The organism is Enterobacter cloacae complex sp. I1M, from assembly GCF_014982425.1.
Lineage (GTDB): Bacteria > Pseudomonadota > Gammaproteobacteria > Enterobacterales > Enterobacteriaceae > Enterobacter > Enterobacter intestinihominis.
Genome location: NZ_JADCLG010000041.1, coordinates 57,672 through 115,342, shown reverse-complemented (window position 1 = coordinate 115,342; position 57,671 = coordinate 57,672). Strand labels below are relative to the sequence as shown.

Here is a 57,671-nt window from a genome sequence, read left to right as displayed (position 1 = left end):
CGAAAAGGCCGCGCCTGGGTGCTGGTACTGGAGAGCCGCGAGCAGGTGGAAGCCATTAATCCGGATTTCTCCGCCATGACGCCGGGGGAGCATAAAGTGGCCGTCACCGCCCGGGACGAGGGGGAATACGACTTTGTCAGTCGTTTCTTCTCGCCGGGCGTGGCCGTGCCGGAAGATCCTGTCACCGGCTCCGCGCACACCATGCTGATCCCTTACTGGAGTGAACAGCTTGGCAAAACACAGATGTTTGCCCGTCAGGTTTCTGCCCGTGGTGGCGACGTACGCTGCGAACTGAAAGGCGACCGCGTGCGGATGGGCGGGCAGGCGGCGCTGTATCTGAAGGGCACAGTATTTCTGCGCTGAATAAATTTAAGAGGAACCAACGATGCAGGAAATTGATTTTTATCTGGTGGATGCCTTCAGCGACAGGGCGTTCGGCGGCAATGCGGCGGCGGTGTGTCCGCTGGAAGCGTGGCTGCCGGATGAGACGTTGCTGAAGATGGCGAAGCAGCATAATCAGTCAGAGACGGCGTTCTTTGTCCGAACGGATAACGGGTTTGAACTGCGCTGGTTTACCACGCAGGATGAAATTAACCTCTGCGGCCACGCAACCCTCGCGGCTTCTCACGTTATTTTCGAATACCTGGATTATCCGCACACGGAAATCACCTTCACCACGCGCTTTGTCGGCGAACTGACGGTACAACGCAGCGGCGACTGGCTGACGCTTAATTTCCCGGCGTGGTCAACCGAGGTTGTCGATATTCCACCCGCAGTGCTATTCAGCGCGCTGGGCATTAACGCGGCAAAAGAGGTGCGTGCAGGGCGCGATTACATGGTGGTGCTCGACAGCCAGCGGCAGGTAGAGGCGCTGACGCCTAATATCACAGCCATGCTCCCGCTGGGGAAAATGGTCTGCGTTACGGCGCCGGGGGATGAGTATGATTTCGTCAGCCGCTTCTTCTGCCCGGGGGAAGGGGTACCGGAGGATCCGGTGACGGGATCAGCGCACAGCATGCTGATCCCGTACTGGAGCGAAAAGCTTGGAAAAACGCAGATGTCGGCCCGCCAGGTCTCCTTGCGCGGCGGGGATCTGCGCTGCGAGCTGAAAGGCGACCGCGTGCTGATTGGCGGGCAGGCCACGCTGTATATGAAGGGGAAAATTTTCCTTCGTCTCCAGGATTACGGTCATCATTAAAAACTATGACGCCGGTATACAGGGCGGGCGGTATGTTGAACGAAAACGACAAGGAGCCTGCCATGTATTCTATTACCGCTGAATCCGCCCATCATCCAGATATTCTCGCCCTGATTACGGCGCTGGACCGTTATCAAAGCGTTCTCTATCCCGCGGAAAGTAATCATCTGCTGGATTTAACCGAACTGCCGGACGACTCGCTGATCCTGATGATTATTCGTGACACTCAGCTTAACGCCGTCGGGTGTGGCGCTGTTGTTTTGAACGGGGACGGGACCGGGGAAATGAAACGGGTCTATATTGATCCAACCCATCGCGGGCAACGGCTGGGTGATAAATTACTGGCGGCGCTGGAAGATGAAGCCCTCAGCCGCTGCTGCCACACCGTCCGGCTGGAGACGGGGTTCAAACAACACGCCGCTATTCGTCTGTATCAACAGTGTGGATACGAACGGCGCCCCGCGTTTGCCCCCTACAACGAGGATCCGCTGAGCCTGTTTATGGAGAAGACACTGGTGGCTGACGTTCGTTTAGCAGCCCTATAAACGCCTCAAGCTGGCGGGTCATCGCCCCGCGTCGCCACACCAGCCAGGTGGTGAGCCAGCGCCAGTTTTCCGCCAGCGGCCACGCCGCCACCTGATGATGCCCCGGCATACTCTCCAGCATGGAGCGGGGCATCAGCGCAATGCCTGCCCCGGCAATCACGCAGGCGAGCATCCCGTGGTAGGACTCCATCTCGTGGATCCTTCCCGGCGTTACGCGGTCAGCATGAAACCAGCTCTCCAGATGACGCCGGTAGGAACAGTTGGCGCGAAAGGCATACACGTCGCTACCGCTCACCTGCGTGGCTTTTGACACTTCCGCATGGCCCGCAGGGGTGACCAGCATCATCTCTTCCCGGTAAACCGGCATTCCTTCCAGTTCGGGGTGTGAGAGCGGCCCGTCGACAAAGGCGGCGCTGAGCGTCCCCTCAAGCACACCGTCAATCATCGTACCGGAAGGCCCGGTGGACAACGCAAACTGAATGCGCGGATAGCGCTGATTAAACCGCGCCAGACTTTCCGGAATGCGTACGGCGGCGGTACTTTCCAGCGCGCCGAGCGAGAATAATCCCTGCGGTTCATCCCCGGCGACGACCATTCGCGCTTCGTCGACCAGCGCCAGGATCTGTTTGCTGTAGCGCAAAAAATTGTGCCCGGCGGGGGAAAGCCGCAGGCGCTGATTCTCGCGAATAAACAGCTCCACGCCGAGATCCGCTTCAAGCTGTCGGATGCGGGTGGTGAGGTTTGACGGCACCCGGTGTACCTTCTGCGCCGCCTGGGTAATGCTGCCGGTCAGTGCGACGGCGTTAAACATCTCAAGCTGTGTTAAGTCCATACCATTCTCGATTCGTGAACAAGGTGGTGAGTATTATTCATTTTTAAGAAATAGCAGAGTGGGCCACAATCAATCAACTGTTATTACATGGAGAACTTCATGACGTATTCATCTGCTACCCATGCCTACTCTGTCAACCCGGCTACCGGCGAAACGCTGGCTGCTTACCCGTGGGCAACGTCCGGTGACGTTGAGCGTGCCATTGCGCAGGCGGATACCGGTTTTCGTCAGTGGCGACGCGAAAGCGTGGCGCACCGGGCGCAAAAACTTCGCGATCTGGGTGCGGCGCTGCGTAGCCGTGCGGAAGAGATGGCGCAGACTATCTCCCGGGAGATGGGCAAGCCCATTGTGCAGGCGCGTGCGGAGGTGGCTAAGTCCGCCAGCCTTTGCGACTGGTACGCTGAATACGGCCCGGCAATGCTGCGCCCGGAATCTACCCAGGTCGACAATGCGGTGATTGAGTACCGTCCGCTGGGGCCTATTCTGGCGGTGATGCCGTGGAACTTCCCGCTCTGGCAGGTGCTGCGCGGTGCGGTGCCGATCCTGCTGGCAGGGAACAGCTATCTGCTTAAACATGCGCCAAATGTGCTCGGCTCGGCGGAGCTGATCGGGAAGGTGTTCGCGGATGCCGGTTTCCCGGAGGGGATCTTTGGCTGGGTGAACGCGACAAATGACGGCGTCAGCCAGGCGATTAACGATCGGCGTATCGCGGCGGTGACCGTAACCGGCAGCGTTAGGGCTGGTGCGGCAATTGGCGCGCAGGCGGGCGCGGCGCTGAAGAAATGCGTGCTGGAGCTGGGCGGCTCCGATCCGTTTATCGTTCTGAATGATGCCGATCTGGATCTGGCTGTCAACGCGGCCGTGGCCGGACGTTATCAGAATACCGGACAAGTTTGCGCGGCGGCGAAACGCTTTATTGTGGAAGCTGGCGTGGCAGACACCTTTACCCAACGCTTTGTTGACGCGGTCAAGGCGCTGAAAATGGGCGCACCGGATGAGGAAGATAACTATATTGGCCCGATGGCGCGATTTGATCTTCGCGATGAACTGCAACAGCAGGTACAGGCTACGCTGGCGGAAGGGGCGACCCTGCTGCTCGGCGGCGAGAAGCTTGCCGGGACCGGTAACTTTTATGCGCCAACCGTACTCGGCGACGTCACCCCACAGATGACGGCCTTCCGTCAGGAGCTGTTTGGCCCGGTGGCTGCGATTACCGTCGCCAATGATGCGTCGCACGCGTTGCAGCTGGCTAACGACAGCGACTTTGGCTTATCAGCGACGGTCTTTACCGCGAACGATGCGCTGGCTGAAACCTTCTCTCGCGAGCTGGAGTGCGGCGGAGTCTTTATCAATGGCTACAGCGCAAGCGATGCGCGCGTTGCGTTTGGCGGAGTGAAGAAGAGCGGCTTCGGGCGAGAGCTTTCACATTTCGGTCTGCATGAGTTCTGTAACGTTCAGACGGTCTGGAAGGATCGCGTGTAATGTTGATGCCGGGTAGGGCAAGGCCGCTACCCGGCAATTCACGTTTCCTGTCATTATTTTGCAATGGTTCTGTCATTTTCGTTTCGTAGACTCGCTCGCGTCTAACGTATTGTTACAGAAGAAAATTATGAACCTAACGCAAATTTTTCGTCGTCTTGCGCAGCGCTTTTTTCCTCGTCAGTTTGGCCTGCTGACCGGCATCTTTTGTATTATCGGCCTTTTCTCCGCCCTGCAACTTTCATCCTCCTTCCTGCTTACCGCTTCCCTGAATCAAGCCCAGCGTAACGAACAGCGCAATCAGCTGGCCTGGCAGCAACAGAGCAGACTGGATCAGGCGCGTATTTCGCTGCTTGCGGCGAGCGATCTGCTCAACCGCTCCGGGGTGTACTTTATGCAGGATAAAGAGACCGGTTCGGAAGGGAGCTGGCATAGCCTGATGGACGAGGCGCAAAAATCCCTGGCGGCGTCTCAGCAGGCATGGCAAGCCTGGCTCGCGCTTAATCCTCCGCAGGACGAGGGGCTTGTTAATAGCTATCAGCTGTTCTTCGGTGCCATTAGCGAGCAGGCGGAAGGGCTGGTGAAAACCAACAGCATCGACCTCTTTTTCGCCGTACCCGCCCAGGCGTTTCAGACCGATTTTAATGACAACTTTGCACGTTATCAGCAACGGAGTGAGAAGCAGGCGATACAGGGGCGTCAGTCGCTCATGGAACAACTCTCAGGCCTGCAACGGCTGTTCCTGTTTGCGCCGCTGGTGCTGCTGGCTATTGCCATTGCCGTCTGGTTTGCAATGGCGAAATGGGTGATATCCCCGCTACGCCGTCTGATTGTCCATATTAACCAGCTTGCGGCAGGGGATTTGTCGGGAATACCCCCTGACGTTGTGCGTTTTAACAGTGAAATCAGCCAGCTCAGCGGCAGTATTACCGCCATGCAGCGCGGGCTCCAGCAACTGGTGACTCAGGTCAGCGAGGCCACTACCTCTATGGTCGAAAATATCGGGTCACTTGCGCAGGGGAACCAGAAGCTTTATCAGCAGTCCACGCGACAGGCCAAAGAGCTGGAGGAGGTGACCGCGCATATCGCCGATCTCGAAAACCACGTTGAGGGGAACACGGGTTATGCAAAACTCGCCCGCTCGCGCGCGGATGAAGCCCGACAGGCTGCCGTCGGCGGGGAGCAAATGATGACAGCGGTGAATGGCTCAATGCAGACGATCGTCGATCGATCCTCAGAGATGCGTGGGATCGTCGCCATGATCGACAGCGTGGCGTTTCAGACCAATATTCTGGCCCTCAACGCTGCCATTGAAGCCGCCCATGCGGGAGAACAGGGGCGCGGGTTCGCGGTGGTCGCCCGTGAAGTGGGGCTGCTGGCCAGAAAAAGCAGTCACTCTACGCAAACCATCCAGTCGCTAATTAACCACTCGCTACAGGGCATTGAAGAAGGTTCTCAGGTGGTAAACCGTCTGGAAGAAAATCTCCAGCAGGTCACCGGGTTGGTGGCCAATCTGAGTAGCCTGCTGAATGATATTTCGCTGGCCACTCTAAATCAGGGGGAAAGCATTCATCAGATGACGCGCCAACTTCAGGCGCTGAATCAGGTATCGCGTCAGACAGATGTGCTGGTTAGCGAAGCGTCGAATGCCTCTGAGCGCCTGCATCGGGAGTCAGATCTTTTGTTGCAGGCCGTCTCGCGTTTTCGTCTCCCTGCCTGACGTGACGTATAAGCCTCTGTTATACTCGCAGCCCGTTTTAGCCTGAGGGCAAGGAGCAAAGTGTGGCTGCGGTCATCCATAATGAGATGCTGGACGAGATTCTGGCGCAGGTTCGTCCGTTACTGGGGCAGGGTAAGGTTGCCGATTACATTCCCGCGCTGGCCTCGATCAGCGGTTATAAGCTCGGCATCGCCATTTGTACTGTCGACGGGCAGCGTTTTCAGGCGGGAGATGCACTGGAGCGCTTTTCAATTCAGTCGATCTCAAAAGTGCTTAGCCTCGTTGCCGCCATGCGCCAGTATGACGAGCAGGAGATCTGGCAGCGGGTGGGCAAAGATCCCTCCGGTCAGCCCTTCAACTCCCTTCTCCAGCTTGAAATCGAACAGGGTAAGCCGCGCAACCCGTTTATCAACGCCGGGGCGCTGGTGGTGTGCGATATGCTGCAAAGCCGTCTGAGCGCGCCGCGCCAGCGTATGCTCCAGATTGTGCGGCAGCTTTCCGGCGTGCAGGACATCGCCTACGATCCGGTGGTAGCGCGCTCTGAGTTTGAACACTCTGCACGTAACGCCGCCATCGCCTGGCTGATGAAGTCCTTCGGCAACTTTCATAATGATGTCGCCACGGTTCTGCAAAACTATTTTCATTACTGCGCCCTGAAGATGAACTGCGTTGAACTGGCGCAGACTTTTCTGTTTCTGGCGCATCAGGGCCATGCCCCGCATCTGGGCGAGGACGTTGTCTCCCCGATGCAGGCCCGGCAGATCAACGCCTTAATGGCAACCAGCGGAATGTATCAGAACGCCGGGGAGTTTGCCTGGCGCGTGGGGCTGCCGGCTAAATCCGGCGTTGGCGGCGGCGTTGTGGCCATTGTTCCGCACGAGATGGCGATTGCCGTCTGGAGCCCGGAACTGGACGAGACCGGCAACTCACTGGCGGGCGTCGCGGCGCTGGAACAGCTGACCAAACGCCTTGGACGGTCCGTATACTGATGTCCACGTTAGATCCTCTGTTCACGCGCCTGGCTCGCTCCACGTTTCGTTCACGATTTCATTTAGGGATGAAAGAGCGGCAATACTGCTGGGATAAGGGCGCGGACACTATCGATAAGCATGCCGCTGATTTTGTCGCCGCGCGGCTGGCGCCTGCACACCCGGTGAATGACGGTAAGCAGACGCCGATGCGCGGCCATCCGGTTTTTATCGCCCAGCATGCCACGGCAACCTGCTGCCGGGGCTGTCTGGCTAAGTGGCATGCTATCCCGCAGGGCGTGCCGCTGAGTGCGCAGCAGCAACAGTATATCGTCAACGTGATCCATCATTGGCTGGTCATTGAGGTAAATCGTGCCTCCTGAACTGACAATGTCTCTGTTTAAGCTACGCTTTTACTAATGCTCAGCGTCAGGAGACGTCATGAAAGCACCTCTAATTCCCGTGAATGAAACGGAGCGCATGAATGCGCTGCGCGAGTCCGGTCTGCTTGATATCGACAATTATCCCGCGTTTGATCGTCTCACGCGGCTGGCAACACGCTTTTTCAGGGTGCCGCTGGCGATGATTACGCTGGTGGATGACCACGCTGCGATCGTGAAATCTGCCGACGGGCGGGCACTCGCCAGCCAGCCTCGCGATCTCTCGTTTTGTGGTCATACGATCCTGGGTGACGCGCCGCTGGTGGTGGCTGACACGCTGCTGGACGAACGCTTTGCGGATAATCCGCAGGTGGCGGGAGATCCGGGCGTGCGCTTTTATGCCGGTTTCCCGCTGCGTTTACGTGACGGGGCGTGCGTAGGATCGTTGTGTCTCATTGATTACGCACCGCGTGAGTTTACCGCTGCGGATTCCGCCGTACTGGCCGATCTCAGCGCGCTGGCAGAAGATGAATTTGCAGCCGTTAGCGCCGCCACGACCGATGAACTCACGGGCCTGTTTAACCGACGCGGGTTTAACCAGTTTGCGCAGTTTGCACTGTCGGTTTCGCAGCGTAGGGCAGAACCTTTAACGCTTGGCTGGCTGGATCTGGACCATTTCAAAACCATTAACGATCGCTTCGGGCATCAGGAGGGCGACAAGGCCCTGAAAGCGATGGCCGCCCTGATGCGCTCCTCATTCCGCGAGGCCGATATGCTGGTGCGTTTCGGGGGAGATGAGTTCGCGGTGCTGTTTGCGGATACCGATGAGCCTGGCGCCTGGATCGCCATGCAGTATCTCGTCGAACAAACGGAGAAGTATAACGCGCGTCAGCTGCATCCCTGGTCGTTACAGTTCTCCTGGGGGCTGAGCGAGTTCGATCATCACCGCAACGATATGCAGGCATGGTTAAAACACGCGGATGCGCAAATGTACGCCATGAAGCGGCAACATCACGGCGAAAAATGACATAACGAAATCCTATGTCATCGCTTATTGCGTAACAAAAATGTTAATAGCAAAGTGGAGAGATTCAACCTAAGGACGCGCAATGAACTCTCCCATGCTGATTAAACCTCTCTCCCGACAGGACATCCTCAGCCACATTGATGCCCTGAGCGATATCCTCGTCAACTGTGTCAACGGCGGCGCCTCCGTCAGCTTTATGCTGCCTTTTTCTCCCGAGAAAGCCCAAACCTTCTGGCTCGGCGTCGCAGACAGCGTCGGGCGCGACGAGCGTACCGTCCTGGGCTGTTTTGACGCGGAGCAGGGGCTGGTTGGCACGGTCCAGCTGATCACCGACCAGCCGGAAAACCAGCCGCACCGCGCAGATGTCGCGAAACTTCTGGTACATGAGAAGGCGCGCCGTAAAGGTGCGGCAATGGCGCTGATGGAAGCCCTGGAGGCGGTTGCGCGTGAAAAAGCGCTTACGGTGCTGGTGCTTGATACCTCGACCGGCAGCGGCGCGGAGACGTTTTATCAGAGAGCGGGCTGGCAAAAGGCGGGGGAGATCCCACGCTACGCCCTGATGCCGAACGGGGACATGACGGCGACTTCGGTGTTCTATAAATTTCTTTGATATTTTTCACCATCGCGTCCTGAGTTGATCCAGACAGGGGTTCTGGTCCTGAAGTTTTGATAAGTTATCACACCAATCTTATCAGGCTGTATGACTAATCATAAAGGACCTCCATTGTGAACACACTCAACCGTCGTGATTTCCCCGGTGCGCGCTACCCTGAACGTATCATCCAGTTTGGCGAAGGTAACTTCCTCCGCGCGTTCGTTGACTGGCAAATCGACCTCTTAAACGAGCATACCGATCTCAATGGAGGTGTGGTGATTGTACGGCCGATCCAGAGTGATTTTCCGCCGTCGCTGAGCACCCAGGATGGTCTGTATACCACGATTATTCGTGGTCTGAATGAGGAGGGGGAAGCGGTAAGCGATGCGCGTCTTATTCGTTCCGTGAATCGTGAAATCAGCGTCTATAGCCAGTACGATGAATTCCTGAAACTCGCCCATAACCCGGAGATGCGGTTTGTCTTCTCCAATACCACGGAGGCGGGGATCGGCTATCACGCGGGCGATAAGTTTGACGATGCGCCAGCTGTCAGCTATCCGGCCAAACTGACGCGTCTGCTGTTCGAACGCTTTACCCACTTTAACGGGGCTGCGGATAAAGGCTGGATCATCATTCCTTGTGAGCTTATCGACTATAACGGCGATGCCCTGCGTGAACTGGTGCTGCGCTATGCACAGGAGTGGGCGCTGCCAGCGGCATTCATTGCGTGGCTGAATAACGCTAACACCTTCTGCTCGACGCTGGTTGACCGCATTGTTACCGGCTATCCGCGTGATGAGGTGGCAGAGCTGGAAGCCGGGCTGGGCTATCACGACAGCTTCCTCGACACGGCAGAACATTTCTACCTGTTTGTTATTCAGGGGCCAAAATCACTTTCAGCTGAATTGCGCCTGGATAAATACCCGCTCAACGTCCTGATTGTTGACGATATCAAGCCTTATAAAGAGCGTAAGGTGGCGATCCTCAACGGCGCACACACGGCGCTGGTTCCGGTCGCTTTTCAGGCCGGGCTGGATACGGTAGGGGAAGCCATGAACGACGGGGAGATTTGCGCGTTCGTAGAGAAGGCTATTTATGAAGAGATTATTCCGGTCCTGGATCTGCCGCGCGATGAGCTGCACTCCTTCGCCAGTGCCGTAACGGGGCGTTTCCGTAATCCGTATATTAAGCATCAGCTGCTGTCGATTGCACTGAACGGGATGACCAAGTACCGCACCCGCATTCTGCCGCAACTGCTGGCAGGGCAGAAGGCGACCGGTGAACTGCCAGCACGTCTGACCTTTGCCCTGGCGGCGCTGATTGCATTTTACCGTGCCGAGCGCAACGGTGAGCGCTATCCGGTGCAGGACGATGCGCACTGGCTTGAACGTTACCAGCAGCTGTGGACGCAACATCACGACAAACAAGTCACTACCCGTGAACTGGTATCGTCGGTGTTAAGCGTGAGCGAGCACTGGGAACAGGATCTCACTCTGGTGAACGGACTGGTAGACCAGGTTGCGCAGGATCTGGAAGCAATTTTAAGCAAAGGCATGCGCGAGGCGGTGAAACCGCTCTGCTAATCATAATGCCCGGCGTTTGCCGGGTTTTTAACAGACCATTATTAGTTACAACATACTATACGTCCTTTTTTTAAAAAAGCACAGGCAGCACCGTGCGGTCAGGGCTTAACAGGTCAGAAAATGCAATGAACTATTAACATGCTTGCAACCGTGATGAGGATCACGTTTAATAGCCGCGCTCTTTACTTTTCTGAAGCTGATTATGATTGTTCGTCCTCAACAGCACTGGCTGCAACTGATTTTTGTCTGGCATGGTTCGGTACTTCCCAAAATTTATACCCGACTGCTGCTTAACTTCCTGCTTTCCATCGCCGTGATTGTCATGCTGCCGTGGTACACCTCGCTGGGTATCCGCTTTACCGTCGCGCCGTTCAGCATTCTGGGCGTGGCTATCGCCATCTTCCTGGGATTTCGCAATAACGCCTGTTATTCGCGCTACGTTGAGGCGCGTCTGCTTTGGGGGCAGTTGATGATAGCGGCGCGCTCGCTGTTTCGCGAGGTAAAAAACACCTTGCCGGATGATAAACATCTTGGAGAGTTTGTACGCCTGCAAATCGCCTTTGCTAACTGTCTACGTATGACCCTGCGCCGAGAAACCAATGCCGATCAGCTGTCCCGCTATCTGGCTCCAGACGATTTACGCAAAGTGATGGATGCCAACTCGCCGGCGAACCGTATCCTGCTGATCATGGGGGAGTGGCTGGCCGTGCGGCGGCGCAGCGGGCACCTTTCAGACATCCTGTTTCACAGCCTCAACAACCGCCTGAACGATATGTCCATCGTGCTGGCAGGCTGTGAGCGTATCGCCAATACGCCAGTCCCGTTTGCCTATACGCTGATCCTGCACCGGACGGTGTATTTGTTCTGCATCATGCTGCCGTTTGCGCTGGTTGTTGATCTGCATTACATGACGCCCTTTGTCTCTGCGCTGATTTCCTACACTTTTATCTCGCTTGATACGCTGGCGGAAGAGCTGGAAGATCCGTTTGGGACGGAAGATAACGATCTGCCGCTGGACGCCATCTGCAACATGATGGAGCGCGATCTGTTGCAGATGAACGATGAAGAGAACATCCCTGAAAGGCTAATGCCGGATAAGCATTATCAGCTGACCTGACGGGCATTCCACTCGTCGCGGGTGATTTCCCACAGCTCCGAATCCAGCAGGCCGCTGACATAGGCTTTCTTCTCTGTCCTGATGAGTCGCATGCCGCTGCTGTCTGAAATACGTCGGGAGCGGCTGTTGGCCGCCGCTTTCGGCGCGCGTAACACCGCTTTGTTAAGCGTATTGAACCAGTAATCCGTTGCCGCGATACTCGCCTCACGCATATATCCCTGGCCCTGAAATTCCGGCGCGAGCCAGAACCCCCTGTTGTTGTCCTCCACGTCATACAGGCAAATCAACCCCATCAGTTCGTCAGGCGCTTCGCGACGGCGAATCGTCCAGAACCACGCAATCCCTTTGGCCATGTCGGGCAGTGCAACGTTGTTAACATAATTTTCTGCACCGTTTTCCGGGTAGGGCCAGGGGACTGAAGCCACCATATAGCGGACAATTTCCCAGCGCGGATAGCGTTGCTGGATCTGGACGGCATCGGCGGCAACAAGGGGTTTAAGTAATAAGCGTTCTGTCGTAAGCGTGGGTATCGTCATCCGGTGATCTCCATATTTGAGCGTTATCATTTGTTTGGGTTCTGATATTTCATCAATATCACATTCCAGTTGGTCGTGCTTTTGTTATTCAGATTTATCCATAAAGGAGTATGTAATGCCAAGAAAAGCCAGGCCCGAAGAAGCCGAAACACTCTGGCACGTCCGTAACGAAGCGATGCGCCATGGCTGTAAAATCTGTTACGACGCAGAAGTGATTGCGCGCTGGACGTCAGAAAAGATGCCTGAACATTACCGTACCTCCAGGTCGATTTCGTGTTATAGGCCTGCCCATGCAGGAGCTGAACTGCTCCCAAATGGAGCTACGGTTTACGAAGTTCAATAGCTTATTTACATTTGCTTACATAAATACACTTTCTTTACATTAAGTAATGTAAGATATTTTTTTAGCACAAAATGCAAAACTAAATTAAATGGAGATGATTTATGTCGAATATAAGAGCATTAAGCCTTAATGAGATAGCATTAGTAAGTGGCGGCAATGGAAGCGGTAATTATGAAGGTGCCGGTAGTCGTAACACCAGCTCTAAATCTGGTAATTCAAAAGGAAACAATGGCTCTATTTACAAGGGCGTTGACTCATGCGGCGCAGGAATCATCGGTGGTCTAATCGCCTGCTCTCCTGGGGGGCCAGTGGGTATGACCGCTGGGGTAATTGGTGGAGCTATAGCTGGCCAGTGCACAAAAGATAGTTTTTCAGATCGTGGTAGTAAAGATAAAAGTAATAATTACAACGGCCCCGGACAATGCCGTTGGTAAGTAATTTGAGTTGTGTGTGATAATAATTTAAAAGCTCATTATAACTGAATGTTATTCTAGGTGTTTCGATATTTAATGATTATTCGAAGTAGTCATGATGAACTATTATTTTTGATAAAGTTAATGTAATCACAAGTATCGGGTTAAGCATGAAACAATTTTTAAATTTCCTAATTTACTTATTTTTTTTTCATTATCGCATTTACCCTTTTGAAATACGCTGAAGTTCTTGAGTTTGACGAAGTATCACGGCCAGGGATTATATCAAGGTTTCTTATTGCGTTGATTGTATTAATAGCAGTAACTCGATGGGGCGTTAACTTGATGAATAGGTTTAAAAGTAAATAAAGTACACTCCGATAAAAATTGTTGTGTTGCAGAATGGAATCATTACAAATGTTCACTGAAGTTAAAGTGCATGATATCAAAAAATGATTACGATATCATAACCATATTTGTTGATTCTTATATAAAATATGAATTAATAATAGGTTGAACATGATAATCTTTAGGCATGTCTATCCATTCATTTATAGTAAGAAAAACGTAATTGTTCTTTTTATTGCGTCTGTTATCTCAATAATAATTACGTTATCGCCATCCATAACCCTCCGCTATCTTACTCTCGATGTGTCATTTTTCTTATTGTTTATTGCGGAATTTTCAATTGCATTTTTCTTGTATATTTTTTACTTAAGGAAGTTGGATGGTTTTAAATTACGCCCAAGTAGAGATTTAACTTCAATAAAATTTTCTATTGTTGTGTTGTTTGTCATTTTGCTGGTTCAGTATAATGTTTATCTTTACAGGGATAATTTATATCATTATGGACCTTCCCATATTAGTTTTATAGCATTTATAATAGCCACCTTCGTAGTCCCATATTATGAGGAGATTATATACAGGGGCTGTATCTTCGGTGTTTTCCACTCAATTTTTAATAAAAAGTATATTATCCCATGCATATTGACTTCATTGTCTTTTTGTCTGATGCATGGACAATATTATAACATTTTAGATCAATCCATTCTTTTTTTGGTGTCAATATTGCTATTAATAGTTAGAATAAGAAGCAGAGGGTTTTTTTATCCTATTATAATTCATTCGTGCATGAATGCTTTTGTTTTGTCGCTAAATTTTTGAAGGGTATTTGGGATATGAATATCTTCAGGGAAGAGGCTTTAAATCATCAAACAGATTCTGATTATGGTGAGATTGTCTTACCTGCGTCATTCGGTTTATCAGTAAGCGCACTCACAACGTTATTCATATTTCTGTGCCTGATACTCTTTATTCTTTATGGTAGCTATACACGTAAGGCTCACCTTTCCGGAATCGTTATGCCCTCATCCGGGCTGGTAAAAATCACTCCTCAATATGCTGGCTACGTAACCAAATTGACCGCCTCAGAAGGTCAACACATTATTGCCGGTGAGACTCTTTATCATATCAGCGGTGAACATTTCAACGAACAGGGGGCAGGTACACTCGCTGCTATAAGACTTTCCCTACAAACTCAGTTTACAATGCTGACTTCTCAACAGACCCTGGAATTGCGTGACAACAGTCAGCAGCAGCATGCCATACAACAGCGAATAGTTTCCCTGAAACCTCAGGTTAAAAGTGCAGAAAAGCGTCTGTCACTTGCCGTGCATCAGGCTGCGCTGGCCGTGTCTGTTATGGAGCGCTATAAGAAACTTGCTGATACGCATTACGTATCAGATATCGAATACCAGCAGAAGCAGATTGACGTTTCAACGTCACAGCAAAACGTTGAGGATCAGCGTCAGGGGCTTCTGCAACTGCACACCGCGATGGAGGCTGCTAAAGACGACCTTGACCATCTCATCGTTCAGGGTGAAAGCCGGAAGGCTGAAATGGACAGGCAGTTGCAGGTGATCAGGCAACAGCAGGACGAACTGGCAGGTAAGGAAAATTTCACGCTGACTTCACCGGTATCCGGAACCGTTGCTGCCGTGCTGGTCAGACAGGGACAGTCTGTCAGGGCATCTGAACCTGTCATGACCCTCATTCCCGACAATGCCCGTTTGCAGATAGAACTCTATGCTACCAGTCAGAATGCTGGCTTTATTCAGGCGGGGCAGCGTGTTGCCCTGCGGTTCTCTGCCTTCCCCTATCAGAAGTTTGGTGTGCAGTACGGGACTATCCGTGAAATAAGCCATACAACGCTGACATCTTCTGATTTACTCTCCGTATCTCCTGTGACCTGGAAGGAGAATGAAGGTCATTACCGCGTCATCGTTGAACCTGAAAATACTTTTATTCTGGCTTATGGGAAACAGGAAGCCCTGCGCCCCGGCATGGTTCTTGAGGGGGATGTCAGCCTGGATACCCGCAATTTGTGGGAGTGGCTGACTGAGCCGCTCTGGAGCCTGAAAGGAAAGCTGTGATGGATACACTCAAATGGACCGGGAGAAAACAGCTTCCTCTCACCCGACAGACAGAGTCAGCGGAATGTGGTCTGGCATGCCTGGTCATGATGGCCTGCTGGCATGGTCTGCAAACAGACTTACCCACACTGCGCGAACGTTTCAGTATCAGCTCACAAGGGATGACCCTGCAGAGACTGACTGAATGTGCGGCCGGTATCGGATTATCCAGCCGGGCAGTTCGGCTGGAGCTTGAGGACCTAAGATCCCTTTCTCTCCCGTGTATTCTCCACTGGAACATGAATCATTTTGTTGTGCTACATAAAGTTCGCGGAAGCAGGCTGGTTATTCATGATCCGGAAAAGGGAAAAGTAACGCTCTCCCTACAGGATGCTGGAAAACATTTCACCGGCGTCGCGCTGGAGCTGATGCCAGCCAGTGATTTTACCGCTCGGGATGAAAGGAAAAAAATCCATCTGCGCCAACTGACAGGTAAAACACCGGGTCTGTTGTCGGCAATGTCGCGAATTATCGTTTTTGCCGTGGCACTCGAAATCCTGACACTGGGAAGCCCGCTTCTCAACCAGCTGGTGATTGATGAAGTCCTGGTGGCTGCCGACCAGAGTTTGTTGACCGTCATTATTATTGCGCTTCTGCTGATGTCACTGACCCAGATGCTGCTGTCACTGGCCCGCCAGTGGGCGAGTATTACACTGTCCGTCAATTTTAACATGCAGTGGACAGCACGGGTTTTCCATCATCTGGTCCATCTTCCTCTGGCCTGGTTTGATGCACGCAGTAAGGGGAGTATTAATGCTCGTTTTGAGGCGGTAGATACCATCCAGCAGGCGCTGACTACGCAAGTGCTGGAAGGTATTCTGGATGTGTTGCTCGTGGTGACTGCGCTTTGCATGATGCTGCTGTACAGTCCTGAAATGACATTGATCGCCGTACTTGCAGCCATTTTCTATGGTGTGTTGAGGGCACTGTGGTATCCGTCCCTTCGACAGTCGGCAGAAGATGCCTGGGATGCAGGTGCCAAGGAGTCCGGGCATTTTCTTGAAACACTCAACGGGATCCTCAGCCTGAGAATTAACGGTGTGACGGCACATCGTGAGGCCGCCTGGCTGAATCTCAACGTTGCCCGCAGAAATACGCAGTTGCGTCAGAGCCGTCTGCTGATGTGCTATGACATTGCTCACACTCTTACCGGCAGCGTGGTATCAGCAATCATTTTGTGGAAAGGCGCCGGGGAGGTATTGAATGGTACCTTCACCGTCGGCATGCTGGTTGCTTATTTATCCTATCAGACGCGTTTTTCTTCCAGTATCAGTAGCCTGACTGATAAGTTTTTTTCCTGGCGTATGCTCGATGTTTACAACGAACGACTGGCTGATATTGTACTGACCCCGACAGAAGGCCTTCAGCAACAGCCTTTTCGTGAGCATAACAACGCTTCGCACATTCCTTCTGTATCCCGCAGGGAGATGGATGAATATGCTCATGCTCCTCTAGTACTTGAGCACATCATCTTCAGCCACAAGGGAGGGGAAAATCCGATAATCGGCGGGGTGTCGCTGACACTCAATCCCGGAGAAGTCGTTGCCATTACAGGTAAATCCGGATGCGGGAAAACGACACTGGTGAAGCTTATCCTTGGGATCCACATCCCTGATGAGGGCAGGATCAGGGCATTTGGCATATTGCATACGCATCCGGATTATTTTCAGGTTCGTCAGCGTATCGGTACCGTACTGCAGGATGACCATCTTTTCAAAGGTTCTGTAGCAGATAACATTATTTTTTTTAGTGATGACCGAAATTATGAACGAATGATCCAGTGCGCAAGACTGGCACTTATCGACAGCGATGTTATGGCAATGCCGATGGGGTATCAGACGCTGATTGGTGAAACCGGCGGAGGGCTTTCCGGAGGACAAAAACAACGCATTCTGCTGGCAAGGGCGTTGTACAAGAAACCGGGATTCCTGTTACTGGATGAAGCGACCAGCCACCTTGATGTTGAGAGTGAAATCCGGATAAGCCAGACCTTACGTCAACTGGGGCTTCCTGTTCTGCTGATAGCCCATCGCCCGGAAACCATAGCCTCTGCAGACCGGGTTTTGTATCTGGCAGACGGCTACTTAACGGAGCTGAATCTCCAGCATACAGTCAATAATGGCGAGTCTGTTTGTGAATATACTAATGACGTGATGGCAAAAAATTAACCTTAACGTACATAATTTTCGATATCCAAACTTACCCCTATCTGGAAGATCTATTTGTTGACGCTGCCGAACGTGGCGCAGGGGCGGGTAAAGCGCTTATCGACGCCCTGATCGATGAGGGTAAGCGGGAAGGGTGGTCAAAACTCTACTGGGTAACCCGCATGCACAATCCGGCGCGTAAGCTGTATGACCACTATGGTGAAGCCGACGATTACGTCCGGTACCGAATCACCCCTTAACCGGGTTTGTATCACACTGTATCTGCGTCTGTGATACATACACAGGTATGCAATAAAACCGCATCCGCACACATCCTTTATACAAACGCATGGTGTTATATCTCCGTCAACTGAACTCACCCGGAGATAACATCATGTTTAACAAACTCGCATACTCAGCAGTCGCCCTGACCGTTTCGCTTGGCACCGTGATGTCCTGTCAGGCGGAAGCGATGGGCAAGGATTACGCGTCGGCCTTCAACCAGGTAAAACAAATTAACGCTGGCGATCTTAACGTCGGTTATGTCGATATCGGGCCGAAAGAGGGGCAACCGGTGATCCTGCTGCATGGCTGGCCGTACGACATTCACAGCTACGCTGAAGTGGCCCCCGCGCTGGCCGCGAAAGGGTATCGTGTCATTGTGCCGTCCCTGCGCGGGTACGGCACCACGCGCTTTATTTCTGATAAAACGCCGCGAAACGGCCAGCCTTCGGCAATGGCGAAAGACATCGTCAACCTGATGGACGCCCTGGATATCAAACAGGCGGTGTTTGCCGGTTATGACTGGGGTGCACGTACGGCGGATATCGTTGCGGCGCTCTGGCCGGAACGGGTGAAATCGCTGGTCTCGGTAAGTGGCTACCTGATCAGCAGCCAGGCGATTGGCAAACAGCCTTTACCGCCGAAGGCAGAAGTTCAGTGGTGGTATCAGTTCTATTTCGCCACGCCGCGCGGGGCGGAAGGCTATGCTAAAAATACACACGATTTTGCCCGGTTGATCTGGTCCCAGGCTTCGCCTGACTGGAAATTCAGCGATGCCACCTTCAATGCGAGCGCCAAATCCCTCGATAACCCGGACCACGTTGCCGTCACGCTCAGTAATTACCGCTGGCGTCTGGGGCTGGAGAAGGGTGAGCAGAAATATGACGCCTACGAACAGAAACTGGCTACGCTACCGAACATTACGGTGCCGACCATCACCATCGAGGGCGGTAACAACGGAGCACCACATCCTGCACCCGCAGCCTATGCGGGGAAATTCACCGGAAAATATGAGCACCGTACTTTCGGCGCAACAGTTGGCCACAACCCGCCGCAGGAAGATCCGCAGAACTTTGTTAAAGCCGTTGTCGACGCGGATAAGCTCTGATATGTGCTATTTTCAATCCGTTACCTCTTAATCAGGAGCCTGCGGTGGAGCATATTGATCACATCCTTGTCGTCGATGACGACAGGGATATTCGTGAACTGATTGTCGATTACCTCGTGAAATCCGGCTACCACGCCTCTGGCGCGGCGAACGGGAAAGAGATGCGCGTAGTGCTCGACAAACAGCATATCGACCTGGTGGTGCTGGACGTGATGATGCCCGGTGATGATGGCCTGACGGTGTGTCGACAGCTGCGCAGCAGCAGGCATAAGGATCTGCCGATCCTGATGCTCACCGCGCGCAACGAGGACATGGACCGGATCCTGGGCCTGGAGATGGGCGCCGACGATTATGTGGTAAAACCGTTTGTGGCCCGCGAACTGCTGGCGCGTATCAAAACTATCCTGCGCCGTTTTCGTACTATGCCGCCTAATCTTCAGGTGACCGAGGCAGGGCGCCTGGTGGTGTTCGGTGAATGGCAGTTGGATACCGTGGCGCGTCATCTGATTGATAACGAGGGGATGGTTGTGGCGCTCAGCGGGGCGGAATATCGCCTTCTGCGTGTATTTCTCGATCATCCTCAACGGGTGCTGACCCGCGATCAACTGCTGAACCTGACGCAGGGACGTGATGCCGAGCTGTTTGAGCGTTCGATTGATCTCCTGGTGAGCCGCGTGCGACAGCGCCTGAATGAAGATGCCCGCTCGCCAGCCTACATTAAAACCGTTCGCAGCGAAGGCTACGTTTTTACTATGCCGGTGACCATCGTCGAGGCCAATGAATGACGCTGTGGCCCCGCACCTTACTGGCCCGGCTGCTGATCATTGTGCTGCTTGGACTCTTGCTGGCTAACGCGCTCAGCCTGACGCTGGTCATGGTTGAGCGAATGCACAGCGCGCGCACGGTTATGCTGGGCAATCTTGAGAATGACGTGGCGACCAGCGTGGCCATTCTCGACCGGCTTCCGGCCAAAGAGCGGCCAGAGTGGCTGGAACGGCTCGGTCGCGATAATTATCGTTATATCCTTGGTCCCGGCGAGGCTGGCGCTGCGCCAACGGACAAGCGCTCGCGGGATGCGATTCGCACCCTGAAAGAGACGCTTTCAGTTCAATATCCGCTCCAGTTTACGGCAGTGCCGGGGCCTGTTTCCCACATTCAGGCCCATCTGACGCTCCGCGACGGCGCACCGCTCACTATCGATCTGATCCCGCGCATGCCGCCAGTCGCCAGCTGGTTACCCGTGGTGCTGGTTCTTCAGTTGTTACTTGTCGCGCTCTGCTCCTGGATTGCCGTGCGCCAGGTTGTCCGGCCTTTCCTGCAATTCACGCGCGCGGTTGATTCCCTCGATCCTGCGGCCCATTCTCCTATGACTGAAAAAGGTCCGGTTGAGGTGCGACAGGCGGCGCAGGCTTTTAATGAGATGCAGTCGCGGATACAAACTTATCTGCGTGAACGCGCGCAGATTCTGGCGTCCATTTCTCACGATCTTCAGACGCCCATCACGCGTATGAAGCTGCGGGTCGAAATGGCGGATCAGCCCGAACTCCACGATAAGTTGTTGAGCGACCTGGATAATATGTCGCGCCTGGTACGAGAAGGTATTGCCTATGCCCGGTCATCAGAATCACTGAAAGAGACCACGCTTAAGCTGGAGCTAAACGCGTGGGTTAACAGCATCGCCAGTGATTATCAGGACATTGGTAAAAACGTGCAGTTTCATGCACGCAGTACACGTCTGCCGATCGTCACCCGCCCCCAGGCATTGCGCCGGGTAATGACCAATCTGCTGGATAATGCGCTCAAGTTTGGCCATAGCGCGGTAATAGAGATTGATGAAGATGAAAGGCAGGTAGCGATCCGCATTATGGATAACGGCCCCGGCATCCCGGAGGCAGAACTGGGGGCGGTGTTACAGCCGTTCTACCGGGTTGAAACGTCGCGCAACCGCGAAACGGGCGGCACCGGGTTAGGCCTCGCCATTGCCGCGCAGCTCACCGCCCAGCTTGACGGGAAATTGCATCTTGCAAACCGGGCAGAGGGCGGGCTGGCCGTAAGCGTGACTCTTCCGCGCGTTTAATTGTACGCCTGTGTATCTGCGCGCCGTGCGGATACGAAGGCAGACAAAATTCAGTTTTTTGCACACGGCCTGAACACATTCGCAGGGTGAAATGACCTCACTGCATCTTCGCAGCAACTGTATCGTGAGGTCGTTATGTTTCTGATAATCGCTTTTTTAGGCGGCATGATTAGCCTGCTCAGTCCGTGCACGCTTCCCGTTATTCCTCTGCTGTTCGCCGGCTTTCAGGGGCAGCGCAAACACATTCTGGCGCTTCTGGCGGGAATGATAGTGATGTTCACGTTTGTGGCGATGGTAGTAACGGTTGCCAGTGACTGGATCGCTGACGCCACCGTTATCGGTCGCTGGATTGCGCTGCTGGTAATGAGCATTGCCGCCCTGGCCCTGATCTTCCCGCAGTTCGCTCAGCGCATTGCCAGCCCGGCGGTCAGCGCGGGGAACGTTCTTAACACCCACAGCGTTCAGCGACACGGCATGTTTTCGGCTTTTCTGGCAGGGCTGGCCGTTGGACTTCTGTGGTCCCCCTGTGCAGGACCGATTCTCGGGGCGATCTTCGGCATTAACATTACTGGCCACTCGGCCATCGCAACCGGAGCGCTGTTAGCCGCTTACGGCAGTGGGTGCGCGTTGATGCTGGGGCTGCTTGTCGCGGGGGGCCGTAAGCTGATAACCCCTCTGAGAGCCAAATCCGCATTGATGGAGCGTCTGCGTCAGGGCGCAGGGGTGATGATGTTAGCCGCCGTGGCTTTCAACGCCTCAGGAATGACGTCGGTCCTGAAAGGCGCCAGCGGTATTACCGACCAGCTGGAAAACGCTCTCTTGAGCCTTGCGCAACCAACCTCCACGCAGGTGAAACTGCGACCGATCGCTGACGCAATGCCGAGCAGCCAGCTACCGACATTAAGCGGCGGTACGGGCTGGGTAAACGGTGACCCTGTCACGTCTAAGGCCTTGCGGGGGAAAGTTGTGCTTATCGATTTCTGGACCTGGGACTGTATCAACTGCCAGCATACCCTTCCGCATGTTCGAGACTGGGCGAAGAAATATGAGTCACAAGGTCTGGTGGTGATTGGCGTCCACACCCCTGAATACCCCTGGGAAAAGCCGTTATCATCGGTGAAAAACGCGGTCAACGAATGGCAGTTGCCGTACCGCGTAGTGACGGATAATAACTACAAAATCTGGAGCGCGTTCGGTAATCAGTACTGGCCAGCACATTACTATTTCGATGCGAAAGGGCAACTGCGTTACACCTCGTTTGGCGAAGGCAACTACGACAAGCAGGAGGCTGTAATTCAGCATTTGCTCAAGGAAGCGCGTTCCTGATTCGGCTTACGGAACCCGCTGAGCAACCATAAACAGGCGCGGAAAAGCCAGCAGTATCTGCCCGTTCTCCTGGAGCGGATACTGCTCTTCCAGCAGCTCGAGGTAGCGTTTCAGAAACTTTTGCTGCTCGCTCTTGTTGAGATCCTGTAGCCACGGCCGTAACCCCGTCGCGCTGACCCAGTCAATAATCGCCTGATGAGAGCTCATCTGATGAAAGTAGGTGGTGCGCCAGATATCCACGTCGCATCCCGCGTCCGTCAGAATATCATAGTAGGCATGAATACCCGGCAGCTGCTCGCGGCCACGATCGGGGTAGCCCTGTTCCCAGGCAACTTCACGCATCAGGGCGTGCGTCGGCTCAAGCCAGTTGTCAGGCATTTGTATCGCCAGCACGCCGTTTAACTGGAGCAGTGAAACCAGATGCGGCAGAAGGTGGTAATGGTCCGGGATCCATTGCAGGGAAGCATTGGCGTAGATCAGGCTGAGAGGCTGGTCAGGTTTGTAGTGACGGATATCCGATTCAACAAAGTGGCAGTCTGGCAGGGCCTGTCGGGCTTCCTCCAGCATCGCCGGGGAGTTATCCACACCGGCTATCTGCGCTGAAGGCCAGCGTTGTTTCAGCATCGCGGTGCTGTTGCCTGGCCCGCAACCCAAATCCACGCCAGAGGTTATGTCAGCAAGCGGCACCCGGGCCAGTAACTCAGCGGCGGGACGTGTGCGTTCTGCGCTGTATTGTAGATATAGAGAAGGATCCCAGTCGGCCATTTTCGCATCTCCATGTTGAGGTGTTCAGCAAGAATAGCACAGGCAAATACCTGCGCAGGGGCAGGTATCCGGATAAACGTGAGATTATAAAATGCCTTTCAGGGCCACGTGATAAAGCAGCATGATGGTTTTACCGTCGACGATCTGGCCATTCTCGATGCCACGAAGCGCGTCGTCCAGCGTCATTTCCAGCACGTCGATATCTTCCCCCTCTGCTTTAACGCCGCCGCCCGCGCTGGTCCGATCCTGCGGGTGATATTCCGCCAGATAGAAGTAGAGTTTTTCGGTAACGGAGCCCGGGCTCATATAGGCCTCAAAAATTTTCTCTACGCGCGTCACCTTATACCCGGTTTCCTCTTCCGCTTCGGCCTTAATCCGGCTTTCCGGGTCAAGGTTATCGAGCAACCCGGCAGCCGCCTCAATGAGATCCTCTTCGTGACCATTGATAAACACAGGGAAACGAAACTGACGTGTAAGAATGACTGTTTTGCTGTCGCGATTATAGAGCAGGATCGTCGCGCCATTCCCGCGGTCATACACTTCACGCTCTTGCCGCTGCCAGTCACCATCGCTGCGCTGGAGGTCAAAAGTGTATTTTTTCAGGTTATACCAGTTGTCGGACAACGTTTCGCTGTTAATGATGCGTATATCTGCACGTTTTGATTGCACGTTTGGCTCTCCTCTCGTAGAGTATGCATCATAAACAGCATTTTCGTGTAATTACAATAATTATCGTGCAACATCAGGAATAATTCATGCTCACAAGTCAGCGTAAACAGTTGATTCTGGAAAAGCTGGAGGCGGAAGGCCAGGTTCAGTCAACTGCGCTCAGCCTCTTTTTCTCGGTGTCTGAGGACACTATCCGCCGGGATCTACGTGAACTGGCGGCAGAAGGGCGTTTGCAGCGTGTCCACGGCGGCGCGCTTCCGGCATCTTCAGCGATTGCGCCTTTTGCCGAGCGTCAGTCCGTTAAAATGGATGCAAAAAAACGCGTGGCACGTCGGGGCGCGCAGCTCATTTCACCGGGGCAGGTGGTGATCATTGATGGCGGGACGACCACCTCAGAACTTATTACCTTCTTGCCGCCAGATTTGCGGGTAACCGTGGTGACGCACAGCCCGGGTATTGCATTGGGGCTGGTCAACCATCCGTGCATAGAGGTGATCCTGATTGGCGGTCGTTTGTATAAACACTCCATCGTCACGGTCGGCGCGGCCGCTATTGAAGGCATCAACAATATTCATGCGGATATGTTTTTCATGGGTATCACCGGCGTGCATCCTGAGGCCGGGCTGACCACCGGAGATTATGAAGAAGCATGCATCAAACGTGCATTTTCCGGCAGAGCGGCGGAAACGGTGGTATTGGCCTCACCGGAAAAGATCAACACGGCCTCGGCGTTTGTGATTGGCGATTTGTCGCTGGTGAATACGCTCGTTGTTGAAAACACAACGGATGAACGCTGGGTCAACGCTATGAAAGAAAAGGGCGTTGCAGTGATCGCCAGCCAGTAAATATCCGCTTTTTTGCCAGCCTGACTGCGTGGCTGTCAAACAGACAAAGGTTATTCATCACGCAGATTCCTAGACTAAGGCTTTCATCTGTTTAAGGAAAAGCCATGAAAGCGATCTCCATTCTGGCGTATGGCGCGGACCCAACCGCGCAACGCCTGGCAACATCCGCCATTCAGCAGGCCATAAATAGTGCTCAACAGAACGATGTCATCGTTATTCCGCAAGGCCGTTTTCTGACCGGAGCGTTGTTTCTGAAAAGCGGTGTTTCACTTCGCCTGGACGCTGGCGCACAGCTCGTTGGAAGCCAGGATCTGGCTGATTATCCCCTGATAAATACCCGGGTGGCCGGCATTGATATGCGATGGCCGGCAGGCATTATTAATATCATCGATTGTGAAAACGTCAGCATTACCGGTACAGGCACGATAGACGGGCAGGGTGCAATTTGGTGGCAACGCTACTGGGGCGATGACGAGCGCAGCGGCATGGTCGGCGATTACAGCGCAAGAGGATTGCGCTGGGTTGTTGATTATGACTGTCAGCGCCCGCGCAATATCCTGGTCTTTGAAAGCCAGAGCATTCTGCTGCGTGATTTTACCAGTCGGGAGTCCGGATTCTGGAACATGCACCTCTGTTATTCGCGCCATATCGCGGTTGAGGGCGTGCAAATCAGCAATTCTGCGGGGCCGAGCACCGACGGGATTGACGTCGACTCCTGCGAACAGGTGCGGATTGAACGCTGCATTGTGTCCTGCAATGACGACAATATCTGCATCAAATCAGGACGAGGACGCGAAGCGGCGCAAAAAGCTCGTGCAGCGCGGGATATAGTGATTCGAGGATGTACGCTGAATAAGGGATCCGGGATCACACTGGGGAGTGAAACTTCAGGTGGCATTGAACGCGTCCTGATAGAAGATAACGCGTTTAACGGAACGGGCGTCGGGTTTCGCATTAAATCTGCTCGCAACCGGGGCGGATTTATCCGTGATATCACCGTACAAAATCTACGGCTTACGGACGTGCGTTTGCCGGTGCTGATCCAGTTGAACTGGTTTCCGCAGTATAGCTATGGCGACCAGAGCAATTTATCTGATAAACCAGAACACTGGCGCAAGCTGGCTGAAGGTGTTGAGGGCGAAACCGGTCTTACTGCGGTCAGTGGACTGACGATTAAAAAAATGACGGCGCGTCGATCAGACAGCAAATGCTTTTCGCGGGCATTTTTCATCGAGGGATATCCGGAGCGTCCAGTGGTCGGGTTAACGCTGGAGGGGATTTTGATTGACGCGTCAGAGTTCGGGAAAATTTCTGGTGTGGATGGGCTGCGCTTTAAGGATGTACAGGTGACTGCCGTGGAGATCACGCAAGACCGTAACGACAGTTATGAACGTTGATGGCACAGAACAGAGGTACATGATGCGCGGAATGAGCAGAACAAGGATGGGTCTGAACTGGCTGGATTTACTCGTATTCAATCTAAGTGCGCATAATGTATATTATGTTAAATACGGTGGGTTTATTCTTTAGTTCATGAGTTCCTCTCTTTCAGGAACTTACTGATGAATCAGTCGGTTGCCTAAATGTTGGCCTGGGGATCTTTAATGTAACCATGCTTGCAGCCAGCGTTTATGGGGTGTTTGGTATGACTGGTAAAGCTGATGCCTGGCGTCTTTTCCGTTATCTTCCCGGAGACTATTACCGCAAGGTGGAAACCATGTCTCCGGGCAAACTGACGAGCAAGCTTATTAGCCAGACGCGCTGAACATTCATTCCATAAAAATCCCGCCGCTACCGGTGGGATTTCTTTATGGGTTTTTATACCTGCGCAAACAGATAAGCTCATCGCATTTACCCCTTCCCTTTATCGCTACTGAGGAAGCCTGAGAAACAGTGTCCGTTCCTGAGTCTGCGATGCTTTAAAACCATGGTGGATATAAAACGCTTTGGCGTCCTCAGTGAGTGCATGAACCATGATCGCCCGCACCCCAATATTCTCTGCTACCCGATAACAGCGTAAAACCGCATCCTGGAGTAGATCGGCTCCCAACCCATTTCCGCGTATTGAGACATCGACAGCCAGACGGGCAAGAATAATCACGGGAATGGGATCCGGCATGTTACGCCGCAAATTACCTGTCGCTTCCGTATGGTTAACGCTGCCGGTAGCCAGAGAGTAAAATCCCGCGACCTGCTTGGTGCCCGTTTTACAAACGACAAACGTTCGGGCTGCGCCAAGCGCCTGGTTTTTCAGACCTCTTTGTTTTAACCATTCGTCAAGCACGGCCTCTCCACTGACGAACTCCGCCAGTTGATGGACGCTGGATAAGGGCTCTGGGGGGGTTACACGTCCCACTGAGGTTTCCTTGCCAGCAGTTTTTCTATGGCAGGATCGTCGGCAACCGGGGCATCGAGCATATCAATGAACTCTGCATACTGTTCATCGTTAAAATTGAATACACGCCGATCGAGGATCACATTTTCGGCTGCCTGACAGGCCATCTCCAGAATGAAGTCAGTACGTGATTTATGGAGGATCTCTGCGGCGGCATCGATAAGCGCCCGCTGGGATTCTTTGGCTCTAAGATTGAGTTGAACATCTGATTTCATGGGTATACCTCTTGTATAGCAATTGCTTTACAAGCATAGCATAAGCGGCGCGTATAGCAATCGCTATACAGGTCCCTTAATCATGTCTGACTTCTTCACTCTGCATATCGCAAGAATTTGCTCTCTCAGCCAGCGGTGCGCGGGATCGCGTTCCATTCTTGGGTGCCACATCTGTGATACCGTAATTAGACGGCTTTTGAACGGCAGCTCGAAAACGTGTACCTGGTCCGTTACCTGCTGATTGAGTAAATAGAGCGCGGGTATCATGGCGATAAGATCCGATGCCACCGCCACGGACAGCGCCGTCGGAAATCCCGGTACGACGCTCGCGATTTTACGTTTTGTTCCGAGTTCGGCCAGCGCATCGTCAACGGATCCGTGCAGTGCACCCTCGGGTGACGCTACCACATGGCCCCAGGCGACATAATCCTTCACCCCTATTTCTGCCTGCTTAGCCAGCGGATGCCCCTTACGCACGACGCCCACAAACCGATCCTCAAACAGTCGTTGAAGCCGTATTTCAGGCCCCATATTACTCTGGACGCCAATCTCCAGATCAACCAGCCCTTCCCGAAGATAGCGCGACGTTTTTTCCGGCTTAGGCGCAAAGCGTATACAGACGTCCGGCGCGGCGTCGGCCACAGCCGCTATAAGCGCAGGCCCAAACGCCACCACAAAACCATCGTTTGCCCTGATGGTAAAAAGTCGCGCCAGACTTCGCGCGCTGAACGTTTCAGTTGAGGGCTGTAATACCGCCCTGGCCTCGTGCACTGCACGCCTGGCACGGTCCCGGGTCGCTTCGGCCCACGGGGTCAGTACCATGTTACGTCCGGCGCGCACCAGAATCGGATCGCCAGTGACGTCGCGTAACCTGCTTAATGTCCGGCTCATTGCCGAGGTGCTGAGGTTCAGACGACGTGCCGCGCCTGCCACGCTCGCTTCGCTCAGCAATATGTCGAGTGCTATCAGCAAATTAAAATCGGGTTCTGACATCTCCTTCCTCCCTGCATATTCAGATAAGGCGTTTCATGCAATGATAAAGTGTAAATGGTGCGCCTTCCGCCCTGCAAAAGCCATCTTTATAGTTTTGTCATCCACACACTTTTCTCTAAGGACAACAAGATGATGCTTTTTTCCAGCCAACCCGGGGACGATGGACTGCCTGGCCCGACGCGCGCACGGGTGATGGCCGCGATAATGACCACCACGTTAATGGGCGTTTTTGATGGCACCATGATCAATATTGCCCTGCCCTCCATGGCTCAGGAGATGCAGGTGCCAGCCAGTTATGCCGTCTGGTTCGCCAACGGGTATCTGCTGGCGGCTGCAATGACGCTGGCGATATTCGCGGCGCTTGCGGCCCGCCTGGGTTATCGCCCCGTATTTCTGGCAGGCCTGACGACCTTTACCCTGACATCGCTGGCTTGCGCGCTGGCGAAAACGCCCGAAGTGCTTATCGGTATGCGCGTGCTCCAGGGGATCGGCGGCGCAGCGACGCTGAGTATTGCTCCCGCAATACTGCGGTCCGTATTTCCCGGACGATTGCTTGGCCGCATTCTGGGTTTGCACGCCCTGCTCATCGCCTCCAGCTCCGCTATCGGCCCGGTATTGGGCGGTACGATCCTTCACACCCTGAGCTGGCAATGGCTTTTTGCGATAAACGTTCTTCCCGGCACCCTCGCCTTGCTGCTGGCGGTCAAAGCGCTGCCGCGGGATGCGGTTCGAAAGCAAGCGCCCTTTGACACCCTGGGCGCCATATTGTCGGCGCTGCTGTTGGGTTCGACGATCATGGCGGCGAACAGCCTCCATGATGCTACTTATCACACAGGTAGTCTTTGCTGGACGGTTCTCGCTGCGCTGAGCGGCATGGCTTTTATCTGGCAGATCCGCCGCACGGATAACCCCTTACTGCCGCCAGCCATATTCAAAAATGAACGTTTTACCCTCGCGGCCTTAACGTCGATGATTGCTTTTGTCAGCCAGGGTATCACCTTTATTGCGCTACCCTTCCTGTTTCAGAGCGAATACGGCTACAGTCCGGTGATTTCTGCCCTGCTATTTACGCCGTGGCCGCTCGGGATCGTGCTGATTGCGCCGCATGCAGGCCGGTGGGCGGACACGATTTCAGCCCCGGTGATTTCAACCCTGGGGCTGATGATTTTTGTCGTCGGTTTGATTCTGCTGGCAACATTACCCGCCAGCCCTTCGATGTGGGATATCTGCCTGCGAAGCCTGGTTTGCGGGATGGGATTTGGCTGCTTTCAGAGTCCCAATAACCGGGAAATGCTCTCAAACGTTAGTCGTGACTATGCGAGCTATTCATCCGGTGTGTTATCCATTATGCGCACGTTCGGGCAGTGTCTGGGGGCCGCCGCTGTGGGCGTACTGCTGGCGACAAATGAGAGAGCAATTCATGCTGCACTGTGGATCGCTGCGGCGGCTTCTGCCGTAGCGGTCATCGTCAGCGCGAGCCGACTGCGTAAAATCACTCATCCTGCGGAAACAGGTTGAGCGAGCAAAAGCTCCCGGGTCGCATCTTCAAAATTAGGGCGCGGCCCGTACACCACTTTTACATGCTGTAATTCATTAATAATTTCATTACTAATGTCGTGACCATAATCCACTGTAGAGGCGCTATCTTTATTGAAAACGACCGAATAGTGATGATCTATTCTGTATTTTTCAACGGTATCAGAAATAATTCGCTGGCTTATATGCCGCAGGCGACCCTGCTCTGCCCGCAGTTGCGTGTTTTTACTCATATCATCGATCGCTTTCATTTCACGGCGCAAGGGTTCTGGCAGAGCATAATATTTTTTCTCAACTTTAAGCGCGGATTTTTTAGCTAATGCGAGAAGTATTTCGTTCTGCTTTTTTTCCTGTGCCAGTAACGGTGATTCACGCAGGATCCGCTTGTAGGAAATACATGCAACCCCTTTTTGTCCGGCGTGAGGCTTAAGGTGACCGTTAAAAGAATATAATCCTACAAGACACACAAAAATTAACAGAATGACTGAAAAGCGTGGCTCAGACCGTTTAGTAATCATTGTCAGTTCCACCGAATAAATAGGGTCGCAGAGGAAATGTACACGACAGAAACACATAACGGTAGCGCAGAGGTGTACAAAAATAAACCGCAGCGCTACCCCCTGTCATGATCAAAGGTATCAATTATATTTAAGGGTGATTGTCCCGGTGGCATTTGCTTGCCCTGGCGTGACAACGTCACTGGTTTTGTAATACCACGCTTTGAAACGTAAGGTTTCAGACTCTCCGGCTCCGCCTGCATTTGCCGGATCGCTATAGGTTGTTGCGGAGCCGATATCAGCAATCGCGGTACCATCGGCAGCCAGCCCACTGCCTTGTGATGCGGCTTTTACACGACTGGAATTAAAAGCTTGCACCTCCTGACCAATGGCCCAGTAGGTAAAACTGCGTAGCGCCGGTTGATAGGCTGATATCACGACCCCCACACCGGTCGCCGTCGTACCCGATTCAGACTGGTCTAAGGCAATCACCGAGCCATTATCATTGTCGCCCTCGGCAAGCGGCCCGTTGATGGTCATGGTCACGTTGGTGCCTGGCTGACAGCTCAGACCAACATCCTGTTCGGGTCCTTCCACCATCTTAAGATTATCAAACGCAGAGGTATCCACATCGCCCATATTAAACAGCAGGGAAGAAACGGATGCTGAGCATCCCATCGCATAGACTTCTATCTGCGTATTTGACAAATAGACTTCTGACGCATTATCACCGTTATCCGAACTGCTTTGCCCTTCACGAAATTCCACCGTCGCCAGTTTGCCGCTCTCAAGGGCCAGATTACCGCCCGGGATTGTACCCCCCGTCGCAATCAACTGCACACGATAGGCCGAGCCCGCCAGCGTATGGCTGCTCTCGCCATCGCCGGACTGCCATGAGTTATCAACCGCACGTTCATAATCATACGGACCGGCCTGGTTAAGCGTGTAGGTCTTAATGCCGATACCCGGTATCGTGGTCGGGTAGATATTATCTCCCACCGGCGACGCCGATGCTAAATGAGTCGGGTTATAATGAAATCCTACGTAATAATCCCTGCTACAGTTTTTAATCGTGACATCCCCATCCGTCCCGCTGATATATCCAGAATCGTATAACACTTCGCCAAAGGTATAATTTTTCGCACTGACCAACAGTTTCGAGGGTAATGGGATCGTTGTAACGGTAACATCATCGCCGTTATCCCGGTTACAGGCTGCATGACTTAATAGTGGGACTGTCCCCAGCAATAACACCAGATAATATAAATATTTTGACATGAAATTAGTCTGCTCACTTAAGCTCAGTTATAAACAACATTCAATGTAATCGCACTGCTGAATGCACCCGGTGTTGGGGTCCCATGTGGGGTATACATTCGGGCAGTAAAAGTCATCGCGCCGGTTTGGTTTTCGAGCGCAACCGGGTAGCTCACGCCGTTGGCCAGCGCGACACCGCTGATGGGATGTTCGTGGTCACGGATAAACAACTGAAGGCCGACATCGGTCGCGCCGCCTGCATCTGCCGCCACCTGATTGGCGTAAATGACAGAAGCATAAGCCGGATCTTCAGCGTAAGGTGCGCCTGTAAAGGTAACCGTTGCCTGGCTTAACCCTGCGGTGCAACTGTCAAACGCGATGGTCACTGGCACATTTCCTGTGTTCCCCCCCGCTACGGCAAAGTCTTTCCAGTAATATTTCCCGAGGTCGACTGCCTCCGGTTTGGTGACGTTACATGAGCCATCAATAATGTTTCCGGTGACATGGAACTCAATATCATTGCGATCGGTGTACGCCATTGCCGGCGACACGCTCAGCATGAATACCATTCCCGGGCCGATGAGCGATTTAAGGCCGGAACGGAGAATAATGAAGCGTGACATTAATTTGCTCCCGATACGGGATGGCAAACCCCGTTGATGAATAAAATATCGGCCTCTGTTTTAGCGCCGGCAAGTGTGTAATCAACGGCGCACTGCTTGTTCGCCGCCTCCCCCCACTTAACAATTAACCGCCCTTTACCGGCGAGCCCGACGAGATACACTTCCCCGCCGTCGCCAACAATACTGCTGCGCGTGTCATCCGACTCGCCGCTGGTTTGTGTTACTACTGCGCCAAACGGCACCGGTTTACCGTTGTAGGTCAGCGTCATCATCGCCTTTTGTCCAATCCAGGTGTTGTACTTCACGCGTACTACCGCCCCTTTGGTCGGCACCACGGTTTTGGCGATGTTATCAATGGCCGCAGAAGTATCGCTGGCATCCACTGTGTTGAGTGAGATCGAATTGCTGTGATACGGACGAACGTACGGCACAATGGCGTTACCGAAATAATCGGTATGAACGTTCGTCTGCCCGTTGATCGGCATACCGGAAACACCCGGTGTTTCAACCAGCGCTACGCTATCGTTCAGCTGACGCGCCAGGGTGATACCGTCGCGATGCAGCACCATGCCCCCGCGCAGGCTGTAATTCAGTCGTCGGCTGTAATCGTCGTAGCTATAGCCTGCGGACATATCGGCATAAGTACTTTGATAACCCACAGTGACATTGCCGTTAGTAGCTTCAGAATCGGCGTTATAGCCTTCTGAAACCTGCCAGTTCAGCTGGTTTTCCTGCATCGCGGTACCGGAAATTCCGATGTTGTGCGTGGTATCGCCGTTTTTACTACTGTTCATCGAATAGTTAGCCGAAACAGACCGGGCCGCTTCACTGTGGCTGAAGGCGCTGAACGGTACGCTCAGGTTAAGCGAGAAGACGTTATCGTCGTCGTAGTTATCGGAATCGTTATTGTAACCGCCATTGACGTTTTTAGAGTGGGCATAGTTCAGCGAGTACGACACCGGTCCAAGCGTGCTGCTGAAGCCCAGGTTCATGGAGTCCGCATGTTCACTGTTCCAGTAAGAGGCGTCGTACATGCTCAGTGACAGGGTGCCGAAAGGCAACGTCTGTGAGATTGTCACATCAAAACGGTTTCGCTCCCGGCCATTATCAATAGTGCTATTGCCCGGATCCCAGTCATTGAGGAAGTCCTGAAACGAAAGATAACCCCGGGTTGAAAATTTATAACCGGCGACGGCAATATCGGTGTTGGTTTGCTGAAGCGTCTTACTGTAGCGCACGCGATACGACTGGCCGCTATGGTGTTCCTGTTGTCGCATGTTGTCCGGCTGCGGGATATCCGCCCACGACTGGGAAATATCAAATGAGAGCGCTCCGGCGCTGCCCATATTAAAACCGGTTCCGGCAATCAGGTTGGAATAATTGTCCTCCGCCTGAATATAGCCGCCGTAAAGCGTGATCCCTTTTCCGACGCCCCAGGCCGCTGATCCCTGAATAAAGTTAAAATCCTCTGCACGTGAACCCGACCCGTCTTGACGGGTTTTGCCCGCCACCAGGCCATACTGCACCTGACCTTCACGTTGCAATACCGGCAGCGTGGCGTAAGGCACAATAAAGCTACTTTGCGTACCGTCGGACTCTTTGATCACCACCTGTAGATCGCCGGAGCTGCCGGTCGGATACATATCGCTGAATTCAAACGGCCCCGGCGGCACGGTAGCCTTATAAATGCTGTGACCGTTCTGGTATACCGTCACTTCGGCATTGCTGCGGGCTATACCGCGTATTACAGGGGCGAAGCCTTGCATGCTGTCCGGCTTCATATCGTTATCCGAGTACATTTGTACACCGGTAAAACCAACGCTATCAAAAATGCCGCCGCGCGTGGTTCCTTGTCCCAGCACCAGCTGGCTTTTGAGAGATTTAATATCCCGTGAGGCGTAGGTATACACGGAATCCCAGTCATTTTCGGATTCGGAATGGGTATAGGTGGAATAGTTGCGAAAGCGCCAGGCGCCTACGTTCAGCCCCGGTTGCAGGCTAAGAAACTGATTACTGCTGTCGGTGCCGTTGCGCTGATGCAGATCCTGTTGACCCGAGACGCTGTAATTAAGTAAACCCGCCGTGATCCCTTCATCCCAGCGCTCCGGTGAAACATAACCCCTTGCGGTGTTAAATAAAGCAACCTGCGGCAGGATCAGGTCGAAACGCTGCTGCGCCAGATCGATTTTTTCGTCCGCGCCGGGGATGGCATACAGATCCACACATTCGCTGGCTTTTTCCTGTTCGCCAAAATAGTTATCGACACGAACGTTCCAGGCTTTCAGCTGAGTGACGTTTAAGCATGCCCCTGTGCGGTCTGACGTAGGGGCACTTTTCAACCTTCGAAAAGAGAGGGTTTTACTGTCTACCAGATTGCCGTTGATAAAAATGTCGACGTTATAGTCCCCGGGCGGCACCTCATCTTTGGCAAACAGACTGAGATCCATTGCTGGCACTTCTGCGCTGTCTGTTTCCAAAAGATGAGGGTTGAAATGTTCCTGCGCACGTGCGCTGAAAGAACTAAAGACAACACTGAGCCCGAGTCCTAAAGAAAGGACGTAGGTTTGTTTCACTTTTTCCATTGTAACCCTGTATCCGTGCGGGAGACTTACGGTGTCGATTAATATGAGGTGACTTTGTCCGGGCCTTTCACGCCATAATCATTAATAAGCGACCAGGTTACTTTGCCGTGAGGTGACATAACACCTTCAGAAATACTCAACGTGGAGAATGGCGCGACAAAATACTGTCCGCTTAACGCCTGGTGATTAATTTCAATTCGTGAGAAGTTCATATAAAAAGGTGTCGGGTTATTGACCTGTAAACCCTTCGCGGTCAGGTTCCACTTAAGCTTTTCCGCACTGGATTCTGGCGTCTGCCCCTTTAATGCTGCCGGACGGTAGATCAGCTTAATCTTTGAGTTGATGGCAATTTGCATCGTATTTTTACCTTCACTACCGTCGGTAGCGGGGATCCCTTTCACGTTCAGCCATAACAGCGATTCACGATCTTCCGGAACAGGTAAACCTGAACGCACAATACGAATTGACGCTTTTTTCCCGGCTTCCAGACGGAATAGCGGTGGCGTAATAATCATATTTTCTTTTTTTAACGGGCTGCCTTTAGCCGGGCTAATCCACGACTGTACCAGGTTGGTAACCTTGTCAGAGTTTTCAACGGACAAAGAGGCGGCCTGGCGGGAGCCATCAAAAATAACCCGCGTACTCCCGGTAACAATACTGGCGGACGCGTTCAGGCTGGCGGCGCTGGCCACGCAAAAAATAACAGCGGCGATGGGTTTCATAATGCACTCACAAACTAAAAAGGAGGGTTTCCCCTCCTGCGGAATCAGTTATAACGGACGTTGTAGGTAATAACAGCGTTAACATCGCCGGCAACGGCCTGCCCGGTGGCAATCATCTGCGCGGTATAGGTTTGACTCGCTGTGCCATCGGTGAAAGTAATAGGTTCGTTATCTGCATTATTTTTGACGATGGTACCATTTGAGCCGCCCTGCTTGAGCTGAACGGCCACGTTGGTTGCCGCACCCAGCGTAGCAGTGTTTGCAAAATAGGATGGATCGGCTGCAACAGCATCAACAGGGCCTGAGAAGACAATATTTGCAGTCGTGCTGGTTGGGCAGTTATTCAGGTCGAACACAAACTGTTTTGGCGCGCCAAGGTCGCCTTTTGTAGCGAGGTCGGTTGCCGCCGTTGAGCCCAGATCAACGGTCGCATTTGCCGTGCCGCCATCAACGGCAATATCACAACCCTGATCGAGCACCGTTCCATTAAATGTGATAGTGTTAGAAGCCGTCGCCGCGCTCGCGCCACAGAAAGTCAGAATAAGCGTCGCACCAATTTTAGTCAGTTTCATTCGTTGATATCCCAATAGAAATAATAAATATCTTCATTTTTATTCCTGCCAGGACGAGACAATAACAAAGTAGCTCCACTGAGCTCACAATGAATAATGCACCGTTTGTGACAAGGCAAATATAAACCCTCAGGCAGGAATTAGATTCGCAACATCAATAAACGACATCAGCAAACCTGAAGTAAGGTTACAAGAAAGTTACGGAGTTTCGTAAAATAAAGTAATTTAATTTTAGACAACCTTTTGTTATGGCCTGGATTGGCATTTTGTTAGCATTCGCGCTGTTTTTTCTGAGCAATAACGCCACCGGCAGTGTTGCTAGCAGCATATCCAGACTGACATATTTGAGCGAATGAGAACAATAGGCATGATCAACAAAAAAAACATGATCGCATTAACCCTTTGTGGCCTGATGATGGCAAGTGGCAGTGCGCTGGCGGGCCTTCCTTCTGGTGACAGCGACAATAATATTAATACCAACCCAGAGAACGATGCGGGGACTCAGGGCACGGGCGGCGTAGTCCATTTTACCGGTAAGATTACCGATGCATCCTGTAATATCACCACCGACTCAGCAGGGCAAACCGTTGAATTAGGCACCTGGGCTGCAAGCTACTTTGCCACCCAAAAAGAGACCACGCGCACGCCTTTCCAGATCTCAGTTGAAGGTTGCCCGGATTCCGTTAAAACCGTTGCCGTGTTGTTTGATGGTAACAAAGATGCGAATGATAATACCCTGCTGGGTTTAAATTCCTCCGTGGACAGCGATGGCAATACGGCGACTGGCGTTGCCGTTAAACTCTATGAAAGCGACCGTAACACGCAGATTAAAATTGGTGATATTTCTCAGAGTATCGACCTTGCCGAAGGGGAAGATTCAAAAACACTCAATTTCTACGCCAATTATAATGCCACCACTGATGTCGTCAGCACCGGAGAAGCCGACGCAGATGCCAATTTCCTGATGGTTTATAACTGATCGACTGATGATAAGCAGAGCTTTCTCTGCTTATCTTTTTCCTCTACGGGGATCTGAAAATGAAGAAACTCACCGCGGCCCTGTTCTTTTATTCGCTCGGCATGAGTCTGTCAGCACACGCGGGGGTTGTGATGGGCGGTACGCGTGTTGTTTACCTTGAGGGGCAAAGAGAAGTGGCATTTTCCATTACCAATATGGAAAAAGAAACCCCTTATCTTATTCAGTCGTGGATTGAAAATATTGACAGTAAGAATAAAACCGCTCCGCCCTTTATCGTGACGCCTACGTTATTTCGTTTAGATGCGGAACAGAAAAACTCGCTGCGCATCAATTATCTTGGAACGCCATTACCCACTGACCGGGAATCTGTTTTTTGGCTTAACATCAAAAATATTGCCCCGAGCAAAAAAGCAAACAGCAACAAATTGCAGATTAACGTGAAGTCAAAATTCAAGTTATTTTTCCGTCCCGCAGGGTTGAAAGGCAATGCCGAACTTGCCTACAAAAAATTAAAATTTACCTGTCGTAATAATACGCTTAGCGCACACAACCCCTCGCCCTGGTTTGTATCGTTTTACAAGGTCAGCGTTGGGAACACCGACGTTGAAATGCCGGGAATGATTGACCCCTTCTCCGATCGTCAATGGCACATTCCCTGCTCGGGGACCATTCGCTGGCAGGCGATCAACGATTACGGCGGGCTGACGAGAGTCGCCACGCAATCCTGACGCTGTGACAACACGCCTTTGGCGAATGTAGCCAACGACCGCACATGCATTCTCTCGGCCCACGCAATTTACCCCGCATTTATACGCTCGCGATGCTTGCGGGTGCGGTCACGTCTGGCATTCATGTGCGCCGGGCACAGGCCGATGAGTACTTCGATCCTCAGGCGCTGGAGATCACCGCAGATCAGCAGCAGGCTAGCGACTTAAGCTATTTTTCCCGACAAGGAGGTCAGCAGCCGGGACGTTATCGTGTCGCGGTTGTTGTTAACCAGACGCAGCGGGATGAGCGCGAAATTGCATTTGTCGATACCGGGGGAACGCTCTCACCGGTCCTCAACCTGGCGTACCTCAAGAGACTTGGGGTAAACATCGCGGCCTTCTCTTCGTTCGATGCGCTGCATGACGAGGAGACATTTACGGACATCGGCAAATATATTCCCGATGCGTCGACGCATTTTGACTTCACCCATCATCGGCTGGTTTTCAGCATTCCGCAGGCAGCCATGTTGCAAAAAAGTGCCGATTATATTCCTCCCGAACAGTGGGACGACGGCATCCCCGCTGCTTTTGTTGATTACAATCTTACGGGCTCGACAACCAACATCGACAATATTCATGACAACAGCAGCTATCTGAGCCTGCGATCCGGTATCAACCTGGGGGCGTGGCGTTTACGCAATTACGCCACGTTTGAATATGGTAATACCCATCACTGGCAGTCTCAGGGAACATCACTCCAGCGGGCCATTACGCCGCTGAAGAGCGCGTTAACAATAGGGAATGCCTACACGTCTGGCGAGGTTTTTGACAGTTTTCAGTTTACGGGGCTTCAGCTTGCCTCGGATGAGAATATGCTGCCGGACAGCCAGCGCGGTTTCGCGCCCACGATCCGCGGGGTCGCTCACAGCAATGCCCGCGTCAGCGTTCGCCAGCACGGTTACACCATCTATGAAACCTATGTTGCGCCTGGCGCATTTGTCATTAGCGATCTCTTCCCCACTTCGCAAAGCGGCGATCTTGAGATCACGGTCCATGAAAGTGACGGCAGCGAACGCACGTTCACCCAACCCTACTCCTCGGTGGCCTTTATGCTACGGGAGAAACGACTGAAATTCAGCGCCAGCGCCGGACGGTATAACAGCCCTGACGCCGAGGGCGACACCCCGCCGTTTGTTCAGGCCTCCGCCTTTTACGGATTGTCTTCAAGCCTGACGCTGTACGGCGGAGCGGAGCTTTCCGGCCACTATCAGGCTCTCGCGCTGGGATTAGGTAAAGATTTTGGCCGGTTTGGGGCACTGGGTGTGGACACCGTTGCGGCGAAAGCACACCTCAGTGATGACAGGCTGGCCCTCGGGCAGCAAATACGCGCTCAGTACCAAAAAAATCTCGCTGAAACGAACACGTCGCTCACCCTTTCGACCAGCCATTACACGACGCATGACTTTTACAGTTTCAGTGAAGCAAATGATGACAGCGACCCAGACCAGCACGTGCATAACCGGCGTAACCGCACACAGTTCAGTTTGACGCAGGATCTCGGTGCGCTGGGCAATATCAGCGCATCCTTTTACCGTCAGGATTACTGGAACGCCTCGGCGGTCGATCAAACCGTCCATCTTGGCTATTACGCTAACTACAAAGGGGTGTCGTTGAGTGTTGGGTATTATCTCACCCGCTCAAGCGCTGATGATAGCGACAACGAACGGGCGATAAACCTTAGCATCAGCGTCCCACTCAGCCGCTGGTTACCCGGCGCAACAACCAGCTACAGCCTCAACAATAACCTTGATGGCCATACTACCCGGCAGGTTTCGCTGTATGGTACGGCGCTGGCCCACGATCGCCTGAACTATAACCTCCAGCAGGGCTTCGACAACCAGGCCAATACCGCGAACAGCAACCTTGCGCTGGCTTATCACGGCGGTTATGGCAGCGCCAGTCTCGGGTACAGCCACGATCGCTATAGCAACCGCGTGAACTACGGCGCGGCAGGCGGCATTGTGGCAACACAGTATGGGGTGACGTTGAGCCAAAGCCTTGGGGATACCCTGGCGCTGATCCGCGCTGACGAGGCGTCGGACGTTCAGGTTGAAGGGGCGACCAATGTTCACACCGACTCCCGAGGTTATGCCGTGATGCCAACCTTATCGGCGTATCACAAAAACACCATTTCGCTGGATACCGAAACGCTGGCAGAAAATGTCGATCTGGACCAGAACAGCAGAACGATTGTGCCGACCAGCGGCGCGGTCGTCCTGGCGAATTACCATACCCACGTGGGCATCAGAACGCTCATCACCCTTACGGCACACGGGCGCCCGCTTCCATTTGGCGCCAGCGCGTATGTCTCGAACGGGACGTCTGCGAAATCAAGCGTCGGCATCGTTGGCGAAGCAGGACAGGTCTATCTCAGCGGCGTGCCGCTACGCGGGACCTTGCATGCCAGCTGGCGGCAGAAAGGCCAGGATATGCGCTGTAGCGCCCCATTACGCCTTCCGGATACCGCTGGCCGCACTCCGGTCACGCTTCTGAAGCTTCAGTGCCAATAACTTACTGAGATATCTGTGAACAATATCAACCGTTTAATCAATCTCCTGATGCTCGCTTTTTTGCTGATTCACGCTACGGCAAGGGCGTCTCAGACCTGCCCGCCGACCATGGGCGATGCGGTCATTAACTTTCAAAACTACTCGATCACTGATAACCCCTCGATCCCTCCGGGGTCGATGCTTTCAGGCGCTATCCTGGGCCAGGAAAACCGCTCGTTTTATAACTGTCCTGAGGGAACCGGCCCGGTAACGATGCGCTTTGTGGCCAATAACGCCTTAACCGTAGCGCCCGTCAGCGGCGTGGCGCCGAACGGTACGGGCGCCCCGGCCTCCGTTTATGACGTGCCAGATATTCCCGGCGTCGGGTTTGCGGTGGGCATTCGCGAAACCACGCACTGTGCAGCCGAACCCGTGCATTACATCGCCTCGGGGGATGACAGCGTTGCGATTTGCAGCACAAACGATCCCTCGCAAATGGCGACCCAGTTCTTCGTCGTGTTTTATAAAACCGCGCAGGAGATTGTCTATGAACAGCCGAACAGCGGGCAAATTCGCGCAGGAACGCTGATTCTGGAGGATGCTAACGGCGCGGTGATATCTGAAGCTGGCGTGACGGTGGAAGTCGCTGCCGCCGACCTGAAAGTGCATAAATCGAGCTGTTATATCTCGGATAACAACATCACCGTCAATATGGGACAAAGTAGCGTAAGCGATCTCAACAAAGGAATGGATGGGGATAAACACCGCTTCATCATCCCTCTGGTCTGTGACGCATCCCAAACGGCAGCGGTGAAGATCGGGTTCTTTGGTCCGACTGAAAAAGACGCGCAGAATCACGATGTGCTGGCGCTAAGTCAACAGGAGAGCGCCGCTACCGGCGTGGGGATCCGCATTCTGTATGGCGATAACTACGGTGCCGCCAGAGGCACAACCGTTCCTCTCAACAGCACCGGTGTCGAACCTTTTGCCAACGTTGCCCGGCAGACCGCGTTTTCCCTGGATTACGACGCACAATATGTGCGCACCGAAACCCAGGCCACCGCGGGGCTGGCAGACAGCCTGGCAACATTTAGTCTGATATACAACTAAGCGCTACTCCAGTGCCAGCAGCGCAAAACTCGCCAGCCAGTGCCCGCCGCTGTAGTGACTGCCGACAACATGCTCCACGCTTGCCGAGAGATGGCGCGCAACGGCATCGCGTAATGGCTTCCGGGCGTGATGATTTTCCGGCAGGGCGCGGGCAATGTGCTTCATACACCAGGCACGGCTGAGGTTGAGACCGTCCAGATGCGCGATTTTCGGGTCGGTGCGATCGCTCACCTCAGCCGGGTTCATGAGCGCAGAAACGGCGCCCACTTCAGGCAGAAACGCATCGAACCAGGCCGGGAAATCCTCCACCACCTTACTCATCAGCAGGGCCTCGGTCAGCGCTCCGGAGATATACTCGTCGCCACCCGGCTCATAATGCGCAGGATAATGCGTGTCCGCGAGGTAAAACCGCGTTGCCGCGTCCAGGATGGCGCGCTCAAGCGTGTCATCGTTCACCGCCCGGGCATAATCCAGCCCCAGCGCGAGCGCAAACGCCGTGTTGTAGTGCGTCCCGACGCGGATCGGATAGGTAAGCTTGCTGAGGTAATCCACCAGCCGCTGGCGAATATCCCGCGTTAACGGTTGCAGCGTCTGGTACCAGCGCTCCGCCTGCGGCAGTGACGATTGTTTCAGCTCCTGCGCCAGCGCCAGCAGCCAGCCGTAGCCATAAGGTCGCTCAAACGACGCGCGGAACGGCGCGGTAAAATAGGCCAGCTCCTTCGCCACCTTCTCGTCGGTCAGGTGTTCTTCGAAGAGAGTAATGATCTCTTCCCGACACGGCAGTTCGGGCCAGAGACGCAGGCAGCGCAGCAGCAGCCAGTAGCCGTGCACCGCAGAGTGCCAGTCAAAACAGCCGTAAAAGATCGGGTGCAGCTCGCGAGGCGGCAGAACGTCGCCGTCATCGTTGAGCAGATGCATAATGTGGTTCGGATATTCCTGACGTAAATAGGTCAACGGCATTCTGGCGAAGGCGTCAGCCTGATGTTGCGTTAATTCCATTGCAGCTCCTTAGCGAAACACGAGGAAATACATTAAGAACACGTTCACCACCAGCAAGGTTAACGCGGTCGGGATCTGGATCTTGATAACCTGATATTTGTCTTTTAGCTCCAGCAGCGCGGCGGGCACGATGTTGAAGTTGGCGGCCATCGGGGTCATCAGCGTGCCGCAATAGCCTGCGTACATGCCGATAGCCAGCAATGGTGCCGGGTTACCGTGATGGACGTTAATCAGGAATGGCAGAGCGATACCGGCGCTTAACACCGGGAAGGCAGCGAAGGCGTTGCCCATAATCATGGTAAACAGCGCCATCCCCACGCAATAAATGACCACCAGCATGAAGCGGCTGTCCGGGTTCACAAACAGGCTGACCACCTTTTGTACCGATTCGCCGGTATTCGCCACCACAAACACCCCGCCGAGCATGGCGAGCATCTGCGGCAGGATCACCGCCCAGCCAATGGTATCGACCAGCCGACGCGACTGACGAACCGCATGCAGCGGCGTACCTTTTGTCAGCCACCAGCCGGTGAGGATAGCTGCCACACAGGCCACGCACAGCGCCGCCAGCGTAAGCTGCTTCTGGTCTAGCAGATAGACACCGCCAATCGACACGCCTTTCAGAAACAGCGTCCCGATGACCGTCACCACCGGGATCATCAGCGCGGGCAAGAATAGCCAGTTTTTCAGCCGGTGTGATGAGGCAACCCGCTCCTCCTCGGTGGACATTTTGTAATGCCCCTTCCCGACCAGCCCGAAACCGGCCAGTAGCGCAATCACGATAACGGCGCCGCCAATAATGCGATACGCCAGCGACTTACCCAGCTCCTGCACCATCAGATCGCCAAACAGGAAGATCCCGCCAAACAGAAACCAGAACAGCGCGGTGGTATAGCGTTTCGGGTTAGCGCGATCGCGAAGGGTCATCACAACCAGCAGCATCACGACAAAGCCGATCAGGTAGTACACGCGGTTAATGGTGATAAAGGTCATCATGGTGCGATCTCCTGCGTACCCTGCTCTGCTCTCCAGGCCATCACGTCGCGACGAATGCTGGCGTCGAGGCGCAGCAGACGCGTCATATGGATGATCAGTGCCGCAATAGCGGTCGGAATGGCCCACAGGCCGATATGCAGCGGTTCGATCCCATCGATCCCGTTCTCTTTCAGGAACGCATCAATCAGCAGTACCGCGCCAAAGGCGATAAAGATATCTTCCCCAAAGAAAACCGCGATATTGTCACACGCGGCGGCATGGGCTTTGATTTTGTCGCGGATAGTCTGCGGCAGTTCGCCGTATTCATTCAGGGCCGCCCCTTCGGCCATCGGCGCCAGCAGAGGACGCACCGTTTGTGCGTGGCCGCCAAGCGACATCAGGCCCAGCGCAGCCGTCCCTTCGCGGGCAACAAAGTAGAGCATCAGGATACGCGCCGAGGTGGCGCTGGCGATCTTCGCGACCCAGGCCTGGGCGCGCTCTTTCAGCCCGTAATACTCCAGCAGGCCAATCACCGGCAGGATCAGAATGAAAGTGGCGAGCGATCGGCTATTCACGAACTTTTCGCCAAAGGTTTCCAGCAGCATACCGAAATCCATGCCAACCAGCAGGCCCGTTGCCAGCCCCGCCACCACGACAACCAGCAGCGGGTTGAAACGCAGTGCAAAACCAATAACCACCACCGGAATCCCGATAAGTGGCAACAGTGTAGAACTGTCCATAAACGTTACCCTATCCAAAGTGAGCGTTGCGCGCCGACGGCTATTTTTTATACTTCGCAGCAGAGCGAAGCCGGTGCATTACGGCGCGCGATGTTGTGTGTTGCGTGAGGCTCCACAGAACCTGCACTAAAAAGCTATATCTGAACGTCAAAAACATGTAAACAATTTATCAATAAAATGTTCTTATTTTATCGACGGGTTTACATTCTGGAGAAAGGATCGGTATGACGACAAAGAAAACGAAAACAGCGTTAAACCACGACGATATTGCGGACGGGCGTATCGTCTCCTCCCGCCATCTCGTCTCAGAGCGGTGTGCCGAACTGTCGGAGCTGGAATACGCGTTGATCATGACCAGCAATGCGTTTAACAAATGGATGGTGCGCTGCATGACCGCAGCAGGTGAACCGGATATGGGCGCTTTCGACGTCTCGCTTCTGCACCACGTAAACCACCGCAACCGCAAGAAAAAGCTGGCCGACATCTGCTTTGTGCTGAACGTGGAAGATACCCACGTGGTGACGTATGCGCTGAAAAAACTGGTAAAGGCGGGTTACGTCACCAGTGAAAAAGCGGGGAAAGAGCTCTTTTTCTCGACGACGGAGGAAGGCAAAGCGCTGTGCATGAAGTACCGGGAGGTACGGGAAGCCTGCCTGATCAACATTCATGCGGAAAGCGGCATTCCGGGCGCGTCGATTGGCGAGACCGCGCAATTACTCCGCGCGATCTCCTCCCTGTATGATACTGCCGCACGCGCGGCGGCCTCGCTTTAAGGACGGCGGAAAAGCGTTATGCTCCGCCCGGCCAGTTCATAATCGACGGATTCCGTGATGATTTCCCCTGTAGGGGCATCATCCGCCGTCGAAAGCTCCAGCACCCAGCCCCCTTCGCCAAACTGCGGGATCTGGAATGGCACCGTGCCTTCAAACGGGTTAAACAGCATCAGCACGTCGTGCCAGATGCCCTCTTCCTGCTCAAGATCCGGACGGCTGATGGCAAGACCAAGGGTGGAACCCTCGTCCCACTGTTCCGACTGCTGCGGTCCGCCACCGGCGTTAAACCAGCGGATCTCAAGCCCGTCGCGCCAGTTTTCACGGCGCAGCAGCGGCTGCTCAGCGCGCAGAGCAATCAACCGACGGGTAAAGTCGCGCAGCTTCTCGTCGTTTTCAGAGAGTCCTTCCCAGTTTATCCAGGAGATCTCGCTGTCCTGGCAATAGCCGTTATTATTGCCCTTTTGCGTCCGGCCAAACTCATCACCTGCCAGCAGCATCGGCGTGCCGTGGGAGAAGAAGAGCGTGGTGAGGAAGTTGCGCTTTTGCCGCTCGCGGGTGGCGATAATATCCGGATTCTCCGTCGGCCCTTCTTCACCGTAGTTATACGACCGGTTATCGTTATGTCCGTCGTTATTATCTTCCCCGTTATCGGCGTTATGCTTCTCGTTGTAGGACACCAGGTCGTTCAGCGTAAAGCCGTCATGCGCGGTGATAAAATTGACGCTGGCCCACGGACGACGTCCTCGCAGATCGTACAAATCACCGGACCCTAACAGACGGGCGGCAAAATCGTTAGAAACGTTATCTCCCTTCCAGTATTCACGTACCGTGTCGCGGTATTTGTCGTTCCACTCGCCCCAGCCTGGCGGGAAGCCCCCCACCTGATACCCCCCTGGGCCGATATCCCACGGTTCACCGATAAGCTTCAGCTTCGACAGCACCGGATCCTGGGTCACGGCATCAAAGAAGCCGCCGCGCGGGTCGAATCCCTCCGGCTCGCGTCCGAGAATGGTTCCGAGGTCAAAGCGGAAACCGTCAATCTGCATCGATTCCGCCCAGTAACGCAGGGAGTCCATGACCATCTGCAACACGCGCGGGTGCGAGGTGTTTACGGTGTTTCCGGTGCCGGTGTCATTGATGTAATACCGATGCTGATCCGGCATGGTGCGGTAATAGCAGAAGTTATCAATCCCCTTAAACGACAGGGTTGGCCCCAGCTCGTTGCCCTCCGCCGTGTGGTTATAGACCACGTCGAGGATCACCTCGATGCCCGCGTCATGATAAGCACGCACCATGTCGCGGAAACCCTGGATCCCCGCCGGGCCGTAATAGCGGGACGCTGGCGCAAAGAAACCGAGCGAGTTATAGCCCCAGAAGTTTTTCAGGCCGCGATCGAGCAGGTGCTGATCGTCAGGGAACCAGTGAACCGGTAGCAGCTCGACCGAGGTAATGCCGAGGCTTTTGATGTACTCCACCGAGGCTTTATGCCCCATCCCCTCAAACGTACCGCGCAGTTCAGGCGGAATAGCCGGGTTAAGCTGGGTAAAGCCTTTTACGTGGCTTTCATAGACCACGGTATGCGGCCACGGGATATCGGGCCGGCGTGAGTCCTGCCAGTCAACGGCATTGGGGTCGATGACCTTACATTTGGGCGTAAACGGCGCGCTGTCTCGCGTGTCAAAACTGAGATCCAGCTCGTCGTGTCCCAGCTCATAGCCGAAGTGGGCATCGTTCCACTCAATTTCACCTACCAGTTCACGGGCATAGGGGTCAATAAGCAGCTTATTGGGGTTGAAGCGGTGACCGTTCTCCGGATCGTAGGGGCCGTAAACGCGGTAGCCATACAGCGCCCCCGGTTTCAGGTCCGGCACATAGCCGTGCCAGACCTCATGGGTATATTCCGGCAGTTCCAGACGGGCGATTTCTGTTTTTCCCGAAGGATCAAACAGACACAGTTCCACCCGCTCCGCGTGGGCGGAAAACAGGGCGAAGTTCACCCCTTTTCCGTCATAATTTGCGCCCAACTGTTGGCCATGACCGGCCCGAATTTCAAACGTTGTATCCTTTGGCATTTTTGTTCTCCTCGATTATTCGCAGGTAAGCAGAACCAACAAACATCCCTTTTCAGACGTTAAATCCAGCGTCTCTGGCAGAAGGCGACGCTCACCGGTAAACAGATCCCGGTAGTGCTTCCCGGCCAGCGCCTGGGGTATGGCCACGGTAGTATTGGCCCACAGCATCGCATTATCGGTGACGTCAAACACCAGGCGCGGCACGGCGACGATCAGCGCCTCGTCATCTTTGATGCGGGCATAAACGATCAGATTCTCCTCCCGCTCGCCGGTTACCTTCAGCGGCAGCCAGTCGCCGTAGCGGAAAAGCGCGGGGTAATGTGGCCGAAGCCGTAACAGCGTGGTGGTGACGTACTGCTTCACGCTGCCGTCTCGCCAGCGTTGCGCATCGTTAAAAACGGTGCCATCCGCTACGCTGAGGTTTTCCGCCAGTGCGGCGAAATCCGGTTCGCGGCGGTTATCCGGGTCGACGAGGCTGAAGTTAAGCCCCTCGCTGCCCTGGTAGATGTCCGGTACGCCAGGCGCAGTCAGTTTGATCACCGTCTGGCTCAGGCTGTTCATTAACCCAGCCCGAATAAACGGCTGGAGTGCGGCACTGAAATCACGCAGGAACAGGGTGTTATCCGGGGAAAGCAGATGGCGCACGTAGTCCAGGACCACGCTCTCGTAACCTTCGTTGCTGTCGATCCAGTCGGTACGCTGCTTGGCCTCGCGCAGGGCTTTCTCGATAAAGCCGAGGAAACGCTCTTCCAGTGACTTAAGGCCATCACGATCCTCAGGCGACAGGGTTGCTGGCCAGACGCCCGCCAGCGCCTGGAAGATCATCCAGGTGTCGGCGGCGTTCGGCGCGGTGCCATCGTTGAGGAATCGGACCTGCGTCTGGTTCATCTGCCGCCAGCGCGCCAGATTTTCTCCCCACAGATCTGGCGCTTCCGTCAGCGTATACAGACGAGCTCGTGCATCCTCGCCGCGTTTGGTGTCGTGGGTGGAAGTTCCCAGCAGCGCATCGGGCTGGCGGGCAAGTCGAATGCGCATCTCCTGATGAAAACGGGAAAGTGAAAACGCGCGCGGCGTCGGGTCGGCGCCGACTTCGTTCAGGGCCAGCTCCAGGTTATGGCGGAAGAACAGCGTATCCTCTACCGATTTCGCCATCAGCGGCCCGGTCAGCTGCTGAAAACGGGTGCGGAAAAGCGAGGCCAGCGCGTGGTCATGTTCCGGCAGATCGCCGGAAAGAATACGCACAATCAGACTCAGAGCGGGTTCAGAGGTGTTGACGCTGGCGACCACGCGGCTGAGCAGCGCCACATCCGGTGACGTCAGCCCCTCAGCGGTGCCGTAGGTGCGATACACCGGAAACGCGATAAGCAGCTCGCGCAGGGCATGGCGGATATCCTCATGCTCCACTTCGGCACCGTTATGCCCGGCCAGCTCGCTGGCTATTTTGAGCAGCGTGGTAAATTCACCTTCAAAATTACGATCGGTCATCAGGCCTTTGGCGTTGCGAAGTTCCGCCTGCCTGTCAACGGTCATACCCAGCGTCTCGTCGTAGAGCGTCTCCAGCCGCGAGAGGTTGGTATCATCCACCAGCACTTCCGCCAGGGAGGCGATAAACTCATAGCCCGTAGTACCTGAGATGGGCCACTCCGGAGGAAGCTGTTCCCCTTTGGCGAGGATCTTCTCTACCGTGATGTAGCAATCCGGTCCGGTCGCCGCACGCAGTCGCTGCAAATAGCCCAGCGGATCGGCAAGCCCGTCCACATGGTCAATGCGCAGGCCGTCGACAACCCCGGCGTGGACAAGCTCAAGGATCAGGCGGTGCGTGTCTGCGAATACCGCCTCATCCTCTACCCGCACGCCGACCAGCCCGGTGATTTCAAAAAAGCGCCGCCATGAAAGCTGTTTCGGCGCTTCCCGCCAGGACATCAGCCGCCAGCTTTGCGCCTCGTGGATCTCAGCGATACTCTTGCCTTCGGCATACGTGCCGGGATTAAGCGGATAGGCGGTATCATAGTAAACCAACGCCGCGCTGTCGGTGACACTGTCACGTTTCAGGGTGATAGCCCCCCGCTCCAGCTCGGCTTCAAAGGTGTCGCCAAGAAACGGCAACGTCAGGGGTCGGGACCAGTCGATATCAAAATATGCCGCATAGCGGCTCTGCCGACCATGCTCGATAACATCGCGCCACCAGCGGTTTTCCAGCGAGGTCGACATATGGTTAGGAACGATATCCAGAATCAGCCCCATCCCCGCCTGTTTCAGCGCTGCCGCCATGCGGTCAAACCCTTCCCGCCCGCCAATCGCCGGGTCGATTTCGTTGGGGTCGGTCACGTCATAGCCGTGGGTGGAATCCGTGGTTGCGGTGAAAACAGGCGACGCGTAAAGATGGCTAATTCCGAGGTCTTTCATATACGGAATCAGGTCTACCACGCGATCGAAGGTCATGCCGTTGCGAAACTGAATTCGGTAAGTAGAGGAAGGGATCATAGCGCTGCTTCTCCATCAGCAAAGCGAACAACAATACTGTTCGGCGGCAGGTTTTCGACTGCCTCCGGCCAGCTAAAGATCGTTTTTCCGGGCAGGTCCGGTAAGGCGAGGGGCTTTTTGCCGATATTCAGCGCCAGCGACAGCGTACCGGACGGAAAACGCCAGCTCACGGCAACCATGCCGAGCGCCGTTTGCAGGACGTTACCCTCCACGGCGCCCCGCTGTTTCAGTAACGGGACGATAAAGCGTTGACGCAGCGCAATCAGTTCGCGCGTAACGTGCAGCCACGCCCTGCCTTCCTCTGTGTCTGCCTTGTTCCAGTCAAGCTTCGACCGCATAAAGGTATTTACGTCATTGGGATCCGGTACGGTTTCATCGTGCCCGGCATGGCCGGTAAACTCTTTCGCGCGCCCCTCCCGCACGGCTTTCGCCAGGTCGCCGTGGAAGTCGGTGAAAAAGAGGAACGGATGCGTTTCGCCATACTCCTCACCCATAAACAGCAGCGGGATATGTGGCGACAGGAGCAGCGCCGCGAACAGCACGCGCGTTTTCTCCGCCCCAGCCAGAGAGATAAGCCTCTCCCCCTGGGCACGGTTGCCGACCTGGTCGTGATTCTGAATAAAATCGACAAAAAACTGCGGTGGTTGCTCGCGACACTCTACCCCGCGCGATTTCCCGGTCTGAAGCGAGATTTCCCCCTGGTAGACAAAGCCCTCTGCCAGCGCCCGCGCCAGCTTTTTCTCCGGCTCAAAGGCAAAATCCTGATAATAGGCGTGTGATTCCCCGGTCGCGAAGACATGCGCGGCGTTGTGAAAATCATCATTCCATTCGGCGGTGAAAAGCGGCGTCTGACCATGCTCATCGCGCGGATGCAGGAAAATCACGTTGCGACTGTCTTCGGTGGTCAGATGGATATGCCGATCCGGAAAGGCGTCGCGGATCCGTTGCGCTATCTCGGGAAGAATATGGGTCTCAGCGTTGTCATGGATCTGGTCGATGGCGTCGAAGCGCAGACCGTCAAGATGATACTCCGAGAGCCAGAATAACGGCGCCTCAGCGATGTATTGCCGGACGGCTCCAACTTCATAGGCAATACCGTTGCCCCACGGGGTCATACGATCCTGATGGAAAAACGCCGGTGAGAGCAACGGCAGGTAGTTCCCTTCCGGGCCAAAGTGGTTGAGTACAATATCCAGCACCACGGAAAGCCCGAGCGCGTGGGCGGCATCGATGAAGGCATGAAAATCATCCGGTGTGCCATAAGCTGAGTGCGGGGCATACAGCAGTACGCCATCATACCCCCATCCGCGCGCGCCCCCGAACTGGGACACGGGCATCACTTCCAGTTGCGTAATACCCAGTTCGGCCAGATAAGGCAATTTATCGATGGCCGCCCTGAAGGTTCCTTCCCCGGTGAAGGTGCCGATATGCATCTCGTAGATCACCGTCTCTTCCCATGGCCGCCCTTGCCATTCCCGCTGTGCGGGCAGGTTGTGACGCGGGTCGATTACCACCGACGGGCCGTTGACGTCAGCCTGTTGCGCGCGCGAGGCCGGATCCGGCACCGCCATTCCATCCTGTAAAACAAACTGATACGGCGTACCGTGTCTGACGCCGGGCACGTCAACCTGAAACCAGCCGTCGCCCACCGCCGCCATCGGAATGTCGGTGTCGGTTAAACGCAACGTGAGATCTTTCTGCCCTTCTGCCCAGACGCGAAAACGTACAACGTCATCGGAAATAAACTCAGCACCCCAGTGCCTGCGACATGTTCTGAATTCCATTCATTGTCCTCGAATGACCACATTTTACGCGGAACGAAATACAAGCTTAGACCAGGATGAACAGAGTGTTATGCCAGCAGGGTATGCCGCTTCGTCTATTATCTATTTATAACTCCCACTTAAGGAATACTATGCATATTCGAAAAGGATTAAGCACCGACCTCGCCCGTCTTGAATGTTGTGATTTTTCTTTTACGGTCGATGAGATTGCCAGAGAGCCTTTTCTCAATGGTGATTTGCATATCGAGGCGCTAACCGATCCTTATCATAAAACCTATGAACTGGATCTCCAGACGCTGGAAAATCATTGCGTTAATCCCGATTCAATATTTCTTATCGCCGAAACGGATGACGGTGAAATCGCCGGTTTTATAACCGCGTCCTGCAACTGGAATAAATTTATTTCGGTGGATTACATTGCCGTGGAGCGTTCGAAACGCCGAACGGGCGCGGCGCACAAGCTGATGTCTGCCACCCACGTCTGGGCGCGAAGCCTCAACGCGCCCGGTTTACGGCTGGAGACGCAGAACGTTAATGTTTCTGCCTGCCTTTTCTATCGTCACTATGGGTTTATTCTGGGCGGTTACGATCGTTACCTTTACAACGCCCTGCCGGAAAAAGATGAGGTCGCCCTTTTCTGGTATTACATGCTGGCTTGAGAAAATATTTTATATCCGCCACTGGAATATAGATTTGTCTGAATTTGTCAATTTTGCCCGCTTACGTTTAATTAACGACTAATCTTGGAATTCACTATTAAGGAGGCCGGTATGTCTACAGGAAATAATCACACGCTGCATTACCCTCGTCCACCGTTTGCAGAACAACCGCAAAGGGCTCCCGGGCTGGCATCGGAAATGAAGCCAATACCGGATCATGGTGAAACAAGTTATATCGGGTCAGGAAAACTGGCAGGAAAAAAAGCGCTGATTACCGGCGGTGATTCCGGCATAGGTCGCGCGGTAGCCATCGCCTATGCCCGTGAAGGTGCAGATGTCGCTATTGGCTATCTGCCGGAAGAGGAGTCCGATGCGGCATCGGTCATTGCGCTGATTCAGGCCGAAGGCCGTAAAGCGGTCGCCATTCCCGGCGACATTCGCGTGGAGTCCTTCTGCGACACGCTGGTGGAAAAAGCCGTTGCCGAACTGGGCGGCCTGGATATTCTGGTGAATAACGCCGGACGCCAGCAGTACTGTGAATCTATCGACGATCTCACCACGGCAGATTTTGACGCGACGTTTAAAACCAACGTCTATGCCCCCTTCTGGATCACCAAAGCTGCGCTGCGCCATTTGCAGGAAGGTGCCGTGATCATCAACACCACTTCCGTTCAGGCGTTTAAACCGAGCGCGATCCTGGTGGACTATGCGCAGACCAAAGCCTGTAACGTGGCCTTTACCAAGTCTCTGGCCCAGCAGCTTGGGCCGCGTGGCATTCGGGTGAATGCCGTCGCGCCAGGTCCATACTGGACGCCTCTTCAGTCCAGCGGCGGTCAGCCTCAGTCTAAAGTTCAGAAGTTCGGGGAAGATACGCCCCTGGGGAGACCGGGTCAGCCGGTTGAAATCGCACCGCTGTATGTGCTGTTTGCCTCCGATTCCTGCTCATACGCTTCCGGGCAAGTGTGGTGCTCTGACGGCGGTACCGGCGTGCTGTAAAGCATCCTCTCAGACCTATCCATTTCATGGATAGGTCACATTCACTCCCCTGCTGTTCTCAAAAATCGCAGTTGAACTATGATGAACTTACTATTAAGGAGCCCATCATGTTTACTGTGAAAAAACTTGCGATATCAACCCTGTTGACCGGTTCAGTTTTATTCTTTCCAGCGATCCACGCGGTGGCCAGCGTTCCGCAGCATGTGGTGAAACAGCAGGCTGGCGGCTACAGCGTTCAGGTTGGCGACAGGATTATCACCGCCTTTACGGACGGCAGCGTGCCGCAGGATCTGCACGCCTTACTGCGCCGGACGACGGCGGAAAATACCGATGCGTTACTGGCCAAAAACTTCCAGGCCAATCCGGTGGAAGCATCGATTAACGCGTTTTATATCGCCTTGCCCGGTCACAAAATCCTGGTGGATACCGGTTCCGGTCAGCTCTTTGGCCCCGGCAAAGGCGGGCGGCTGATTGAAAGCCTGGCGACCCAGGGCATCAAACCCGAAGATATTACCGATGTTCTAATCACCCATGCGCACTCCGATCACGCCGGTGGTCTGGTCAAAGACGGTCAGCGCGTGTTTACCCACGCGCAGGTCTATGTCGGCAAACCGGATATCGATTTCTTCTTTAACGACGAGAACCAGAAAAAGTCTGGCTATGACCAGAACTACTTCGATGTCGCGCACAAGACATTAAAGCCTTATCTGGATGCCGGAAAAGTGAAGACTTTCTCAGGCACCGAACAGCTTCTGCCGGGCATCAGCGGTACGGTTCACCCGGGCCACACCCCAGGTTCCGCGTTTTACACGCTGGAGAGCAAAGCTGAAAAAATTACCTTTGTCGGCGACATCATCCACGTCGCCGCAGTTCAGTTCCCGCAGCCCAACGTGACGATTGCTTACGATGAGGATCAGGACGGCGCCGCCCGGGTGCGCAACGCAGCTTTCGCTGAGTTTGTGAAAAACAAAGATCTGATTGCGGCTCCGCATCTGCCTTTCCCCGGGATCGGCTATGTGACGAAAGGTGAGCGGGAAGGCTACGCGTGGGTCCCGGTGACCTATACCAACCGTGACGCAAAATAAGATGTCCCCCTCCGATATGGATATGGACCTGATCCTGACGCTGGATGCGTTACTCAGGGACCAGAATATCACCCATGCGGCCGCGCGGCTGGGCATCAGCCAGCCAGCAATGTCTGCCCGCCTGGCACGCCTGCGCGTGTTGTTTGGTGAGCCGCTGTTTGTCCCTTCGCCACACGGACGTGGGGTGTTACCGACGCCGCGCGCCGAAGCGTTAAGGCCGCAGGTCGCGACGGTTTTGCAGGGCATAGCGGCGATGCTTGAACCCACCACGTTCAACGCGCAGAACAGCAACCGCACCTTTGTTATTGCCCTGCACGAAAACCCGGCGCTAATGCTGGGGGCAGAGTTGCAGAATCAGATTAGCAGTGCGGCACCAGGTATCCGCCTGCGTTTTGCGCTCCCGGAAACCCAGCTGCTGTCAGCGCAGATGGAAAATGGCGATGTGGATATTTATATCGGCGTTAACGCGGGGGCGCACGATGCATGGGTCAGACGCAAACTGTTTGACGATGAATATGCCACAGCCCAGCGGAAAGGCCATCCGCGCGGTACGGGGCCGGTGGATCTGGAAAGCTATTGTAGTCTTTCACACCTGGTGGTTTCATCCGAGGGCGACCCGTTCGCGGGCTTTGTCGATCAGCATCTGGCGGGGCTTGGCCACCAGCGTAACGTGGTGATGTCGACGCAAAGCTATGCGATGGCGCCTGCGATTGTTGCCGGTACCGATTTACTCTGCACCCTACCCAGGCGCATGTTGCTACGCTTTACGCAAACGCTTGATATTTTTCCGCCGCCGCTGGATCTCCCGCCGATCGTCATTGGTATGTACTGGCATCCGAAAAACAGTCAGGATCCGGCTAACCGCTGGCTACGTGAACAGCTTCTTCAGGCCGCCGGACGTCAGGTATGATCGAGGATACTCAGCAATTTTTTCAGGACCTCAGAGCGAATAATCCGGTGGCAAACCAGCGTCAGCTCGCTCTCCCGGAGTCGGTCAAGAATATCCACAAAGACGACGTTTTGTACGCATATCGCCTTCGCTGAAGCTGGCAGCATGGCGATGCCAAACCCTGCCGAGACGAGGCTTATCACCGTGGGGACATCGGTGGCATTTTGCACAACGTCAGGCTGTATGCCCGCGCTGTGGCAGGCATCATAGAAATATTGCTCCAGCCCCATCCCCTCCGGGTCGCGCAGGGCGATCCACTTCTCCTCTTTCACCGACGCAAGCGTCAGCGCGGCGGAGCCCGCCAGACTGTGTTGACGAGGTAAGGCCAGCACGGCTTTTTCCGTTGTAAAAGGACGGCTTTGCAGATCGTCAGGCAGCAGCGGTAACGGGGCACGAATAATGGCCACATCCAGCTGGTTGCTTTGCACGCCGGTATAAAGGGTTTGCACGTTTCCCGTCATCATGGAAAGGCTGATGGCTGGCCATTTCTCATGTAAAAGCCGCAGCGCGTCGGGCAGCTTACTGTCGAATATCGCACTTGAAACGCATCCGAGATTCAGCACACCCTGTTCCCCTCTGGCCGTCTGTCTGGCATCCAGAATCGCCTGATCGGTCATAAAAATCGCCACTCTGGCTTTACTGAGAAACGCCTCACCGGCTGGCGTCAGCGTCAGGCGACGATTCGCCCGGCTAAAGAGCACTACCCCCAGACGATCTTCAAGCGTTTTGATTTGCTGGCTTAGTGCCGGTTGCGCCATGTTAAGGCGCTCCGCCGCACGATGCATGTGAAGCTCTTCCGCCACCACGATAAAATTGCGCATCAGTCGAAACTGCATACTGTGCCTTCATTATTGATAATAAAATTCATATTAAAATAGCATGAATGATGCAATTGATAGCCTTCTTCGTCCGGTTAAGAATGGATGCAATCATCCGAGGGGGAAAATATGGAAAACCACATCAACGATCTCAGAAGTGCTATCGAACTGCTCAAACGCCATGAAGGTCAATACCTTGAAACCAACCATCCGGTCGATCCTGACGCGGAGCTGGCGGGTGTGTACCGGCATATTGGTGCTGGCGGCACGGTAAAACGTCCGACGCGCATCGGCCCGGCCATGATGTTTAACGCTATTAAGGGGTATCCCGACTCCCGTATTCTGGTCGGTATGCACGCCAGCCGCGAGCGGGCGGCGCTCCTGTTGGGCTGCGAGCCCTCTGAACTGGCAAAACATGTCGGCCAGGCGGTGAAAAACCCGATTGCTCCCGTTGTCGTCCCGGCGGCCCAGGCGCCGTGTCAGGAGCAGGTGTTTTATGCCGACGATCCGGACTTCGATCTGCGTAAATTGCTTCCGGCACCGACCAACACGCCGATAGATGCCGGTCCGTTCTTCTGTCTGGGGCTGGTGCTGGCAAGCGATCCGGAAGACGCCTCGCTGACCGATGTCACTATTCACCGTCTTTGCGTTCAGGAGCGCGATGAGCTCTCCATGTTCCTTGCCGCGGGCCGCCATATTGAAGTGTTCCGTAAGAAAGCCGAAGAGGCGGGCAAACCCTTGCCGGTCACGATCAATATGGGTCTCGATCCCGCTATCTATATTGGCGCCTGTTTCGAAGCCCCTACCACGCCCTTCGGCTACAACGAGCTGGGTGTCGCCGGCGCGTTACGTCAGGCCCCCGTCGAGCTGGTGCAGGGTGTGGCCGTACAGGAAAAAGCGATTGCGCGTGCGGAAATAATCATCGAAGGCGAACTGCTGCCGGGCGTGCGCGTAGAAGAAGATCAGCATACCCACACCGGGCACGCGATGCCGGAATTTCCTGGCTACTGTGGGGAGGCTAACCCCTCCTTACCGGTAATCAAAGTGAAGGCCGTCACGATGCGTCATCAGGCGATCCTGCAAACCCTGGTAGGACCGGGCGAAGAGCACACCACGCTGGCCGGTTTGCCAACGGAGGCCAGCATCCGGAATGCGGTGGAAGAAGCCATCCCCGGTTTCCTACAAAACGTCTATGCGCATACCGCTGGCGGGGGCAAATTCCTTGGGGTATTGCAGGTTAAAAAACGGCAGCCTTCTGACGAAGGGCGTCAGGGTCAGGCGGCCCTCATCGCGTTAGCCACCTATTCCGAGCTTAAAAATATTATTCTCGTCGACGAAGACGTGGATATTTTCGACAGCGACGACATTTTGTGGGCGATGACGACCCGTATGCAGGGCGATGTCAGCATCACCCATCTGCCGGGGATCCGCGGTCACCAGCTCGATCCGTCTCAGGCACCGGATTACAGTCCCTCCATTCGTGGCAACGGGATCACCTGCAAAACGATTTTCGACTGTACGGTGCCCTGGGCGCTGAAGTCCCGCTTTGAGCGTGCACCCTTTATGGAGGTAGACCCGACGCCGTGGGCACCTGAACTGTTTAAAAAATAGTATTAACCGGAAATCCTCTTCACCCTTTACGGGTGAAGAACCTCACGCTGAAATTGCCGCGTCCCCTGCTTTCTTGTAACCTTTGAGCGTTTATCACATCCCCATAAAAAATGAGACTACCGGACGCCTATGACAGCACCTATTTCCAACGATCCTTTGCATGGCGTAACGCTTGAAATGCAGGTTAACGCGCTGGTTGCGCGATATGGCTGGAATGAACTGGGCAACCGAATCAAAATCAACTGTTTTCGCAAGGACCCGAGTGTTAAATCGAGTCTGAAGTTCCTGCGCCGGACCCCATGGGCGCGGGCGGAAGTTGAAGCCCTCTACCTCGACTCCCTTCACGATGACGGTAACGAGGAACAGGACGAACCGGCGTTTAATCCCTGGACGGATGGCCGGACACCCAGGAGCTAACACGCAAATGATGCGACACGTAAAACGGACTGGCGCGCTGCTTGGCTGCGCGCTTTTACTGGTAAGTTGCACTTCCAAACCACCCAAATCACTCGTTACCCCGCTGCCGCAGGCGAAACCTGTACAGCAGACTAACGAACCCATGC

The 57,671-nt window shown here is 54.2% G+C and carries 56 protein-coding genes (2 of these 56 cut by a window edge); 36 read left to right on the top strand and 20 right to left on the bottom strand.

The genetic code is table 11. The features are described from left to right. From INF86_RS20640 to INF86_RS20630, 3 genes are all read left to right on the top strand, one after another. Window positions 1-363 carry the 3' end of a PhzF family phenazine biosynthesis protein gene (locus tag INF86_RS20640; RefSeq protein WP_063137745.1) on the top strand. Its footprint begins 426 nt before the window's first position, so the window shows 363 of its 789 coding nt (coding positions 427-789); its start codon lies beyond the left edge, outside the window; the stop codon is at window positions 361-363. Window positions 364-385: 22 nt separating this feature from the next. Further along, complete coding sequence (locus tag INF86_RS20635; RefSeq protein WP_193543891.1) at window positions 386-1,198, top strand: PhzF family phenazine biosynthesis protein; 813 nt, start codon at window positions 386-388, stop codon at window positions 1,196-1,198. A gap of 62 nt (window positions 1,199-1,260) precedes the next feature. Next, window positions 1,261-1,743 (top strand): GNAT family N-acetyltransferase, encoded by a 483-nt coding sequence (locus INF86_RS20630; RefSeq protein WP_193543890.1) that lies wholly within the window; start codon window positions 1,261-1,263, stop codon window positions 1,741-1,743. Here the strand turns inward: INF86_RS20630 and INF86_RS20625 are convergent. Beyond that, complete coding sequence (locus INF86_RS20625; protein WP_045622741.1) at window positions 1,697-2,575, bottom strand: LysR family transcriptional regulator; 879 nt, start codon at window positions 2,573-2,575, stop codon at window positions 1,697-1,699. The genes INF86_RS20630 and INF86_RS20625 overlap by 47 nt on opposite strands. Before the next feature lie 99 nt (window positions 2,576-2,674). On the opposite strand from INF86_RS20625, the gene sad reads away from it, so the two are divergent. The 8 genes from sad (at window position 2,675) to INF86_RS20585 (ending at window position 11,444) form a co-directional block, all read left to right on the top strand. After that, the gene (gene sad, locus INF86_RS20620; RefSeq protein ID WP_169441104.1) at window positions 2,675-4,057 is read left to right on the top strand and encodes a succinate-semialdehyde dehydrogenase; all 1,383 of its coding nucleotides are present in this window, start codon (window positions 2,675-2,677) and stop codon (window positions 4,055-4,057) included. Between the two features lie 127 nt (window positions 4,058-4,184). After that, the gene (locus INF86_RS20615) at window positions 4,185-5,774 is read left to right on the top strand and encodes a methyl-accepting chemotaxis protein (RefSeq protein WP_069596556.1); all 1,590 of its coding nucleotides are present in this window, start codon (window positions 4,185-4,187) and stop codon (window positions 5,772-5,774) included. 62 nt (window positions 5,775-5,836) lie between these two features. Next, the gene (gene glsB, locus INF86_RS20610; RefSeq protein WP_193543889.1) at window positions 5,837-6,763 is read left to right on the top strand and encodes a glutaminase B; all 927 of its coding nucleotides are present in this window, start codon (window positions 5,837-5,839) and stop codon (window positions 6,761-6,763) included. Next, on the top strand, window positions 6,763-7,125 hold the full coding sequence (locus INF86_RS20605) for a DUF4186 domain-containing protein (protein ID WP_022648114.1): 363 nt from the start codon (window positions 6,763-6,765) through the stop codon (window positions 7,123-7,125). Before glsB ends, INF86_RS20605 begins: the two co-directional genes overlap by 1 nt. Window positions 7,126-7,183: 58 nt before the next feature. Beyond that, window positions 7,184-8,149, top strand: coding sequence for a sensor domain-containing diguanylate cyclase (locus INF86_RS20600; RefSeq protein WP_193543888.1), 966 nt, complete (start codon window positions 7,184-7,186; stop codon window positions 8,147-8,149). An 82-nt stretch (window positions 8,150-8,231) separates the two neighbouring features. Beyond that, complete coding sequence (locus INF86_RS20595; protein WP_032624259.1) at window positions 8,232-8,759, top strand: GNAT family N-acetyltransferase; 528 nt, start codon at window positions 8,232-8,234, stop codon at window positions 8,757-8,759. Window positions 8,760-8,875: 116 nt separating this feature from the next. After that, window positions 8,876-10,327, top strand: coding sequence for a tagaturonate reductase (locus INF86_RS20590; RefSeq protein ID WP_045622735.1), 1,452 nt, complete (start codon window positions 8,876-8,878; stop codon window positions 10,325-10,327). A 202-nt stretch (window positions 10,328-10,529) separates the two neighbouring features. Further along, window positions 10,530-11,444 carry a bestrophin family protein gene (locus tag INF86_RS20585; RefSeq protein WP_003857155.1) on the top strand — a complete coding sequence of 305 codons (915 nt, stop codon included), beginning with the start codon at window positions 10,530-10,532 and terminating at the stop codon, window positions 11,442-11,444. Here INF86_RS20585 and INF86_RS20580 read toward each other — a convergent pair. Next, window positions 11,432-11,980 (bottom strand): GNAT family N-acetyltransferase, encoded by a 549-nt coding sequence (locus INF86_RS20580; RefSeq protein WP_023300104.1) that lies wholly within the window; start codon window positions 11,978-11,980, stop codon window positions 11,432-11,434. The genes INF86_RS20585 and INF86_RS20580 overlap by 13 nt on opposite strands. Before the next feature lie 444 nt (window positions 11,981-12,424). On the opposite strand from INF86_RS20580, the gene INF86_RS20575 reads away from it, so the two are divergent. From INF86_RS20575 to INF86_RS20535, 9 genes are all read left to right on the top strand, one after another. Beyond that, window positions 12,425-12,757 carry a hypothetical protein gene (locus INF86_RS20575; protein WP_193543887.1) on the top strand — a complete coding sequence of 111 codons (333 nt, stop codon included), beginning with the start codon at window positions 12,425-12,427 and terminating at the stop codon, window positions 12,755-12,757. 498 nt (window positions 12,758-13,255) lie between these two features. Further along, window positions 13,256-13,900 carry a CPBP family intramembrane glutamic endopeptidase gene (locus INF86_RS20570; protein ID WP_193543886.1) on the top strand — a complete coding sequence of 215 codons (645 nt, stop codon included), beginning with the start codon at window positions 13,256-13,258 and terminating at the stop codon, window positions 13,898-13,900. A gap of 14 nt (window positions 13,901-13,914) precedes the next feature. Further along, complete coding sequence (locus INF86_RS20565; protein ID WP_032624257.1) at window positions 13,915-15,168, top strand: HlyD family secretion protein; 1,254 nt, start codon at window positions 13,915-13,917, stop codon at window positions 15,166-15,168. Continuing rightward, on the top strand, window positions 15,168-17,375 hold the full coding sequence (locus INF86_RS20560) for a peptidase domain-containing ABC transporter (protein WP_017382355.1): 2,208 nt from the start codon (window positions 15,168-15,170) through the stop codon (window positions 17,373-17,375). Before INF86_RS20565 ends, INF86_RS20560 begins: the two co-directional genes overlap by 1 nt. An 11-nt stretch (window positions 17,376-17,386) precedes the next feature. Then, a complete protein-coding gene (locus INF86_RS20555; RefSeq protein ID WP_254909581.1) occupies window positions 17,387-17,614 on the top strand; it encodes an N-acetyltransferase in 228 nt (75 codons plus the stop codon). Between the two features lie 134 nt (window positions 17,615-17,748). Then, a complete protein-coding gene (locus INF86_RS20550; protein ID WP_063149957.1) occupies window positions 17,749-18,744 on the top strand; it encodes an alpha/beta fold hydrolase in 996 nt (331 codons plus the stop codon). A gap of 44 nt (window positions 18,745-18,788) precedes the next feature. Next, window positions 18,789-19,529 carry a response regulator gene (locus tag INF86_RS20545; protein ID WP_023300109.1) on the top strand — a complete coding sequence of 247 codons (741 nt, stop codon included), beginning with the start codon at window positions 18,789-18,791 and terminating at the stop codon, window positions 19,527-19,529. After that, on the top strand, window positions 19,526-20,821 hold the full coding sequence (locus INF86_RS20540) for an ATP-binding protein (protein ID WP_193543885.1): 1,296 nt from the start codon (window positions 19,526-19,528) through the stop codon (window positions 20,819-20,821). The genes INF86_RS20545 and INF86_RS20540 overlap by 4 nt, the downstream gene beginning before the upstream one ends. A 135-nt stretch (window positions 20,822-20,956) precedes the next feature. Further along, a complete protein-coding gene (locus INF86_RS20535; protein ID WP_193543884.1) occupies window positions 20,957-22,147 on the top strand; it encodes a cytochrome c biogenesis protein/redoxin in 1,191 nt (396 codons plus the stop codon). 6 nt (window positions 22,148-22,153) lie between these two features. On the opposite strand, the gene tam is transcribed toward INF86_RS20535, so the two are convergent. Then, window positions 22,154-22,912, bottom strand: coding sequence for a trans-aconitate 2-methyltransferase (gene tam / locus INF86_RS20530; RefSeq protein ID WP_193543883.1), 759 nt, complete (start codon window positions 22,910-22,912; stop codon window positions 22,154-22,156). Between the two features lie 84 nt (window positions 22,913-22,996). Next, entirely contained in the window at window positions 22,997-23,581 is a 585-nt protein-coding gene (locus INF86_RS20525) for an NUDIX domain-containing protein (RefSeq protein ID WP_022648128.1), read from the bottom strand. Between the two features lie 86 nt (window positions 23,582-23,667). Here INF86_RS20525 and INF86_RS20520 point away from each other — a divergent pair, with 86 nt between their 5' ends. The 3 genes from INF86_RS20520 (at window position 23,668) to INF86_RS20510 (ending at window position 26,191) form a co-directional block, all read left to right on the top strand. Beyond that, a complete protein-coding gene (locus INF86_RS20520; protein ID WP_193543882.1) occupies window positions 23,668-24,426 on the top strand; it encodes a DeoR/GlpR family DNA-binding transcription regulator in 759 nt (252 codons plus the stop codon). A 104-nt stretch (window positions 24,427-24,530) separates the two neighbouring features. After that, window positions 24,531-25,823, top strand: coding sequence for a glycoside hydrolase family 28 protein (locus INF86_RS20515; protein ID WP_193543881.1), 1,293 nt, complete (start codon window positions 24,531-24,533; stop codon window positions 25,821-25,823). Window positions 25,824-26,017: 194 nt separating this feature from the next. Then, complete coding sequence (locus INF86_RS20510) at window positions 26,018-26,191, top strand: DUF4225 domain-containing protein (protein ID WP_226869938.1); 174 nt, start codon at window positions 26,018-26,020, stop codon at window positions 26,189-26,191. Window positions 26,192-26,296: 105 nt separating this feature from the next. Here the strand turns inward: INF86_RS20510 and INF86_RS20505 are convergent, their stop codons facing one another. The 3 genes from INF86_RS20505 to INF86_RS20495 all read right to left on the bottom strand — a co-directional run bounded on the left by INF86_RS20505 (window position 26,297) and on the right by INF86_RS20495 (window position 28,029). Then, window positions 26,297-26,782, bottom strand: a complete 486-nt coding sequence (locus INF86_RS20505; protein WP_063139083.1) for a GNAT family N-acetyltransferase — start codon at window positions 26,780-26,782, stop codon at window positions 26,297-26,299. Then, window positions 26,770-27,036, bottom strand: coding sequence for a DUF1778 domain-containing protein (locus INF86_RS20500; RefSeq protein ID WP_003857131.1), 267 nt, complete (start codon window positions 27,034-27,036; stop codon window positions 26,770-26,772). The genes INF86_RS20505 and INF86_RS20500 overlap by 13 nt, the downstream gene beginning before the upstream one ends. 63 nt (window positions 27,037-27,099) lie before the next feature. Beyond that, entirely contained in the window at window positions 27,100-28,029 is a 930-nt protein-coding gene (locus tag INF86_RS20495) for a LysR family transcriptional regulator (RefSeq protein WP_063200243.1), read from the bottom strand. 129 nt (window positions 28,030-28,158) lie between these two features. On the opposite strand from INF86_RS20495, the gene INF86_RS20490 reads away from it, so the two are divergent. Continuing rightward, a complete protein-coding gene (locus tag INF86_RS20490) occupies window positions 28,159-29,547 on the top strand; it encodes an MFS transporter (protein ID WP_193543880.1) in 1,389 nt (462 codons plus the stop codon). Here INF86_RS20490 and INF86_RS20485 read toward each other — a convergent pair. The 6 genes from INF86_RS20485 to INF86_RS20460 form a co-directional block, all read right to left on the bottom strand. Continuing rightward, complete coding sequence (locus INF86_RS20485) at window positions 29,526-30,083, bottom strand: hypothetical protein (protein ID WP_193543879.1); 558 nt, start codon at window positions 30,081-30,083, stop codon at window positions 29,526-29,528. The two genes, INF86_RS20490 and INF86_RS20485, sit on opposite strands and share 22 nt — an antisense overlap. 120 nt (window positions 30,084-30,203) lie before the next feature. Next, window positions 30,204-31,340: a type 1 fimbrial protein gene (locus INF86_RS20480; protein WP_022648145.1), complete on the bottom strand. Its 1,137-nt coding sequence runs from the start codon at window positions 31,338-31,340 to the stop codon at window positions 30,204-30,206. A 23-nt stretch (window positions 31,341-31,363) separates the two neighbouring features. After that, window positions 31,364-31,942 carry a fimbrial protein gene (locus tag INF86_RS20475; protein WP_022648146.1) on the bottom strand — a complete coding sequence of 193 codons (579 nt, stop codon included), beginning with the start codon at window positions 31,940-31,942 and terminating at the stop codon, window positions 31,364-31,366. Next, the gene (locus tag INF86_RS20470; protein ID WP_193543878.1) at window positions 31,942-34,524 is read right to left on the bottom strand and encodes a fimbria/pilus outer membrane usher protein; all 2,583 of its coding nucleotides are present in this window, start codon (window positions 34,522-34,524) and stop codon (window positions 31,942-31,944) included. Before INF86_RS20470 ends, INF86_RS20475 begins: the two co-directional genes overlap by 1 nt. A gap of 38 nt (window positions 34,525-34,562) precedes the next feature. Then, a complete protein-coding gene (locus tag INF86_RS20465; protein WP_038416069.1) occupies window positions 34,563-35,246 on the bottom strand; it encodes a fimbria/pilus periplasmic chaperone in 684 nt (227 codons plus the stop codon). Between the two features lie 44 nt (window positions 35,247-35,290). Continuing rightward, window positions 35,291-35,818, bottom strand: coding sequence for a fimbrial protein (locus tag INF86_RS20460; RefSeq protein ID WP_063137756.1), 528 nt, complete (start codon window positions 35,816-35,818; stop codon window positions 35,291-35,293). A gap of 367 nt (window positions 35,819-36,185) precedes the next feature. Here INF86_RS20460 and INF86_RS20455 point away from each other — a divergent pair, with 367 nt between their 5' ends. The 4 genes from INF86_RS20455 to INF86_RS22665 are packed head-to-tail and all read left to right on the top strand — an operon-like array spanning window position 36,186 to window position 41,163. Continuing rightward, on the top strand, window positions 36,186-36,797 hold the full coding sequence (locus tag INF86_RS20455) for a fimbrial protein (RefSeq protein ID WP_022648150.1): 612 nt from the start codon (window positions 36,186-36,188) through the stop codon (window positions 36,795-36,797). Between the two features lie 59 nt (window positions 36,798-36,856). Next, the gene (locus tag INF86_RS20450) at window positions 36,857-37,525 is read left to right on the top strand and encodes a molecular chaperone (protein WP_023300135.1); all 669 of its coding nucleotides are present in this window, start codon (window positions 36,857-36,859) and stop codon (window positions 37,523-37,525) included. A 44-nt stretch (window positions 37,526-37,569) separates the two neighbouring features. Continuing rightward, window positions 37,570-40,074: a fimbria/pilus outer membrane usher protein gene (locus tag INF86_RS20445; RefSeq protein ID WP_227414837.1), complete on the top strand. Its 2,505-nt coding sequence runs from the start codon at window positions 37,570-37,572 to the stop codon at window positions 40,072-40,074. Window positions 40,075-40,089: 15 nt separating this feature from the next. Continuing rightward, complete coding sequence (locus tag INF86_RS22665) at window positions 40,090-41,163, top strand: fimbrial protein (RefSeq protein ID WP_193543877.1); 1,074 nt, start codon at window positions 40,090-40,092, stop codon at window positions 41,161-41,163. A 3-nt stretch (window positions 41,164-41,166) separates the two neighbouring features. Here the strand turns inward: INF86_RS22665 and INF86_RS20435 are convergent, their stop codons facing one another. The 3 genes from INF86_RS20435 to INF86_RS20425 are packed head-to-tail and all read right to left on the bottom strand — an operon-like array spanning window position 41,167 to window position 43,877. Further along, window positions 41,167-42,162, bottom strand: coding sequence for a DUF2891 domain-containing protein (locus INF86_RS20435; protein WP_063149941.1), 996 nt, complete (start codon window positions 42,160-42,162; stop codon window positions 41,167-41,169). Between the two features lie 9 nt (window positions 42,163-42,171). Next, window positions 42,172-43,158, bottom strand: coding sequence for a DUF979 domain-containing protein (locus INF86_RS20430; protein WP_038416071.1), 987 nt, complete (start codon window positions 43,156-43,158; stop codon window positions 42,172-42,174). Further along, on the bottom strand, window positions 43,155-43,877 hold the full coding sequence (locus INF86_RS20425) for a DUF969 domain-containing protein (protein WP_023300140.1): 723 nt from the start codon (window positions 43,875-43,877) through the stop codon (window positions 43,155-43,157). Before INF86_RS20425 ends, INF86_RS20430 begins: the two co-directional genes overlap by 4 nt. Before the next feature lie 224 nt (window positions 43,878-44,101). On the opposite strand from INF86_RS20425, the gene INF86_RS20420 reads away from it, so the two are divergent. After that, window positions 44,102-44,650: a winged helix DNA-binding protein gene (locus tag INF86_RS20420; RefSeq protein ID WP_022648157.1), complete on the top strand. Its 549-nt coding sequence runs from the start codon at window positions 44,102-44,104 to the stop codon at window positions 44,648-44,650. On the opposite strand, the gene glgX is transcribed toward INF86_RS20420, so the two are convergent. The 3 genes from glgX to treZ are packed head-to-tail and all read right to left on the bottom strand — an operon-like array spanning window position 44,647 to window position 50,990. Beyond that, window positions 44,647-46,722, bottom strand: coding sequence for a glycogen debranching protein GlgX (gene glgX / locus INF86_RS20415; RefSeq protein WP_022648158.1), 2,076 nt, complete (start codon window positions 46,720-46,722; stop codon window positions 44,647-44,649). The two genes, INF86_RS20420 and glgX, sit on opposite strands and share 4 nt — an antisense overlap. A 15-nt stretch (window positions 46,723-46,737) precedes the next feature. Beyond that, on the bottom strand, window positions 46,738-49,206 hold the full coding sequence (treY, locus tag INF86_RS20410) for a malto-oligosyltrehalose synthase (protein WP_063152202.1): 2,469 nt from the start codon (window positions 49,204-49,206) through the stop codon (window positions 46,738-46,740). After that, entirely contained in the window at window positions 49,203-50,990 is a 1,788-nt protein-coding gene (gene treZ, locus INF86_RS20405) for a malto-oligosyltrehalose trehalohydrolase (protein WP_193543876.1), read from the bottom strand. The genes treY and treZ overlap by 4 nt, the downstream gene beginning before the upstream one ends. 131 nt (window positions 50,991-51,121) lie before the next feature. Between treZ and INF86_RS20400 the strand changes: the two genes are divergently transcribed. From INF86_RS20400 to INF86_RS20385, 4 genes are all read left to right on the top strand, one after another. Next, window positions 51,122-51,649: a GNAT family N-acetyltransferase gene (locus INF86_RS20400; protein WP_022648161.1), complete on the top strand. Its 528-nt coding sequence runs from the start codon at window positions 51,122-51,124 to the stop codon at window positions 51,647-51,649. A gap of 111 nt (window positions 51,650-51,760) precedes the next feature. Next, complete coding sequence (locus tag INF86_RS20395; RefSeq protein ID WP_022648162.1) at window positions 51,761-52,645, top strand: SDR family oxidoreductase; 885 nt, start codon at window positions 51,761-51,763, stop codon at window positions 52,643-52,645. Between the two features lie 107 nt (window positions 52,646-52,752). Beyond that, window positions 52,753-53,730, top strand: coding sequence for an MBL fold metallo-hydrolase (locus tag INF86_RS20390; protein WP_193543875.1), 978 nt, complete (start codon window positions 52,753-52,755; stop codon window positions 53,728-53,730). Window position 53,731: 1 nt separating this feature from the next. Continuing rightward, window positions 53,732-54,640 carry a LysR family transcriptional regulator gene (locus INF86_RS20385; RefSeq protein WP_045622684.1) on the top strand — a complete coding sequence of 303 codons (909 nt, stop codon included), beginning with the start codon at window positions 53,732-53,734 and terminating at the stop codon, window positions 54,638-54,640. Here INF86_RS20385 and INF86_RS20380 read toward each other — a convergent pair. After that, complete coding sequence (locus INF86_RS20380) at window positions 54,631-55,515, bottom strand: LysR substrate-binding domain-containing protein (protein ID WP_045308132.1); 885 nt, start codon at window positions 55,513-55,515, stop codon at window positions 54,631-54,633. The two genes, INF86_RS20385 and INF86_RS20380, sit on opposite strands and share 10 nt — an antisense overlap. A gap of 111 nt (window positions 55,516-55,626) precedes the next feature. Here INF86_RS20380 and INF86_RS20375 point away from each other — a divergent pair, with 111 nt between their 5' ends. From INF86_RS20375 to INF86_RS20365, 3 genes are all read left to right on the top strand, one after another. After that, window positions 55,627-57,108, top strand: a complete 1,482-nt coding sequence (locus INF86_RS20375; RefSeq protein WP_063200225.1) for a UbiD family decarboxylase — start codon at window positions 55,627-55,629, stop codon at window positions 57,106-57,108. 129 nt (window positions 57,109-57,237) lie between these two features. Then, window positions 57,238-57,525 carry a VF530 family DNA-binding protein gene (locus INF86_RS20370; RefSeq protein WP_022648167.1) on the top strand — a complete coding sequence of 96 codons (288 nt, stop codon included), beginning with the start codon at window positions 57,238-57,240 and terminating at the stop codon, window positions 57,523-57,525. A 7-nt stretch (window positions 57,526-57,532) separates the two neighbouring features. Then, a protein-coding gene (locus INF86_RS20365; RefSeq protein WP_193543874.1) for a glycoside hydrolase family 10 protein crosses the window boundary here: on the top strand, window positions 57,533-57,671 show its 5' portion. Its footprint extends 1,151 nt past the window's final position; 139 of the gene's 1,290 nt are visible here — the first part of the coding sequence; its start codon is at window positions 57,533-57,535; the stop codon falls past the right edge of the window.

Coding starts and splice junctions, on each gene's coding strand:
- INF86_RS20445 (WP_227414837.1), top strand. CDS start 37,570: ATGCATTCTCTCGGCCCACGCAATTTACCCCGCATTTATACGCTCGCG.
- INF86_RS20615 (WP_069596556.1), top strand. CDS start 4,185: ATGAACCTAACGCAAATTTTTCGTCGTCTTGCGCAGCGCTTTTTTCCT.
- glgX (WP_022648158.1), bottom strand. CDS start 46,722: ATGCCAAAGGATACAACGTTTGAAATTCGGGCCGGTCATGGCCAACAG.
- INF86_RS20570 (WP_193543886.1), top strand. CDS start 13,256: ATGATAATCTTTAGGCATGTCTATCCATTCATTTATAGTAAGAAAAAC.
- INF86_RS20490 (WP_193543880.1), top strand. CDS start 28,159: ATGATGCTTTTTTCCAGCCAACCCGGGGACGATGGACTGCCTGGCCCG.
- treZ (WP_193543876.1), bottom strand. CDS start 50,990: ATGGAATTCAGAACATGTCGCAGGCACTGGGGTGCTGAGTTTATTTCC.
- treY (WP_063152202.1), bottom strand. CDS start 49,206: ATGATCCCTTCCTCTACTTACCGAATTCAGTTTCGCAACGGCATGACC.
- INF86_RS20560 (WP_017382355.1), top strand. CDS start 15,168: ATGGATACACTCAAATGGACCGGGAGAAAACAGCTTCCTCTCACCCGA.
- INF86_RS20370 (WP_022648167.1), top strand. CDS start 57,238: ATGACAGCACCTATTTCCAACGATCCTTTGCATGGCGTAACGCTTGAA.
- INF86_RS20470 (WP_193543878.1), bottom strand. CDS start 34,524: ATGGAAAAAGTGAAACAAACCTACGTCCTTTCTTTAGGACTCGGGCTC.
- INF86_RS20605 (WP_022648114.1), top strand. CDS start 6,763: ATGTCCACGTTAGATCCTCTGTTCACGCGCCTGGCTCGCTCCACGTTT.
- INF86_RS20630 (WP_193543890.1), top strand. CDS start 1,261: ATGTATTCTATTACCGCTGAATCCGCCCATCATCCAGATATTCTCGCC.
- INF86_RS20515 (WP_193543881.1), top strand. CDS start 24,531: ATGAAAGCGATCTCCATTCTGGCGTATGGCGCGGACCCAACCGCGCAA.
- INF86_RS20465 (WP_038416069.1), bottom strand. CDS start 35,246: ATGAAACCCATCGCCGCTGTTATTTTTTGCGTGGCCAGCGCCGCCAGC.
- INF86_RS20500 (WP_003857131.1), bottom strand. CDS start 27,036: ATGAAATCAGATGTTCAACTCAATCTTAGAGCCAAAGAATCCCAGCGG.
- INF86_RS20625 (WP_045622741.1), bottom strand. CDS start 2,575: ATGGACTTAACACAGCTTGAGATGTTTAACGCCGTCGCACTGACCGGC.
- INF86_RS20495 (WP_063200243.1), bottom strand. CDS start 28,029: ATGTCAGAACCCGATTTTAATTTGCTGATAGCACTCGACATATTGCTG.
- tam (WP_193543883.1), bottom strand. CDS start 22,912: ATGGCCGACTGGGATCCTTCTCTATATCTACAATACAGCGCAGAACGC.
- INF86_RS20385 (WP_045622684.1), top strand. CDS start 53,732: ATGTCCCCCTCCGATATGGATATGGACCTGATCCTGACGCTGGATGCG.
- INF86_RS20540 (WP_193543885.1), top strand. CDS start 19,526: ATGACGCTGTGGCCCCGCACCTTACTGGCCCGGCTGCTGATCATTGTG.
- INF86_RS20475 (WP_022648146.1), bottom strand. CDS start 31,942: ATGTCACGCTTCATTATTCTCCGTTCCGGCCTTAAATCGCTCATCGGC.
- INF86_RS20520 (WP_193543882.1), top strand. CDS start 23,668: ATGCTCACAAGTCAGCGTAAACAGTTGATTCTGGAAAAGCTGGAGGCG.
- INF86_RS20430 (WP_038416071.1), bottom strand. CDS start 43,158: ATGATGACCTTTATCACCATTAACCGCGTGTACTACCTGATCGGCTTT.
- INF86_RS20575 (WP_193543887.1), top strand. CDS start 12,425: ATGTCGAATATAAGAGCATTAAGCCTTAATGAGATAGCATTAGTAAGT.
- INF86_RS20535 (WP_193543884.1), top strand. CDS start 20,957: ATGTTTCTGATAATCGCTTTTTTAGGCGGCATGATTAGCCTGCTCAGT.
- INF86_RS20400 (WP_022648161.1), top strand. CDS start 51,122: ATGCATATTCGAAAAGGATTAAGCACCGACCTCGCCCGTCTTGAATGT.
- INF86_RS20425 (WP_023300140.1), bottom strand. CDS start 43,877: ATGGACAGTTCTACACTGTTGCCACTTATCGGGATTCCGGTGGTGGTT.
- INF86_RS20635 (WP_193543891.1), top strand. CDS start 386: ATGCAGGAAATTGATTTTTATCTGGTGGATGCCTTCAGCGACAGGGCG.
- INF86_RS20480 (WP_022648145.1), bottom strand. CDS start 31,340: ATGTCAAAATATTTATATTATCTGGTGTTATTGCTGGGGACAGTCCCA.
- INF86_RS20375 (WP_063200225.1), top strand. CDS start 55,627: ATGGAAAACCACATCAACGATCTCAGAAGTGCTATCGAACTGCTCAAA.
- INF86_RS20395 (WP_022648162.1), top strand. CDS start 51,761: ATGTCTACAGGAAATAATCACACGCTGCATTACCCTCGTCCACCGTTT.
- INF86_RS20420 (WP_022648157.1), top strand. CDS start 44,102: ATGACGACAAAGAAAACGAAAACAGCGTTAAACCACGACGATATTGCG.
- INF86_RS20565 (WP_032624257.1), top strand. CDS start 13,915: ATGAATATCTTCAGGGAAGAGGCTTTAAATCATCAAACAGATTCTGAT.
- INF86_RS20585 (WP_003857155.1), top strand. CDS start 10,530: ATGATTGTTCGTCCTCAACAGCACTGGCTGCAACTGATTTTTGTCTGG.
- INF86_RS20600 (WP_193543888.1), top strand. CDS start 7,184: ATGAAAGCACCTCTAATTCCCGTGAATGAAACGGAGCGCATGAATGCG.
- INF86_RS20390 (WP_193543875.1), top strand. CDS start 52,753: ATGTTTACTGTGAAAAAACTTGCGATATCAACCCTGTTGACCGGTTCA.
- INF86_RS20580 (WP_023300104.1), bottom strand. CDS start 11,980: ATGACGATACCCACGCTTACGACAGAACGCTTATTACTTAAACCCCTT.
- INF86_RS20435 (WP_063149941.1), bottom strand. CDS start 42,162: ATGGAATTAACGCAACATCAGGCTGACGCCTTCGCCAGAATGCCGTTG.
- INF86_RS20595 (WP_032624259.1), top strand. CDS start 8,232: ATGAACTCTCCCATGCTGATTAAACCTCTCTCCCGACAGGACATCCTC.
- INF86_RS20380 (WP_045308132.1), bottom strand. CDS start 55,515: ATGCAGTTTCGACTGATGCGCAATTTTATCGTGGTGGCGGAAGAGCTT.
- INF86_RS20550 (WP_063149957.1), top strand. CDS start 17,749: ATGTTTAACAAACTCGCATACTCAGCAGTCGCCCTGACCGTTTCGCTT.
- INF86_RS20460 (WP_063137756.1), bottom strand. CDS start 35,818: ATGAAACTGACTAAAATTGGTGCGACGCTTATTCTGACTTTCTGTGGC.
- INF86_RS20455 (WP_022648150.1), top strand. CDS start 36,186: ATGATCAACAAAAAAAACATGATCGCATTAACCCTTTGTGGCCTGATG.
- INF86_RS20450 (WP_023300135.1), top strand. CDS start 36,857: ATGAAGAAACTCACCGCGGCCCTGTTCTTTTATTCGCTCGGCATGAGT.
- sad (WP_169441104.1), top strand. CDS start 2,675: ATGACGTATTCATCTGCTACCCATGCCTACTCTGTCAACCCGGCTACC.
- INF86_RS20485 (WP_193543879.1), bottom strand. CDS start 30,083: ATGATTACTAAACGGTCTGAGCCACGCTTTTCAGTCATTCTGTTAATT.